Annotated in this window: 49 protein-coding genes, 2 tRNA genes and 1 pseudogene (1 of these 52 running past the window's edge); 32 read left to right on the forward strand and 20 right to left on the reverse strand. The window is 71.2% G+C overall.

Going from position 1 to position 57671, the window contains the following annotated elements; genetic code table 11:
* The 5 genes from ACH01S_RS32090 to ACH01S_RS46585 all read left to right on the forward strand — a co-directional run.
* On the forward strand, positions 1-640 hold a 640-nt coding region (locus tag ACH01S_RS32090; protein ID WP_067900352.1), incomplete at its 5' end, for a class I SAM-dependent methyltransferase.
* Positions 637-867 (forward strand): hypothetical protein, encoded by a 231-nt coding sequence (locus ACH01S_RS32095; RefSeq protein WP_067900356.1) that lies wholly within the window; start codon positions 637-639, stop codon positions 865-867. The genes ACH01S_RS32090 and ACH01S_RS32095, both read left to right, overlap by 4 nt.
* Positions 868-962: 95 nt before the next feature.
* Positions 963-1883 carry an RNA polymerase sigma-70 factor gene (locus ACH01S_RS32100; RefSeq protein WP_067900359.1) on the forward strand — a complete coding sequence of 307 codons (921 nt, stop codon included), beginning with the start codon at positions 963-965 and terminating at the stop codon, positions 1881-1883.
* Positions 1880-2584 (forward strand): nuclear transport factor 2 family protein, encoded by a 705-nt coding sequence (locus ACH01S_RS43965; protein ID WP_218010473.1) that lies wholly within the window; start codon positions 1880-1882, stop codon positions 2582-2584. Before ACH01S_RS32100 ends, ACH01S_RS43965 begins: the two co-directional genes overlap by 4 nt.
* Before the next feature lie 411 nt (positions 2585-2995).
* Complete coding sequence (locus ACH01S_RS46585; RefSeq protein ID WP_148344218.1) at positions 2996-6613, forward strand: CHAT domain-containing protein; 3618 nt, start codon at positions 2996-2998, stop codon at positions 6611-6613.
* A gap of 10 nt (positions 6614-6623) precedes the next feature.
* Here ACH01S_RS46585 and ACH01S_RS32115 read toward each other — a convergent pair whose 3' ends face one another.
* Both ACH01S_RS32115 and ACH01S_RS32120 read right to left on the reverse strand, forming a co-directional pair.
* On the reverse strand, positions 6624-6953 hold the full coding sequence (locus tag ACH01S_RS32115; RefSeq protein ID WP_067900361.1) for a DUF3140 domain-containing protein: 330 nt from the start codon (positions 6951-6953) through the stop codon (positions 6624-6626).
* A 42-nt stretch (positions 6954-6995) separates the two neighbouring features.
* Positions 6996-7397 (reverse strand): STAS domain-containing protein, encoded by a 402-nt coding sequence (locus ACH01S_RS32120; protein ID WP_169809395.1) that lies wholly within the window; start codon positions 7395-7397, stop codon positions 6996-6998.
* Between the two features lie 306 nt (positions 7398-7703).
* On the opposite strand from ACH01S_RS32120, the gene ACH01S_RS32125 reads away from it, so the two are divergent.
* Entirely contained in the window at positions 7704-7952 is a 249-nt protein-coding gene (locus ACH01S_RS32125; RefSeq protein ID WP_148344216.1) for a hypothetical protein, read from the forward strand.
* A gap of 42 nt (positions 7953-7994) precedes the next feature.
* Here ACH01S_RS32125 and ACH01S_RS32130 read toward each other — a convergent pair whose 3' ends face one another.
* From ACH01S_RS32130 to ACH01S_RS32145, 4 genes are all read right to left on the reverse strand, one after another.
* A complete protein-coding gene (locus tag ACH01S_RS32130; RefSeq protein ID WP_067900367.1) occupies positions 7995-9137 on the reverse strand; it encodes a sulfotransferase family protein in 1143 nt (380 codons plus the stop codon).
* A gap of 12 nt (positions 9138-9149) precedes the next feature.
* The gene (locus ACH01S_RS32135) at positions 9150-9935 is read right to left on the reverse strand and encodes an SDR family oxidoreductase (protein ID WP_067900369.1); all 786 of its coding nucleotides are present in this window, start codon (positions 9933-9935) and stop codon (positions 9150-9152) included.
* The gene (locus ACH01S_RS32140) at positions 9935-11152 is read right to left on the reverse strand and encodes a hypothetical protein (RefSeq protein WP_067900372.1); all 1218 of its coding nucleotides are present in this window, start codon (positions 11150-11152) and stop codon (positions 9935-9937) included. Before ACH01S_RS32140 ends, ACH01S_RS32135 begins: the two co-directional genes overlap by 1 nt.
* Before the next feature lie 109 nt (positions 11153-11261).
* A complete protein-coding gene (locus tag ACH01S_RS32145) occupies positions 11262-11750 on the reverse strand; it encodes a nuclear transport factor 2 family protein (protein ID WP_067900375.1) in 489 nt (162 codons plus the stop codon).
* Positions 11751-11973: 223 nt separating this feature from the next.
* Here ACH01S_RS32145 and ACH01S_RS32150 point away from each other — a divergent pair, with 223 nt between their 5' ends.
* Genes ACH01S_RS32150 through ACH01S_RS32180 form a run of 7 tightly spaced genes read left to right on the forward strand, consistent with a single transcriptional unit; the run spans position 11974 to position 18762 of the window.
* A complete protein-coding gene (locus ACH01S_RS32150; RefSeq protein WP_169809396.1) occupies positions 11974-12435 on the forward strand; it encodes a YbaB/EbfC family nucleoid-associated protein in 462 nt (153 codons plus the stop codon).
* Positions 12432-12758 (forward strand): WXG100 family type VII secretion target, encoded by a 327-nt coding sequence (locus ACH01S_RS32155; RefSeq protein ID WP_067900379.1) that lies wholly within the window; start codon positions 12432-12434, stop codon positions 12756-12758. Before ACH01S_RS32150 ends, ACH01S_RS32155 begins: the two co-directional genes overlap by 4 nt.
* A gap of 3 nt (positions 12759-12761) precedes the next feature.
* Positions 12762-13256: a WXG100-like domain-containing protein gene (locus ACH01S_RS32160; protein ID WP_067900383.1), complete on the forward strand. Its 495-nt coding sequence runs from the start codon at positions 12762-12764 to the stop codon at positions 13254-13256.
* The gene (locus ACH01S_RS32165; protein ID WP_067900386.1) at positions 13249-13893 is read left to right on the forward strand and encodes a nucleic acid/nucleotide deaminase domain-containing protein; all 645 of its coding nucleotides are present in this window, start codon (positions 13249-13251) and stop codon (positions 13891-13893) included. Before ACH01S_RS32160 ends, ACH01S_RS32165 begins: the two co-directional genes overlap by 8 nt.
* 36 nt (positions 13894-13929) lie before the next feature.
* Entirely contained in the window at positions 13930-15840 is a 1911-nt protein-coding gene (locus ACH01S_RS32170; RefSeq protein WP_067900389.1) for a hypothetical protein, read from the forward strand.
* Positions 15830-16672: a nucleic acid/nucleotide deaminase domain-containing protein gene (locus ACH01S_RS32175; RefSeq protein ID WP_083981386.1), complete on the forward strand. Its 843-nt coding sequence runs from the start codon at positions 15830-15832 to the stop codon at positions 16670-16672. The genes ACH01S_RS32170 and ACH01S_RS32175 overlap by 11 nt, the downstream gene beginning before the upstream one ends.
* On the forward strand, positions 16669-18762 hold the full coding sequence (locus ACH01S_RS32180) for a hypothetical protein (protein ID WP_148344215.1): 2094 nt from the start codon (positions 16669-16671) through the stop codon (positions 18760-18762). Before ACH01S_RS32175 ends, ACH01S_RS32180 begins: the two co-directional genes overlap by 4 nt.
* Here ACH01S_RS32180 and ACH01S_RS32185 read toward each other — a convergent pair.
* On the reverse strand, positions 18728-19132 hold the full coding sequence (locus ACH01S_RS32185; protein WP_246236536.1) for a YbaB/EbfC family nucleoid-associated protein: 405 nt from the start codon (positions 19130-19132) through the stop codon (positions 18728-18730). The genes ACH01S_RS32180 and ACH01S_RS32185 overlap by 35 nt on opposite strands.
* Positions 19133-19198: 66 nt before the next feature.
* Between ACH01S_RS32185 and ACH01S_RS32190 the strand changes: the two genes are divergently transcribed.
* The 10 genes from ACH01S_RS32190 to ACH01S_RS32235 all read left to right on the forward strand — a co-directional run bounded on the left by ACH01S_RS32190 (position 19199) and on the right by ACH01S_RS32235 (position 32637).
* Entirely contained in the window at positions 19199-20029 is an 831-nt protein-coding gene (locus tag ACH01S_RS32190; protein WP_067900396.1) for a nucleic acid/nucleotide deaminase domain-containing protein, read from the forward strand.
* A gap of 62 nt (positions 20030-20091) precedes the next feature.
* Positions 20092-23184, forward strand: a complete 3093-nt coding sequence (locus ACH01S_RS32195; protein WP_067900399.1) for a DEAD/DEAH box helicase — start codon at positions 20092-20094, stop codon at positions 23182-23184.
* Between the two features lie 229 nt (positions 23185-23413).
* Positions 23414-23599 carry a hypothetical protein gene (locus tag ACH01S_RS43970; protein WP_148344214.1) on the forward strand — a complete coding sequence of 62 codons (186 nt, stop codon included), beginning with the start codon at positions 23414-23416 and terminating at the stop codon, positions 23597-23599.
* A 160-nt stretch (positions 23600-23759) separates the two neighbouring features.
* Positions 23760-24527: a glutamate ABC transporter substrate-binding protein gene (locus ACH01S_RS32205; protein WP_067900563.1), complete on the forward strand. Its 768-nt coding sequence runs from the start codon at positions 23760-23762 to the stop codon at positions 24525-24527.
* Between the two features lie 53 nt (positions 24528-24580).
* The gene (locus ACH01S_RS32210; protein WP_067900403.1) at positions 24581-25240 is read left to right on the forward strand and encodes a hypothetical protein; all 660 of its coding nucleotides are present in this window, start codon (positions 24581-24583) and stop codon (positions 25238-25240) included.
* A gap of 120 nt (positions 25241-25360) precedes the next feature.
* Complete coding sequence (locus tag ACH01S_RS32215; RefSeq protein ID WP_246236535.1) at positions 25361-26419, forward strand: helix-turn-helix domain-containing protein; 1059 nt, start codon at positions 25361-25363, stop codon at positions 26417-26419.
* Between the two features lie 866 nt (positions 26420-27285).
* A complete protein-coding gene (locus ACH01S_RS32220) occupies positions 27286-28152 on the forward strand; it encodes a Sco1979 family transcriptional regulator (RefSeq protein WP_246236534.1) in 867 nt (288 codons plus the stop codon).
* Positions 28153-28205: 53 nt separating this feature from the next.
* Positions 28206-28823 (forward strand): alpha-ketoglutarate-dependent dioxygenase AlkB, encoded by a 618-nt coding sequence (locus ACH01S_RS32225; protein ID WP_067900413.1) that lies wholly within the window; start codon positions 28206-28208, stop codon positions 28821-28823.
* Between the two features lie 164 nt (positions 28824-28987).
* A complete protein-coding gene (locus tag ACH01S_RS32230; protein WP_246236533.1) occupies positions 28988-31942 on the forward strand; it encodes an AAA family ATPase in 2955 nt (984 codons plus the stop codon).
* Positions 31939-32637: a maleylpyruvate isomerase family mycothiol-dependent enzyme gene (locus ACH01S_RS32235; protein WP_067900417.1), complete on the forward strand. Its 699-nt coding sequence runs from the start codon at positions 31939-31941 to the stop codon at positions 32635-32637. The genes ACH01S_RS32230 and ACH01S_RS32235 overlap by 4 nt, the downstream gene beginning before the upstream one ends.
* A 154-nt stretch (positions 32638-32791) precedes the next feature.
* Here the strand turns inward: ACH01S_RS32235 and ACH01S_RS32240 are convergent, their stop codons facing one another.
* Together ACH01S_RS32240 and ACH01S_RS32245 are read right to left on the reverse strand one after the other, a co-directional pair.
* Positions 32792-33001, reverse strand: a complete 210-nt coding sequence (locus tag ACH01S_RS32240; protein ID WP_218010474.1) for a DUF397 domain-containing protein — start codon at positions 32999-33001, stop codon at positions 32792-32794.
* A gap of 533 nt (positions 33002-33534) precedes the next feature.
* On the reverse strand, positions 33535-34407 hold the full coding sequence (locus ACH01S_RS32245) for a helix-turn-helix domain-containing protein (RefSeq protein ID WP_067900424.1): 873 nt from the start codon (positions 34405-34407) through the stop codon (positions 33535-33537).
* A gap of 800 nt (positions 34408-35207) precedes the next feature.
* On the opposite strand from ACH01S_RS32245, the gene ACH01S_RS42785 reads away from it, so the two are divergent.
* Positions 35208-37196, forward strand: coding sequence for a cyclic nucleotide-binding domain-containing protein (locus ACH01S_RS42785; RefSeq protein ID WP_083981387.1), 1989 nt, complete (start codon positions 35208-35210; stop codon positions 37194-37196).
* Positions 37197-37332: 136 nt separating this feature from the next.
* Here the strand turns inward: ACH01S_RS42785 and ACH01S_RS32260 are convergent, their stop codons facing one another.
* A complete protein-coding gene (locus ACH01S_RS32260; protein ID WP_067900566.1) occupies positions 37333-38661 on the reverse strand; it encodes a sensor histidine kinase in 1329 nt (442 codons plus the stop codon).
* A gap of 192 nt (positions 38662-38853) precedes the next feature.
* On the opposite strand from ACH01S_RS32260, the gene ACH01S_RS32265 reads away from it, so the two are divergent.
* On the forward strand, positions 38854-39747 hold the full coding sequence (locus ACH01S_RS32265; RefSeq protein WP_067900434.1) for a LysR family transcriptional regulator: 894 nt from the start codon (positions 38854-38856) through the stop codon (positions 39745-39747).
* Between the two features lie 22 nt (positions 39748-39769).
* Here ACH01S_RS32265 and ACH01S_RS32270 read toward each other — a convergent pair whose 3' ends face one another.
* The 3 genes from ACH01S_RS32270 to ACH01S_RS32280 form a co-directional block, all read right to left on the reverse strand.
* A complete protein-coding gene (locus tag ACH01S_RS32270) occupies positions 39770-40789 on the reverse strand; it encodes a glycerophosphodiester phosphodiesterase (protein ID WP_083981393.1) in 1020 nt (339 codons plus the stop codon).
* 200 nt (positions 40790-40989) lie between these two features.
* Positions 40990-42687 (reverse strand): adenylate/guanylate cyclase domain-containing protein, encoded by a 1698-nt coding sequence (locus ACH01S_RS32275; protein ID WP_246236532.1) that lies wholly within the window; start codon positions 42685-42687, stop codon positions 40990-40992.
* Between the two features lie 125 nt (positions 42688-42812).
* The gene (locus ACH01S_RS32280; protein WP_067900442.1) at positions 42813-44237 is read right to left on the reverse strand and encodes an amino acid permease; all 1425 of its coding nucleotides are present in this window, start codon (positions 44235-44237) and stop codon (positions 42813-42815) included.
* Positions 44238-44489: 252 nt separating this feature from the next.
* Here ACH01S_RS32280 and ACH01S_RS32285 point away from each other — a divergent pair.
* Together ACH01S_RS32285 and ACH01S_RS32290 are read left to right on the forward strand one after the other, a co-directional pair.
* Positions 44490-44567 (forward strand) — tRNA-Asp (locus tag ACH01S_RS32285).
* A 20-nt stretch (positions 44568-44587) separates the two neighbouring features.
* Positions 44588-44661 (forward strand) — tRNA-Phe (locus ACH01S_RS32290).
* A 360-nt stretch (positions 44662-45021) separates the two neighbouring features.
* On the opposite strand, the gene ACH01S_RS32295 is transcribed toward ACH01S_RS32290, so the two are convergent.
* The 4 genes from ACH01S_RS32295 to ACH01S_RS32310 form a co-directional block, all read right to left on the reverse strand.
* Positions 45022-46299, reverse strand: a complete 1278-nt coding sequence (locus ACH01S_RS32295) for a DNA sulfur modification protein DndB (RefSeq protein WP_148344213.1) — start codon at positions 46297-46299, stop codon at positions 45022-45024.
* A 312-nt stretch (positions 46300-46611) separates the two neighbouring features.
* Complete coding sequence (locus ACH01S_RS32300) at positions 46612-46863, reverse strand: hypothetical protein (protein ID WP_067900448.1); 252 nt, start codon at positions 46861-46863, stop codon at positions 46612-46614.
* An 845-nt stretch (positions 46864-47708) separates the two neighbouring features.
* Positions 47709-49217, reverse strand: coding sequence for a carboxylesterase/lipase family protein (locus ACH01S_RS32305; protein ID WP_218010475.1), 1509 nt, complete (start codon positions 49215-49217; stop codon positions 47709-47711).
* 357 nt (positions 49218-49574) lie between these two features.
* Complete coding sequence (locus ACH01S_RS32310) at positions 49575-50096, reverse strand: CGNR zinc finger domain-containing protein (protein ID WP_067900451.1); 522 nt, start codon at positions 50094-50096, stop codon at positions 49575-49577.
* 109 nt (positions 50097-50205) lie between these two features.
* Between ACH01S_RS32310 and ACH01S_RS32315 the strand changes: the two genes are divergently transcribed.
* Complete coding sequence (locus tag ACH01S_RS32315) at positions 50206-51069, forward strand: alpha/beta fold hydrolase (protein ID WP_067900453.1); 864 nt, start codon at positions 50206-50208, stop codon at positions 51067-51069.
* On the opposite strand, the gene ACH01S_RS32320 is transcribed toward ACH01S_RS32315, so the two are convergent.
* Positions 51035-51691 carry a TetR family C-terminal domain-containing protein gene (locus ACH01S_RS32320; protein WP_067900456.1) on the reverse strand — a complete coding sequence of 219 codons (657 nt, stop codon included), beginning with the start codon at positions 51689-51691 and terminating at the stop codon, positions 51035-51037. The two genes, ACH01S_RS32315 and ACH01S_RS32320, sit on opposite strands and share 35 nt — an antisense overlap.
* Positions 51692-51867: 176 nt before the next feature.
* Here ACH01S_RS32320 and ACH01S_RS46270 point away from each other — a divergent pair.
* Positions 51868-52146: pseudogene (locus ACH01S_RS46270) on the forward strand (alpha/beta fold hydrolase); the annotation flags it as partial.
* Between the two features lie 453 nt (positions 52147-52599).
* Positions 52600-53136, forward strand: coding sequence for a GNAT family N-acetyltransferase (locus tag ACH01S_RS46275; RefSeq protein ID WP_067900578.1), 537 nt, complete (start codon positions 52600-52602; stop codon positions 53134-53136).
* Between the two features lie 16 nt (positions 53137-53152).
* On the opposite strand, the gene ACH01S_RS32330 is transcribed toward ACH01S_RS46275, so the two are convergent.
* Together ACH01S_RS32330 and ACH01S_RS32335 are read right to left on the reverse strand one after the other, a co-directional pair.
* Entirely contained in the window at positions 53153-53932 is a 780-nt protein-coding gene (locus tag ACH01S_RS32330; protein ID WP_067900459.1) for an SDR family NAD(P)-dependent oxidoreductase, read from the reverse strand.
* Positions 53933-53939: 7 nt separating this feature from the next.
* A complete protein-coding gene (locus tag ACH01S_RS32335) occupies positions 53940-54830 on the reverse strand; it encodes a helix-turn-helix domain-containing protein (RefSeq protein WP_067900462.1) in 891 nt (296 codons plus the stop codon).
* A gap of 132 nt (positions 54831-54962) precedes the next feature.
* Here ACH01S_RS32335 and ACH01S_RS32340 point away from each other — a divergent pair, with 132 nt between their 5' ends.
* Both ACH01S_RS32340 and ACH01S_RS32345 read left to right on the forward strand, forming a co-directional pair.
* On the forward strand, positions 54963-56435 hold the full coding sequence (locus tag ACH01S_RS32340; protein WP_067900465.1) for an MFS transporter: 1473 nt from the start codon (positions 54963-54965) through the stop codon (positions 56433-56435).
* A 32-nt stretch (positions 56436-56467) separates the two neighbouring features.
* A protein-coding gene (locus ACH01S_RS32345; RefSeq protein WP_067900471.1) for a metal-dependent hydrolase family protein crosses the window boundary here: on the forward strand, positions 56468-57671 show its 5' portion. It continues 122 nt past the right edge of the window; only the first 1204 of its 1326 coding nucleotides appear in the window; it begins with the start codon at positions 56468-56470; its stop codon lies beyond the right edge, outside the window.

The following is a 57671-nucleotide window of genomic DNA, read 5'->3' on the forward strand; positions in this document are numbered from 1 at the left end:
GTGCGAGCTGGCGCCCGGCACGCGGCTGCTGGACGTCGGCGCGGGCGCGGGCGGCCCGGCCGCCTGGGCGGCGCGGCGGTTCGGCGTCCGGCCGGTCCTGCTGGACCCGAGGCTGGCCGCGTGCCGAGCCGCCGCCTTGATGTTCGGGCTGCCGGTCGTCCTCGCGTCCGGCGACCGGCTCCCGCTCCGCGCCGGGTCGATGGACGCGGCGTGGTGCCTCGGGGTGCTGTGCACGGTCGCGGACAAGGCCGGGCTGCTCCGCGAGGTCCACCGCGTCCTGCGGCCGGGCGCCTCGCTCGGGCTGCTGGTGGTCGTCGCGCGCACCCCGCGGGCGTCGGCCGTCCCGGACGGCAACCTGTTCCCCACCCAGGACGAGCTGGCCGTCCTGCTGGACGACGCCGGGTTCGACCTGGTCGAGCAGATCGACCGGCCCGGCGACGCGCCGCTGTCGTGGTCGCGGCGCGCCGCCCGGGTGGCGGAGGTCGTCGCCACCCGGCACCGTGCCGACCGCGCCTACGCGCTCGCCGCGCGGCAGAGCGAGAGCTTCAACCGCCTTTTCGAGTCAGGGCGGATCTCGATGCAGCTGATCCATGCCGTCCGGCGACGACCCGGCGGCGCGCACACGCGTGGAGGAAAATGAACCCCCCGACCGGCGATAACGGGTTCGAGGCCGAACTCGAAACGGAGATCCAGGCGGAACTGGCGCTGGCCGAGTCCAGCCGTCCGGAGGAGGCGGCGGCACTGCCCGCGTCGGAATGGCTGTTCGACCCGGCCGACGTGGAGGCGGAGGAGATCGAGCTGCGCAACCTCCTCGGCGCGGTCGAGGAACTCGGCGAGTCGCGGCGCGGCGAAACGGAACGCCCCTGACCCGCCCGGCGAAACCGCCCGCGCGCCGCGTTTGCGGCCGGGCGCCGATCTAGCGTGGGTCACCGTCAGACTCGACGCGTTTCTGGAGGCGGAACTTGGACGATGTAAGCCCGGCCGACCTCGACCGGGCGGCGGCCGTCTTCGCCGAGGTGCGGCCGCGCCTGTTCGGCATCGCCTACCGGATGCTCGGCAGCGCCACCGAGGCCGAGGACCTGGTGCAGGACGTGTGGCTGCGCTGGCAGACCGCCGACCGCGCCGCCGTGACCGAGCCGGGCGCGTTCCTCGCGACGGCGACGACGCGGCTCGCGATCAACGTCCTGCAGTCGGCGCGGGTGCGCCGCGAGACCTATGTCGGCCCGTGGCTGCCCGAGCCCGTCGACACCGGCGCGGACCCGCACCTCGGGGCCGAGCGCGGCGAGGCGCTCGAACTCGCCGTGCTGTTCCTGCTGGAGCGGCTCACCCCGAACGAGCGCGCGGCCTACGTGCTGCGGGAGGCGTTCGACTACCCGTATCCGCAGGTCGCGGAGATCGTCCAGGTGAGCGAGGCGGCGGCGCGGCAGCTCGTCAGCCGGGCGCGCAAGCACCTGCGCTCCGAGCGCCGCGCGCCCGTGACGGCCGCCGCGCAGCGCCGGTTGCTGACCGCGTTCGTCGCCGCCGCCCGCGCCGGGGACCTCGCCGCGCTGGAGGAGATCCTCGCCGCCGACGTCGTCAGCTACTCCGACGGCGGCGGGGGCGTGCGCGCGTCCCGTTTCCCCGTGGTCGGCGCGGAACGCGTCGCCAAGTACCACCGGGCGTTCGCGGCGCGCTTCTGGCTCGGGGTGGACGTGGCCTGGGCCGACGTCAACGGCCGGACCGCCGCCCTGTTGCACCGCGACGGGGAGGTGTTCGCCGTCCTCACCGTCGACGCGTCGGAGGAGGGCATCGAGCGGGTGCTGTGGATGATGAACCCCGGCAAACTCACCGCGGCGGGCGGCGGCGCGGGGGCCCGGGGCGGGGGCGGGGGCGGGCGGCCGTGAGCGGCCCGCCGGTCCCGGGCTCGCTGGCCGAGTTGCTGGACGAGCGGCGCCACCTCCTCGACCTCGCCGCCTGGATGCTCGGCCCGGACGCCGCGGACCGGATCGTCCAGGAGACCTACCGGCGCTGGTACGCCCTGGACGACGCCGAACGCGCGCGGATCACCGTCCCCCGCGCCTGGCTGGCGCGCGTCGCGGGCGGCATCTGCCTGGACCTGCTCGCCTCCGGCGCGGGCGAGCCGTCCGTCCCCGCGAACCCGGTTCCCCGGCCCGGGCCCGAGGGCGGCGCGCGCGACCGGGTGAGGCGGTTCCCCCGGGAGGACCCGTCCGATCCGGCGCTGCTCGCGCGGCACGACCATGTCGCGCGACGTTTCGCGGCGGCCTGCGGCAGCGGGGACGCGGCGGCGCTGCGGGCGGTCCTCGCCGCCGACGCGATGGTGGTCAGCGACGGCGGCGGCAAGGTGCGCGCCCCCGTCCACCCGACGCACGGCGCGGACGCGGTCGCCCGTTTCGTCACGACGCTGCTGGCCGGTCAGCCCGGCACCGCAATCACGGTCGAGCCGGTGAACGGGCGCGCCGGGCTCGTGCTGCGCCGGGCCGGGCAGGCGGTCGCGGTGGTCGGCGTCAGCGTCGCCGAGGCCCGCGTCACCGCCGTGTGGATCGTGCTGAACCCGGACAAGCTGCGGCGCTGGCACCGTCCATGACCAGGAAGGACGTCCCGCCGCCGGGGGCGCCGCACTCGCACCGATCCGCACAGCGCCTCCGCGCGACCGGCCGGACGCCCGAGGGTTCGCCACCTGCCTGCACGGCGCGCTCGGCCCCGCGCCGACCTCGTGGTGGGCTGGCCGGAGGCGGGGTGCGAAACGGCCGCCACACTGGTCGCGAAAGCGGCCGAGCCGTGCCCGTATTCGACGACGACGGCCCGGCGGGAATCCCCGCCCCGATCACCCTCGCCGAAAAGTGAGCCTTTTTCAGTGAAGCCGATTCCATGCGGCGTTCCGGGCGGCCCGCGGCGAAATCGATGACGGCCCGAATACAGTTCCTCCGGTGGTCGCGGCGGTGCGGCCGATATCGTGCGTGACTGCTGCCATGTCGGTGACGGGGTTGGAGTTCGGGTGGGGCGGACGGATCGGTTGGCGCGGGTCCGGGACCGGGTGGACCGGTACGACTCCGCCGGGGACGCGGCCGCCGTCCTCGCCCCGGAGGCCGTGGCGGACGCGGTGGACCTGGTCTGCGCGGTCCCGGACGCGACGGCCGACATCGAGGTCGCGCACGCGACCGGCTGGCTGTTCTGGCTGCGCTTCGCCGCACGCGGGCCGGTCGCCGGGGAAGCGGACCTCGACCTCGCGTTGGCCCTGCTCACGCCCGTCCACCGGCTGAGCCCCGAGGGGATCCCGACGCCGCTGCGCGACCTGTTCGGCGACGAGCCGCGGCACGTGCCGGACGGCCCCGGGCTGCTCGCCCGCCTCGGCCGCTCGCTCCGGCGGGAGGCTTCCTCCCCGGACGGCGCGGGCGCCCTCGATCAGGCGATCGTCCTTTTCCGCCGGGGCGTCGTGATCACCGAAACCGGCCATCCCGAATACCGTCGGTGCCGGGCCGATCTGAGCAGTTCCCTGCTGGCCCGTTTCGAGCGGACGGAATCCCCGGCGGATCTGCGGGAGGCGGTCGAATTCGGCCGGGCGGCGGTGGACGCGACCGCGTCCGACGACCCCGACCGGGCGGCTTACCTGTCCAATCTCGGGAATGCGCTGCTGACCCGTTTCGAGCGTTTCGGCGGCGGTCCAGCGGATCTCGACGCCGCGGTGGAGGCCGGGCGCGCGGCGGTCACCGGCCGGCCCGACCATCCGGACCGCGCTGAGATGGCGTCCGTCCTCGACCGCGCGCTCCGGGCGAAGGCCGCCCAGGCCGAGCGCGCCTCGGACCTGGACGAACGGATCGCCTCGCTCCGCGACTCAGTCTCAGCGCCAGTTGGAGACGACGCCCGCCTTTCCGAATTCGGCGGGTTGCTGATGGAACGGTTCCGGCATTCCGGGGCCCCGGCCGACCTGGACGATGCCGTCCAAGCGCACCGGGACGCGGTCGCCGCCGCCGCTCCCGCCCGCGCCGCCGATCACCTGTCGTCGCTGAGCGGCGCCCTGCGGCTCCGGTTCGACCGGACGGGACGGGAGCGGGATCTGCTGGAGGCGGTCGAGACCGGCCGGGCCGGGCTGGCGGCGACTCCCGCCGACCACCCTGACCTGCGCGGACGGCGGTCGCATCTGGCCAGGGCGCTGGCCGCGCCACCCGACGGCGCCCAGGTGGCCGAAGCGGTCGCGCTGGCCCGTGAGGCCGTCGCCGACTGCCCGCCCGACGACCCCGGCCGCGCCTCCTACCTGGCGAACCTGTGCGACGTCCTGCGCCGTTCGTTCGAGTGCGGCGGAGACGCGGCCGACCTCGAAGCGGCGATCGGCGCCGGACACGCGGCGGTGGCCGCCGCCCGGCCCCCGGACCTGCCCGCCCACCTCGGCGATCTCGGCGCCGCGCTGTTGTGCCGGTTCCGCGCCACGGGCGGGCGCCCGGACCTGGACGCCGCGGTCGACGCCTTCCAGCGGGCGGTCCACGCGACGCCGGAGCCGGGCCCCGACCGAGCCGCGAACCTCGCGAAACTCGGCGGCGCCCGCCAGCTCCGCTACGACGCGGCGCGCCGCCGCGAGGACATCGACGCCGCCGTCGCCGCCTGCCGGGAGGCCGTGCGCACCACCCCGTCCGGCCACGCGCACCGCGCGGCCCGCCTGTCCGACCTCGGCGCGGCCCTCCGGACGCGGTTCGCGGCCGCCGACGACCCGGCCGACGCCGACGAGGCGGTCGAGGTCGCGCGGGCCGCGAGCGCGGCCGTCCCGCCCGGCCATCCGCACCGGGCGCGGGTGCTGACCGAGCGCGCGCTCGCGCTCCAGACCCGGTACGACCACACCGGCCACCTCGCGGACCTGGACGAGGCGGTCGATTCCGCCCGGACGGCGGCGGAGGCCCTCGCGCCCGGCCATCCCGACCACGCCGGGTACTCGGTGAACCTGGCGCGGGGCCTCGGCGCCCGGTACGCCCGGCTCGGTGAGAAGACCGACCTGGACGAGGCGCTCGCGGCCTGCCGGGCGGGGGCCGCGGCGGAGCTCGCGCCGCCCCGGATCCGCGCGGCGGCGGCCGCGCTGTGGGGACGGCTCGCCGCGAAGGGCGGCCGGTGGGAGGACGCCGTGTCCGGCTTCACCGCGACGGCCGACCTGCTCGGACGGACCGTCCCGCGGGGCCCCGAGGACCAGGAGATCCCGTCCGACGAGACGACCGGCGGAATCGGGTCGGACGCCGCCGCGTGCTGCGTCCGCGCGGGCCGGGCCGAAGACGCCGTCGAGCTGTTCGAGCGGATTCGCGGCCTGCTGCTCGACCGGACGCTCGGCACCCGCACCGACGACCCCACCGGCAACCCCACCGGCGACCTCGCCGCGCTGACCGAACAGCACCCGGAGATGGCGGGCCGGTTCAGCGCCCTGTGCGCGCGACTCGATCCGGGACCCACCGGTTCGCCTGTTTCGGCGGCGGCGCGGGAGAAGCGCCGGGCCGCCGTCGCCGAACTCGACGGGCTCGTCCGCGCGATCCGGGCGCTGCCGGGGTTCGCGCGTTTCCCGCGCCCGCTCGGAGTGCGCGACCTCGCGCCCGCCGAGGGCCATGCCGTGATCGTCAACGTGTCCGAGTTCCGGTCGCACGCGCTGATCCTCTCCGCGGACGGGCGGGCGTCGGCGGTGCCGCTCCCCGAGCTCACCCCCGGCGTGGTCCGGGCGGAGGCGGGCGCGTTCCTCGACGCGGTGGGCGCGCTGTCCGCGAAGCGGACCTGGGCGGACGGCCAGCGCCGCATGACGCGGACGCTCGAATGGCTGTGGGACGCGGTGGCCGGGCCGGTGCTCCACCACCTCGGGATCATCGGCCCGCCCGGGGAGGACGACCCCTGGCCCAGGCTGTGGTGGTGCCCGTCCGGGTTCATGGCGATCCTTCCGCTGCACGCGGCCGGGTACCACGGCGGGACGTCCGGCGCGACGGTGATCGACCGGGTCGTGTGCTCCACCACGCCGACCCTGCGGGCGCTCGCCGGGCGACCGGATGGGGGCGGAGGCGCCGACCGGGCGGTGGCGGTCGCGATGCCGCGAACGCCGGGAAACCGTCCGGAGCCGCCGGGCGGCGCGGAGGCGGAGGCGTCGCTGCTTCGGCGCCATTTCCCCGGAGAGGTCAGCGTCCTTACCGGAACCGCCGCCACCCGTGCGGCGGTGGTCGCCGCGCTGCCCGGAGCGCGGTGGGCGCATTTCGCCTGCCACGGCCACAGCGGTCTGGCGGACCCGTCCTCAAGCCGTCTGGAGTTGTCCGACCACCACATCCACCCGCTGACCGTGGCGGATCTGATCGGGCTGCGCTTGGACGGCGCGGAACTGGCGTTCCTGTCGGCCTGTTCGACGGCGCGTCCGGGGGCGCGGCTTCCGGACGAGGCCGTTCACCTCGCGTCCGCGGTCCAGCTCGCCGGATACCGGCACGTGATCGGCACTCTCTGGCCGGTCGGCGACCGGCATTCCACCGAAATGGCCGACTTGATCTATACGGCCATTGCCGCGGGCGCCTCCGTCGCCGGGGCCGTGCATGACGCGACCCGCGAAATGCGCGACCGGTGGCCGGACCATCCGTCGATCTGGGCGTCCCACATCCACGTGGGCGCGTGAGGCGGGCCGGTCATCGCAGCGGGTCGTGTCCCCAGTTCATCAGCGAATAGCGCCAGCGGGTGTCGGTGACATCGCCGGACGGGCGCTGCGCCAGATGGCGGTGGACGTAGCCGACGACCTTCCGCATATGCGCGTAGTCCTCTTCGGTCAGGTCCTTCTCTTTGGTCCGCAGCAATTCGACGATCCGGCGGCCCGAGGCGTGGCCGGTCGACTCCCCGCCGCCGTCCTTCTGCCCGACCGACCGCGACTCCGCGGTGTCCAGCCACCGCTCCAGCTCCCCGGCGGTCAGGTTGACGGCCTCGCGGAACTCGGCCGCCGTCGCGTCGTCGCGTTCGCCCATGTCAGACGCGGTACCCGGCGTCCGGCCGGATACTCGGCGAGGTCAGGCGCGGCGGCCCGGGCGGCGCCGGGACGGCCGTACGGCCGGGCACCCCGGGATGATGTGCAGGCGCCGGTGCAGGCCGGAGATGTTCAGGATCCGCAGCACTCGCGACTGCGGACGCCACAGCCGCAATTGGCGTCCGCGGCCCGACATGAGCTGGTGCGCCCACACCATCACCGACAGTCCGGTGGAGTCGGCGAAACTGAGCTCGGAAAGGTCCAGCAGGATCCGGTCCGGGTCGTGCGCGGTGATCACTTCGGAGATGTGCCAACGCAACTCCTCGGCGGTGGCGATGTCGAGTTCGCCGTGCAGGTGCAATTCCGTCGTGGAACCGTCCCGGCGGACGGTAATGGCCAGCATGAGCGGGCCGGACGCGTGGTCCGGCTGGTCCGGAGAGGTCACAAAGCGCCTCCACGGGGGTGGGTCGGGATCTCCCGGACAGGGCCGCGCACTGCCGCGAGCCTGTCCGCGGAGTCGGTTGACCGCCGAAACGGCGTCCAACACGCGGGTGGCCATCTGGTGGCCGATGATCAACCGTCCTCACCACCTTCACCCGGCCGTCCACCCGGTTCGACCGCGTATCGGTCCGCCGTACGCAAAATTCCCGCCAGGACGGCTTGTGCGCCCGGACGGCGGGTAGGCAGCCGACCGATCAAAGGGGGAAACGTGATCAAGACATTGCATCGGCGGGGGGTGCGCTCCGGCCTCATGTACAAGGCCGGGATCGCCTCGATCGGGCTCTCTTTCGCCTCTTGGGCGGCGTCCAGCCTGTTCGAGACCGCCGGACTGGACCGCGCCGACCGCTGGGGCATCTTCGTCGGCGAATGGGCCCCGACGTTCTTCGCGATGGGCATCGCGCTGCAACTGGAGGAGATGCGCGACACGAGCACGCACGGCCGCCACCGCGAAACGGCCGAAACCGAACACCACTACGCCGCCGGTTCAGCCGTCATGTGACCGGAGGCGCCCACGCGGGCGTCCTTCCGCCGCGCGGCGGCGTCAGTATCCGGGAAAGCGCTCGTCGATCTGCTCGGGCGTCAGGCCGAAGTCCGAGAGCGAGTACCGGTGCGCCGGTCTCGCGGCGCCCGCCGAGCTTTCACCGTGCAGTTCCGTCATCACCTTTCTCGCCGCGTCCGTGAACGGCAGCCCGAAACGGCGGTAGACGCCCTCCACCGTCCCGATCGGGTCGCGGACGAAGTCGTCGTAGTGGACGTCCGCGAACCGCGCCGGGTCGTGCCTCTCCCGCTCCGCGCGGAACAGGTCGAGCCCGCGCGCCCACAGGTCGAGCTGGTCGCGTCCGATCGTCGCGCCGGTGAACACGTCCGACCATCCGGCGGTCGCGTGCGCGGCGAGGCTGCACATCGACGCCATCGCCGTGCGCGGCGCCCGGTGCGTCTGGACGACCAGCGCGTCCGGATACACCTCAAGCAGCGCGTCCAGGGCGAACAAATGGCTGGGATTCTTCAGCACCCAGCGCCGCCCCCGGTCGTTCAGCCCGATGAGTTGCAGATTGCGGCGGTGCCTGCGGTAGGCGGGCGCCCAGTCCTGCCCGGCGAGCCAGGACGAATAGCCCGGCAGATGCGCGAGGCATTCGAACGAGACCGACAGCATGCTCTGCCGCAGCAGTTGCCAGCATTCCTCGACCGTGTCCGCCGAGATGTAGTGGACGCCCATGAACTCCGGGTTCTCGACGTGGTGCCGCCGATATCCGGCGTCGATCGCCTGGAAGACCGGGTCCTCCGCCCAGGTTTCGCGCGGCGGCCGCGGCCGCGGGACCTCCGCCAGCCACAGGTCGAGGCCCTGGTGGGCGGGGTCGGCGGTGAGCAGCCGGTGCAGCGCGGTCGTCCCGGTGCGCGGCAGCCCGGTCACGAAGATCGGTCGCTCGACCGGGACGTCGGAATGCTCGGGAAAGCGCCGCCACGCCGCCTCCGAGAACTGCCGGGCCGTCAGCGCGCCGCGCAGCATCGCCCGCTGCGCCCTGTTCCCGAGCGGGGTGAGCCCGGCGTCCCTCTCATAGGATTCCAGCAGGATTCTCAACCCGTCGAGATAGGCGTCGTCGCCGAAGTCGTCCAGCCCGGTGATCCTGCGGGCCGAGGCGTGCAGGTCCTCGACCGTCCCGACGTTCTCGCGTCCCGCGCTCATCGGTGCGCCCTTCTAGTGGTGCCATTCGCCGGAATTGACGTCCAGGCATTGCCCGGTGATCGCGCGGGCCAGCGGGGACAGCATGAACACCACGGCGTCGGCGACCTCGTCCGGTTCGGGCAGCCTGCGCAGGTCGGTGGTCGCGGCGTTCTCGTCGTACACCTGCTGGGCCGTGACGCCGCGCTTCTTCGCGAGATGGTCGAAGTACCACTTGAGGTTGTCGGCCCAGATGTAGCCCGGCGCGATCGTGTTCACGCGGACGCCGCGCGGGCCCAGTTCCGTCGACAGGTTCTGCGCCATCGCGAGCAGCGCCGCCTTGGCCATCTTGTACGCGCCGAACGTCCGCCGGGAATGGCGCAGCACCGCCGAGTTCACCATCACGACCGAACCGCCGCACGCTTCCAGGGCGGGGACGAAAAGCCTTGTCAGCCGCAATGCCGCCAGCACGTTCGTCTCGAAACCCGCCCGCACCGCGTCAATGTCGACCGTTGTGAGGTCCTTGAGCGGAGGCGTCGCGAAGGCGTTGTTGACGAGGCCGTCCACGCGCCCGCACGATTCCAGCGCGGTGGCCGCCAGCCGTTCGCAGGCCGCCGCATCCGTGATGTCGGTCGGGACCGTCACCGCGCGTTGCCCCAGTTTCTCGACCTCTCCTGCCACCTCATCGAGCCGTTTCTCATTGCGCGCGGCGAGCACGACGTCCGCCCCGGCCTTCGCGCACCGCACGGCCAGCCCGCGCCCGAGTCCCGGCCCGACGCCGGAGACGACCACGACCTTTCCGGCCAGCAGCCCGGCGCCCATCAGCCGAGCATCCTGCGCGCGACCGCGACCTGCCGGGCCGCGATCCGGTCCGCCCATTCCGCCCGGGTGACCCGTTGCCGATCATGGAACGGGAGGCGGCTCGGCAGCGCGTCGAACGGCATCACCTCGGCGGTCGGGCCGTCCGCCGGGGTGAGGTCGCGGGTCAGGCGCTGCCAGCGGAACTGCAGGTAGCCGCGCCGGTGCCCGGTGCGCTCCACCCAGTTGGCGAGGCCGGGGTCGCGCTCGCTGACGATGTAGCGGATCATGCCGTCCTCGTCCACCCGGGCCTGGTCGGCGGTGAGGCTCGTCTGGTGGTTGATGTAGTCGAGCGAGACGTACCACATGCTGCCGAGCTGGAAGCCCTGGTACGGCGCGACCGCGCGGTCGGCGGCCGGGGCCGTGATCACCATGACCTCGTCGTCGTCCAGGTCGTAGTGGCCGACCGAGGAGAACTGCGTCGAAAGGCCGCCGGGCGTCGGCCGCGGCTCGGTCAGCGTGTTCACCGGCAATCGCAGATAATGCCATTCGGGAAAGGCGAGGAAAGTGCGGATCCTGGCGAGCAGCATCTTCCCGGCCACCGCGTACCGCCGCGCCATCCGGTCGGCCGGGACGGGCGGCGGCGACGTCCCGAGCGTGTCGGCGCGGTGGATGCGGATCTCACCGGGACGCTCCCTCGCCCAGTCGCTGAACACCTCCCGCACGATCAGCATCGCCGACCCGGGCGCGAGTGCGACGTACCCCGGGCCCGCGCCGGGTTTCGGCGGGCCGAAACGGAGCTGGAACGTCCCGTCGGCGGCGATGTCCAGTTCGCGGTCGTCGAACGCGGTGAGGCTGTCCGGCGACCGGGCGGGCGAGTAGTCGCCGTTCATCACCTGGAAGCTCAGGTCGGCGGTGGTGCCGCGGCGCCCGGTGACGACGTATTCGGCGTCGTCCCGGATGTAGGCGTGGAAATAGAGCGTGTCCGGATTATCGAGCCCGAGTTTCGTGTACGGGCCGGTCGAGGACGCGAAATACGGATGGTCGCGCTGGTAGGCGCCCACCATGTGCAGCGAGGCCTTGATGCTTCCGGCCAGGTAATCCAGCCCTTCGGCGAGATCCTGGTCGGTCTTGACGTGCGGCGCGCCGCGGATGATCCGCTCGGCCTCGACGATCGCGTCGGCGAACGTCCGGGTGACATCGCCGTCACCCGCAGGGCTTGGTGCTGGGTCGTTGGCCACCGGGCTCCCCTGGAATCGCGGCGCCGGACCGCGCGGTGCGCCGGTCGCGGCCGAGTCACTGCGCGGGACGCTAGAACTCGTTCTAGGACGGGTCAAGCCGCCGTCCCGGTCACCGGGAGCCCCCTCCGGACGCGCGGTCGCCGGTCGTCGTGAAGGCCAGGCTCGGCACGTCGTCCAGCGACACCGTGTACTCGTACGTGCGGCGGTGCCCGGTCCGCGCGACGCGCCAGCGGCCGTCCGCGCCGCGCCGGTACTCGTCGCGGTAGAACGCGGCGCCCCGGATGAGCAGGCGACTCTCCGGGATGATGATCGTGTCGTCCAGGGACCAGACGCCGGTGGCACGGTCGCCGTCCACGTCGATCTCCGGGCAGCCGGCGGTGTGCGCGGAGATCATCCCGGGGCCGAGGTTGGCGCGCATGTAGCCGATGATGGCGTCGCGCCCCTCCAGCGTGAGGGTCCGGCCGAGCACCGGGGTGTCGTACTCGGCGACGGCGTCGCCCGTGAAGACCTCGGCGAACTCGTCCCACAGCTTCAGGTCGACGCAGCGCAGGTAGCGGTGCTTCAGGCGGCGGATCTCTTCCAGCGCGATCAGGTCCATGCGCCCCAGCCTGACGCGTCCCGGCCGCCGAGACAAGAACAGGTTCTAGCTTGGCGCGGGGCGGATCCCGCCGTTCCGGCACGAGTGATCATTATCACCGGCCCGATACGGCAAACTTCGCCATTCCCGCAGTTCAGACGCCTTTCCCGACGCTCGCCACATTCGGTCCGATTGATTATGATCCCCCAGATGACCTAAAAGCGGGAGGCTCTCGATGGCGGGGATGGCTGGGAGTGAGCTGGAACATCTGCTCAACCTCACGCGGGCCGTACTGGGAACCGAGGCGCCGGGAACCAACGCGCCGGGAACCAGCGCAACGGGAACCGAACCGCAAAGCGCCGGAAAGCAGGACCGGCCGGGCGGTCCGAAGGCCGAGGGGCGCGGCGAGGCGGCCGAGGGCCTGATCCGCGCGACGGTCTCGGCGGACGGGGAGATCACGTCCATCGACCTCGCCCCGCGCGCGATGCGGATGTCGTCGGAGGAGATCGGCGAGCACGTCGCCGCCGCCGTCAACGCCGCCTTCCGCGACCTGCGGGCGGGCCCCGCCGCGCCGCCGGACGTCGCCGCGACCGAGCGGCTCGCCGCCCAGGCCCGCGAACTGCAGGACATGAGCATGCGTCAGATGCGGCAGACGGCGCAGTCGATCTCGGATCTGATGGCTCAGTTGCACGGAGGGCGGCGATGACCGAGAGTTTCCAGGTTTCACCCGACCAGATCACCGCGTCCGCCGAACGGCTCAAGCAGGTGGCGGACGAGTTCTCCCAGCAGGTGTCGCAGTTCCAGTCGGAGATCACCGGATTCGGCGAGCCATGGGGCGGCGACGACATGGGAATGCTCATCGGAATCGCGCACGCCGCGTGCTTCGAGGCCGCGATGAAATGCTTCCAGGAGAATTCCGAGGAACTCGGCGAGCGCGCGGAGGCGCTGAAGGCGGTCGCGAAGAACTACACCAAGATGGAAGAGTCCAACGTCCAGAGCGTCAATTCCGTCGCCAAGGCACTGGGGTGATCGATGGGCCTGCAACTGCCCGGTGAGCTCATCAGCCTCCTCGGGATGCTCGGCTTCTCCTGGCCGGAGGCCGACGAGACGAAGCTGATGGAGATGGGCGGCAAGTGGATCTCCTTCGGCGGGACGCTCCAATCCACGTCCGCCAATGCCGACCAGGTCGCGCAGGGCGTCTGGACGTCCAACAAAGGCGAGGACTTCGAGGCCTTCCAGAAGGACTGGACGGACGAGGAGGCCGCGTCCGCGAACATCCGCGGCGCCGGAACCGACTGCATGCTCGTCGGCGCCGGACTCCTCATCGCGGGCGTCGTGGTGCTGGCCTTGAAGATCAATGTGATCGTCCAGCTCATCATCCTCGCCATCCAGATAGCGCAGGCCATCGCGACCGCCGTCGCCACCTTCGGCGCGTCCCTGGCCGAGATCCCGATCTTCAAGATGATCAGCCAGGCGATCATCGACCAGCTCCTCAACATGGCGGTGGAGGCGCTGCTCAATGGCTAAGCACAAGGGCGGCGGCCACAAGGCGGGCGGCAAGCCCGGCGGCAAACCGGGAGGCAAGCCGGGCGCGGCCGGGGCGAAGGTCATCTCCAAGGTCCTCTCGGAGACCCGCACCTTCCACAGCCGCAGCGGAAAGACCCGCGAATACGAGCTCATCCACCCGAACAAGGCGCGCGAGGGCGAGCTTTCCAAGAAATACCACATGAAAGACCGGAAGCCCGGCGAGCAGGGCAAGACCGGTCCCAATGTGCGGACCCGCAAGGTCGACCGCGACAGCAACGACCTCGCCCGCGCGGTGGACGACGCCCGCAAGGCCACCGGCGACAAGTCGGGACGCAACTTCGCCGCCTTCCGCTACATCGACAAGAACGGCGAAGAGCGCATCATGGTCGCGCGCAGCGACGGCCGGCACTCGGAGAAGCGCGCCGGGATGGAGATCCTCGAACGCGGCGGAAAGCTCAAAGAGGTCTATACCGAGCGGCAGCCGTGCGACATCCCGGGGGCGTGGTGCGAGGAATGGATACCCAGATACTTCAAGAACAAGGTCGACGTGACCTACAGCTATCCTTATGACAATGACATACCTGGTTCCAAGTCCGCCGCGAACTCGGCCGTCAAGAGACATGCCGGAAAACTCTGACCGCCGCGGGGCCATGGCCGGAAGGGCGGAGCGGCCATGAACGGGCGGTTCGGCGACGTCGCCGACTGGGCCGGGCTCGTCCACGCCTACGGCCCCGCCGCCGACCTGCCCGGCACGCTGGAGCGCGTCGCGTCCGACGACGCGGCGGTCGTCGAGCGCGCCCTCTACGACCTGTCCGGGAGCATCTACCACCAGGGGTGGGTGTATCCGGCGACCGTTCCGGCGGTCGGCGTCCTGTACGAGCTGGTGTCCGACCCGGGCACGCACCACCGCCCGGAGATCCTCCGGCTGCTCTCCGACATCGCGGGCGCCGGCTGGGAGCTCGAAGAGCACGACGCGGACGAATACGACGAACCCGACCTCGCGACGGTGCTGGCCTGGGCGCGGGACGCGCGGGCCGCCGTCGAGGAGGGCGTCCCGACGCTGACGAGCCTGCTGGACGACGGCGACCCCGCCGTCCGCGCCGCCGCGCCCGTCGTCCTCGCCGACTTCCCGGACCATGATCCCGATCTCGTCCCGCGCCTGCAGTCGGCCGCCGTCGCGGAGGACGACGCGGGCGCCGCCGCCAGCATGGTCCTCGCCGTCGGCGACATGTGCTGCGAACGCGCCGAACGCCCGCTCGGCTGGCTGCGCGAGCGCGGCGCCGACCGGCGGCGCGAGGTGCGCGCCGCCGCCGCCGTCGCCCTGCTCTGGTGCGAGGTGGACGACCTCGGCGACGACCTGCTCCACGCCGTCTCGGAGGAGATCCAGGCGCCGGAGTCGGCGCTCGACGACCAGCTCTGGGTGCTCGACGGCGGCCGCGTCGGCTTCTTCACCTCGGCGCTCGACCTGCATCCCGGGGCGCAGATCGGCCTCGCGCGCGACGCGCTCGCCGTCCCCGGGACGGCGTCCGTCCACCGCGCGGGCCAGGTCATGCGCGCGTGGCGGGCCGGTCCGGCGGAGCTGCTCCCCGCCCTCGCCGGGCTCCTCGGCAACGACGACGAGGAGGTCGTCAAGGACGCCGTCTGGGAAATCAAGCAGGGCGGACCGGACATCGCGCTCGTCGCCGACGCGCTCGTCCCGCTGCTCGGCCACCCGCACGACCTGATCGCGGGCAGCGCCCTGGAGGCGCTCGGCCGCGTCGGCGACCCGCGCTGCGTCGCCGCCCTCGCCGCCGACCTCGCCGAACCGCGCCTGTCGTTCCACCCGTCCGCCGCGCTCGGCGGGATGAGCGCGCACGCCGACGTGCTGCTCGATTCCGTCCGGGAATTCCTAGGCGACCCCAAGAAGGGCACCGGGTTCGCGGGCAATTATCTGAACAGCGTCCTGGCGGGGCTCGCCGCGTGGGGCGACCGCGCGCTGCCGCTGCTGCCCGACTTGATCTCCCTGCTGGAGCGGCGCAAGGGCGTCCCGTTCGCCGCGCGCGCGCTGGCCGCGCTCGGGCCGTCCGCCGCGGACGCGGTGCCCGTCCTGCGCCGCTATCTCGGACGCAAGCACGGCCCGCAGAACAGCGAGAACGCCGCCTGGGCGATCTGGCGCATCACGGGCGACGGCGAGGAGCCGCTGCGCTTCCTGTCCGGAACGCTCCGCGACGGCCCCGACGACGAGGACGCCGAGCGCCTCTTCGACCTCGGCCCCGCCGCCGCGCCCGCCCTGCCCCTGCTGGACGAGACCACGCCCGCGGGCGCCGCCATCGTCCAGCACGCAACGGGCGAAACAGGCCGGACGCTCCCCCACCTGGTCGACGCGGTGGCCGCGACCCCGACCGGGATGCTCGCCGTCCGCTGCCTCGGCGCCATCGGCGCGGACGCGGCGGCGGCCGTCCCCGACATCCGCGAGATCGCCGAGAGCCCGCACGTGCTGGCGGACGGCCCGAGCACCGAGGTCGTCGCCACCGACCGCGCCTACCAGGCCATCGCCGCCGACGCCCTGGCCCGCATCACCGGAAAGGCCGCCTATGAGCGGTGAATTGCTCGCGCATTTCGGCCCGCGGGGACTGCGGCGCTTTCCCGGCGAGGAACTGCCGGGCCCGCTGCCGTCCGGCGCGGCCGGGGCGCTCGCCGATCCGGGCCTGCCGCTCCAGGTCGGCCCGTATTTCACCGCGTCGACGGGCGAGCCGCTCGCACTCGGCGAATACGCCGCCTCCGTCGGCCATCCCGACCCGCCGCCCGACATCGCGGAACTGTGCCGCCTCGGCACCGACCAGGGCGCGGAGATCTGCGTGACGGACGCAGGCGACGTCCAAGCCGTGTTCGTGGCCGCCGACGCGCCGCCGATGACCGTCAACGGCGACGTGCCCCGGTTCGCCGCGTGCCTGCTGGCCCTCGACCGCTACCTCCCGCTGCTCGGATCGCCCGGTGACAGGGACCCCGTCGAGTTCTTCCGCGAACTCCGCGCCGCGCTGCTGCGCATAGACGAACCCGCGCTGGAGGACGACGAGGCATGGTGGCCGCGCGTCCTCGAACAGATCCGGCACGCGCTGAGCTACCCTTTCGCCGCCGCCGTCGAATACCAGGACGCGTCCGGCGGAAAGCACGTCGAGACGGAAGAGGCGCGCGTGGGACTGCCGCATCCCGAGCGGCTGCTCTGGGAAAGGCTCGACGCCAAGGGCATCACCCCAAAGCAGGTCACCCGCGTTTACACGGAGCTGGAACCGTGCTTTCTTCCCGGTAATTACTGCCGAATGCGGCTCGCCCGGTACGCGAACGCCGAATTCACCTACAGCTTCGACTACGGCGCGACGGCGGACGAGCGCGAGCGCGGTTTCCTCGAACTCATGCGGCAGGCGGCCCAGGGATGAACACACCGGTCGAGATGAGCCAGGCGCCGTCCATCGGCGCGGGCCGGGCCCCGGCGGCACGGGCCGTCCGCGGCTGGCTCACGGACGTCCTGCGCCCGCGGCTCTGCGTCATCACCGGCGCGCCCGGCAGCGGAAAGAGCCACCTCACGGCGTGGGCCGCGCTCGCCGACACGGGTCCGGTGCGGGCCGTCCACGCCATGCTGAGCGCGCGCGGCATGACCCCGCACGGGCTGGCGTGGGCGCTGGCTGAGCAGTTGTCGGTGCCCGGACGGTCACCGGAGACGGTCGTCGCGAACATCGCGGCGGACCGCCGTCCCGCCACGATCGTGATCAGCGAGCTGGACGAGTCGGGCCCCGCCTGCGACGGCGCCGCCGCCACCGCGATCGTCACCGAACTCCTCGACCCGCTGCTGGACGCCCAGCACGTCAGGCTCCTGACCGAGGGGCGCGCCGAGTCGCTCGCCGCGTTCACGGTGCCCGCCGAGGTCGTCCACCTCGACGACCCCGCGATGACCGACAGGGCGGCGTTCACGGCGTGGCTGCGCGCGAACGGCCGCGAAACAGCGGCCGCCGAGGCGCTGTTCCCCAACGTGGGCCTCGCCGAACTGGCGCTCGTGGCCGGCGTGTCGGAGAACGTCCCGGAACAGTGGCTGGCGCGGGTGCCGCCCGACGCCGTCCCGGCGATCCAGGTGCTGGCGTCCGCGTACGGGCTGGTAGAGGGCGCCCGGTGGACGGCGCTCACCGCCGCGCTGACCGGCGACCTCCGGCGCGCCCAGGCGTCCGTCGAGCTGGCCGCGCCGCTGGTCACCCGCGTCGACGACGGCTTCCAGATCGCGTTGCGGCCGTTGCGCGAGGCGGTCCTGCGCACCCGGACGCCGCAGCTCGGCCCGCAGATCGAGCACGCGCTCGGCAGCGCCCTCTACGAGCAGGTGCCGAAGGACGCCGGCGGCGTCCCGCAGTGGGCGCGCAGCGACCCGTACACGACCACGCACCTGCTCCGGCACGCCGCCGCGACCGGCGTCGCGGAACTCCTGGTCGAGGACGCGGGGCAGCTCGTCCACGCCGATCCGCGGGCGGCGACGGCCGTTCTCGAAACACTGGAAACACCGCTCTGGCCGACGTGGCGCGCGGTCGGGCGCGGGCTCATGGCGTCGTCCGACCCGTCCGAACGCGCGTCGCTGCTGACCCTCTCCGCCCGCCTCAGCGGTGACGATTCCCTGGCCGCACGGTTCGCCCCCTATGCCTCCTGGCACCCCGGCTGGTGCAACGTCGGCGGCGACACCTGGACCGGGCCCGTCTCCGCCCTCGCCCACCGCGACGGCGCCCTGCTCGTCGCCACCGCCGACGGCGCCCTCCACGTCCTCGACGCCTCCACCGGCGCCCCCGTCGGCCGGATCACCGGCGGCACACCGGACATCTGGGGCCTCATCTGGCTCTCGGACGGCAGCGTCCTGCACCTGGACGCGCACCGCACCGTCCGCGCGTCCGCCGTCACGAAGTCGGAGAGCCGCGCCGACCGCCTCAGCGGCCTGCTCAACGACGCGGGCCCGGTGACGGCGGGCACCGTCCGCGACACCCTCAAGTCCTGGACGGGCCTGACCGCTTTGGGCGCGTCCGCCGACCTGAGCCATTTCATCGCCGGAGACACCTCGGGCCAGGTGCACGTGTGGCCCGCGAACGCTCCGCAACAAGTCCGGTCTCACCAACTCCACCAGGGCCCGGTGACCGCCGTCGCGGGCGTGCACGGCCGCAGCGGACGGCTCAGCGTGCTCAGCGGCGGCGCCGACGGAACCGTCCGCCTCTGGCCGGTCGCCGAGGCCCCGATCGACGAGCCGATGCTCCGCCGCAACACCGGCGTCACCGCCGCGGCCTTCGCGGTGCTGCCGTCCGGCCCGGTCGCCGCCGTCGCCTGGACGGACGGCCACCTCCGCGTCTGGGACCTCCTCGACGGCGAAGAGCAGGTCATCGACCCGGGCCTGACCGTCAACGCGCTGGCCCTCACGCCGGCGGGCCTGCTCGCCGTCGCGGGCCCGCACGGCACCGCGACCCTGCGGATCAGCCGCCCCGGATCTTCCCCAGCACCTCGTTGATCGCCGTGTTGAACTCGTTGAGCTGACGCAGCCCCTCGGTCTGGATCTCGTCGACCCGCCGGGCGAGCGCCCCGGCGTCCACCGTGTCGCCCGCCGCGTCCGCCAGCTTGCCGCGCAGGTCCTTCAGCGCCGCGTTCGCCGCCGCCGTCAGATGCCCGCCGAGCTCCTCCGGCGACAGCCGCATGGCACGCGGATTGATCTCGACGTTCGTGAGCCGTCCGCCCGACACCGCGGTCACCTTGACCCGCCCCTCGGCCGCCTCGCCGACCCCTTCGACGGGCTCGCCCTCGTCCGCCGGTCCGCCGCGCCGCATCGACTCCAGCGTCCTGCGCGCCTGCGCCAGCACGCGCTCGAACTCGTCCGGCTCCACCACGCCCGCCTTTCACGATCGACCCACAGGAGCCTAACGCCCACGTCCGACTGCCAGACTGGACCGATGAGGGAAGACCTGACGACCCGCCTCACCGAGCACTTCGGCGCCCTGCGCGCCGTCGACCCGGCGCCCGTCCCCGAGACGGCCCGCCCCGCCCTCGCCGCCGGACTGCCCGTCCAAGTCCCGCCGTATTTCTACGCCACCGACGACGAACCCCTCACGCTCGGCGAATACGCGGCCTCGATAGACGCCCCGCACCTCCCGCCCGAAAAGGCCGCCTGGTGCCGCCTGGGCACCGACCAGGGCGCCGAAATCTGCATAACCCCCACCGGCGCGATCGAAGCCGTCTTCGTAGTCGCCGACGTCGCCCCAATGCACGTGAACGCCGACGCGGCATCCTTCCTGGAATCACTCCTGGCCCTGGACGAGGCGCTCCCGACCCTCCGCTCCCCCGGCTCGCAGGACCCGGTCGAAGTCTTCCGCGCCCTCCGCACCCGCCTCCTCCAAATAGACGCCCCCGCCCTCGACGACGACGAATCCTGGTGGTCCCGCGTCCTGGAACTCATCCGCCACGCCCTGAGCTTCCCCGCCTCCGTCGCCTTCGAAATAGAAGAACCCGACGGCACCAAACACATCGAGACCGAAGAAACCCGCGTCGGCGTCGAACACCCCGAACACACCCTCTGGGAACGCCTCTCCGCCCAGGGCGTCCACCCCGACCAGGTGACCCGCGTCTACACCGAACTAGAACCCTGCTTCATGCCCGGCAACTACTGCGCCATGTGGCTGAACCTCTTCCCCAACGCCGACTTCACCTACAGCCACGACTACGGCCCCACCGCCCAAAACCGAGAAGCCGGCCTCCTAGACCTAATCCAATCCACCACCACCTAACCCGCCTGGCCGAGTCTCCAGTTATCGGCGTTTCTGTCGGGGACGTCCCCTACCGTTGGCCCATGGCTGAGCTTGCCCCGGGTATCTACGAGCAGGTGGTCACCGCCGAGCTTCAACGGCGGCTGGAGGCAGTTGACGGCGCCCTCGTCCATCGCGACGACCTGAACAAGGTCGACGCCGAAGAGCTACTCGTCCGACACCTGGCAACCCAACTCCGCCGCGCCCTCAGAATCGCCGGAGGACAGCAGGCCGACATCGCCGACCAGGTAGCTGCCGCCAACCGCATCAGCCATGCGATTGCTTCTGTGGTGCCGGAGGCGGCGAGCGGCGACGACCTTCTCGCTACGAGTCACGACGTGTTGCTCGCCATTGCCGAAGGTCGGTTGCCGGACGGTGCCGTCGCCTTCCCGGAACGACCAGACGTCCCCTTGACCTCCAGCGCCCTGCTGGTCAACGGGCGCGAGCAGCCGCAGATCGGGCGTGAGGTCGTCAAGGAGCTGGCCTCCGCCGATCGGGTCGATCTCCTGATCGCCTTCGTCAAGTGGCACGGCCTTCGGCTCATCGAGGACGCCCTGCAAAGCTTCCTCTCCCGCGGCGGAAAATTGCGGGTCATCACTACGACCTACATGGGCGCGACGGAACTTCGCGCGGTCGAAAGACTCGTCTCCATGGGCGCCGAGGTGGCCGTCTCATATGAGACGCATCGCACCCGACTACACGCCAAAGCTTGGCTTTTCCATCGGAACTCGGGTCTGGATACCGCCTATGTCGGCTCGTCCAATCTGTCGCGGACGGCGATGCTGGACGGGGTGGAGTGGAACGTGCGGCTGGCTCGGGCCGAGCAACCACATCTGGTCGATACGTTCGCGGCGACCTTCGAGGACTACTGGAACGACCCCGCCTTCGAGCTGTACGACCCTGAACGCGACCACCAGCGTCTTGCGGCCGCACTCGCCAGCGAGCAAGGCGACCAGCGGAACCTTCCGCTTCAGGTGGCCAACATTGATGTCGTCCCACGGCCCTACCAGCAGGAAGTTCTCGACGTGCTGCAGGCTGCACGGGAGAACCACGGCCACTGGCGCAACCTCGTCGTCATGGCAACGGGCACTGGCAAAACCATAGTGGCCGCTCTTGACTACAAGCGTCTTCGCGAAACCGGGAAAGTGGACTCGCTTCTCTTTGTCGCCCATCGTAAAGAGATCTTGGCGCAGAGCCTCGCCATGTTCCGCACCGTACTGAAGGACGCGACCTTCGGAGAACTGCTGGTGGATGGGGATCGTCCAACGCAGTGGCAACACGTGTTCGCGTCCATCCAATCACTCAGATCCCTTCCCCATCTCGCCTCTGATCGTTTCGACATGGTGATCGTGGACGAGTTCCACCATGCGGCAGCACGCTCCTACGCTGAACTTCTCGACAGCATCACCCCAGTTGCCCTGCTCGGGCTCACCGCGACTCCCGAGCGTGCCGATGGCGAAGACATCCTGCATTGGTTTGACGGGCAGCGTCCCACTGCCGAGCTTCGCCTGTGGGAAGCGCTGGAGCGCGGCATGCTCGTGCCATTCCATTACTTCGGCATCCACGACGATGTAGATCTCTCGGACGTGTCTTGGCGAAGTGGCCATTATGATGCCCAGGAACTCACCGGGCGCTACATCCGCCATGATGCGCGCGTCTCCGTGGTCGTCGAAGCCTTGGAAAGAAAGCTCGATGATCTGGCGGCAATGAAGGCCGTCGGTTTCTGCGTGAGCATCGCGCATGCGGAATTCATGGCCGCCCGATTCACGCAGCGAGGGATTCCTGCCCTTGCTGTCACGTCAAAGATGACGGCTCAGGAGCGCGCCACCGCTCTCCAGAAACTCCGCAGTGGCGAGAGCAAGATAGTGTTCACCGTTGATCTGTTCAACGAGGGTGTGGACGTCCCTGACATCAACACCGTTCTGTTCCTCAGACCGACCGAGAGCGCCACCGTCTTCCTGCAGCAATTGGGGCGCGGCCTCAGACTTACCAGCAACAAGCCCGTCCTCACTGTGCTGGATTTTGTTGGCCTGCAGCGCAAGGAATTCCGGTTCGATAGACGGTTTACCGCGCTGACCGGAAAGCGCCGTGGGCAACTAGAGCATGAGATAGAGGCCGGTTTCCCCACCCTGCCCGCTGGCTGCTCCATCGATCTCGACCGCGAGGTCAGCAAGATCGTCCTCGCTAATATCAAGCAGACTTTGAGCCTTCGCTGGAAGGACCTTGCCTCCGAACTGAGAGAACAAGGCGATGTGTCGCTGAGCGACTTTCTCGACCGCAGCGGGCGGGAGGTCGAGGATCTCTACCGCGGCACCAGAGGCGGGTGGGCGGCGTTGCGTCGGGATGCAAATCTCGATTATCGGCCGGTCCCGTCTGCAGAGGACGACACCAGCCAGCGCAAAATGATCAGTCGGTTGCTTCACATCAACGACCCAGAACGCCTCACCTTCCTTCGCGATCTTCTCAGCCGACCGACCCCGCCCAGCCTTGCCGAGGCGACCCTTCAGGAACGGCTGTTGCTCTCGATGCTGAACACGGCCTTCGATGCGCGCAAGGATCTCAGCGCAGTGGAACGGCATCTGGCCCGATTGTGGATCAACTCCGCGCGCCGCGAAGAACTCCTCGAAGTGATCGACATTCTCTATGCGAGAATCGATCGCCTCACACCGGCCATCCCGGAGGTCTCCGACCTGCCGCTACGGCTCCATGCCCGCTACACCCGGGGGGAGGCGCTTGCTGCGTTTGGGCTGGAGGTCTCGGGTTACATGGTCGCCGGTGTCCAGTGGTTCCCCGATCTGCAAGCGGACGTCTTCCTCGTCACGATCAATAAGAGCGAGGCGCAGTTCACCCCGTCCACGATGTACAACGACAGGGCGATCAGCCAGACGCTCTTCCAGTGGGAATCCCAGGGCCGGACGCGGGAACGCTCGGAGACCGGGCAGCGGTACATCAACCATGCTGCGCGTGGCTCGACCGTCCACCTGTTTCTGCGTGAAGAGAAGGAAGACGCCTACGACTACGCCGGGCCCATGACGTACCTTTCGCACGAAAGTGAGCGGCCGATGCGCATCGTCTGGAAGCTGACCTATCCGCTTCCGGCAGATGTCTTTCACTACGCCAAGGTGAACACCGGCTGACACTTGCGCCAGGCATGGGGTTCGGTCTGTAGTTGGTCCATCACGCTTAGCGTGCCGATGCAGGCACGTCGTCCTGAAAGGGAGCAGGTGGTGGGTAGTGGCGGATGAAGTGGCCCCAGGGGACCAGGGCCCGGATGGGGAAGGGTCTTGGTTGGGGCGGGGGGTTGCTCTGTTTACGCCTGTGTTCGCTGTGGCCGCCGGGTGGTTGGCCGGGGTTGTGGCGCAGGCTGTGCCTGGGGCTCATCTGGACGAGGGGCAGGTGACCGCGTTCATGGTGGCGGGGACCACGGCCGCGCTCGGGGCCGGGTGGAAATGGTTGCAGGGGTGGCAGCAGCACGAGAGGTTCGTGGCGGAGGGGAAGGCCGCGCCGGTACGGAGCAGCCGGGAGCGGAAGCGGAAGCGGGGTAAGGGCTGAGCTTGGGCTTGGCGCCGCTGTTTGAGAATGGCGGTTTGGCCGCTTGAAGTGTGGCGTTTTGGTGGGCGACATATTGCGGTCGCGGGCAGAACATGTGGCGTTCATCTGTTGATCGCGTCGTGGTTGTAGCCATGGGCGGGTGCGGTCCGTATTCGGGGTCATGGTTTTGAGCGTCGCGCTCGTCGGGTGCACGGTGGCGCAGGCTTCGGTTTCGGGGGACGGGGTCATCGTCGTCGGCGTCAAGGCGGACCAACCGGGTCTCGGGTACCGGCAGCAAGGGGTGTTCCGCGGGTTCGAGGTCGATGTGGGCACCTATATCGCGCGGCGACTCGGGGCGTCGCGGGTGCGGTTCCGGGAAGTGCGGTCGGACAACCGGGAACAGAAGCTGAACGACCATTCCGTCGACCTTGTGCTGGCGTCGTACTCGATCACGCCCGACCGGGCGAAGCTGGTGACGTTCGGCGGGGCCTATTACGTCGCGCATCAGGATGTGATGGTGCGTAGCGGCGAGACCACGATCCGCAGTGTGCGCGACCTGGCGGGGCGGCGGATGTGCCAGGCGAGCGGTTCGGTTTCGACGGAGCGGGTCGTGAAGGGGTTGAGCATTCCGGCGAGGCTCGTGCCGGGGTCGTCCTATAGCGACTGCGTGGCGAAATTGCGCGCCGGGGCGGTCGACGCCGTTTCCACCGGGGATCTGGTGCTGGCGGGATTCGCGGCGAGCGACCTGCACATCCTCAACCAGCCGTTCACCGACGAGAGTTATGGCGTCGGGATGCGCAAGGGCGAGATCGACAGGTGCGAGAAGGTCAACCGGGCCATCACCACCATGTACCAGGACGGGACGGCCGCCAAGCTCCTGCGCAAGTGGTTCGGGAAGAGCCGCATCCCGCTGGTCGACGAGGTCCCGCAGTTCGAGGGCTGCTCGTAGGGGGTCGGCGGACGGCGGCTCGGAATGTCGGAGGCGCCGCCTAGGGTGGCGGCGTGGCTGAGGACAGGGTCGTTTGGGACGAACTCCGCACGGCGGGCTTCCTGCATGCCCTGCGGGACGCGCACCGGGAGGCCACGCTGGTCCTGTTCGGGGGGCTGAGCCGGGCCGCGGGGTTCAAGGAGCGGACGTACGGGGTCGGCGCGTTCGAGTTGCTGGAGAGCCATCTCGACCGCGTCTTCAAGCGCGACCTGGCGGAGACGGTCGTGCGGGACGACCTCAACGGGTCCCCCGGGTGGCGGTACGGGCCGTACCGGGTGCTGCTCAAGCGGCACGAGTTCGGGAACGTCCGGGCGATCCGGTGGGACCGGGACAGTCCCACCAAGCAGGCGGTGGCGCGGCAGGGGTACGTCGACGATCCGCAGTTGGAGCTGCCGCTCGGGATCCAGCGCGACACGCCCGGGGTGATCACGCTGGTCCTCGCGCACAGCGCCAGCGAGGAACCGCTGGAAATGGAGCTTTTCCTGGGGCGTCCCAGGTGGAACGCGGACGGAGGTACGGCCTGGCACTGGATACGTGAGATCGACGACGCCATCGGGCCTGATCCACGTCGTAAGCTCGTCGAGCGGACCATGCCGCTCTGGGACGACGCCGACGACGAGGATGGCGCCGACGACGTCCCCATGCGGCTCCGCAGGGAGACGAGATCGGCCTGACAACGACATCGGCCCGGCAGACCGGATCGGACGCACCGGCGAGGTCGGCCTGGTATTGAGGTCGGCTTGACGGCAGGATCGGGTCGGCGACGAGGATCGGGTTAGCAAAGGGTGGCGCGGGTGCTGTTCGACTGCGAGCGGCTGACGCTCGCCAGGCGGCTCAGGGGCCTGCGCAAGAACCAGCTCGCGGAGGCCGTCGGGACGACGCCGAAGGCGATCGGGCGGTACGAGGCCGGGGTGCAGCGGCCCGATGAGCCGACCGTGAAACGCCTGGCGGTAGCGCTCGGCGTGCCCGTGGCGTTTTTCGGCGGCGGGCGGAGCCCGGTGTCGCTGGACGGCGCCCATTTCCGCTCGCTGCGCTCGACCAGCCAGATCGAGCGCGACCAGGCGCTCGCGTACGGGCGCATCGCCACGGACGTCGTCGCCGCGCTTGAGCGACTTGTCGACCTGCCCGAGGTGGAGCTGCCGGAGTACGTCGTCCCGCCGGACGAGATCGCCGGGAGCGGGCCCGTGGAGGCGGCCAGGCTGGCGCGCAAGGCGCTGGTCGCCGAGCCCGGACCGGTGCCCCACGTGGTGCGGCTGCTGGAGGCGCACGGCGTGGTCGTGCTCGTGCTGCCGGACGCGGCCGAACGGGTGGACGCGTTCAGCGTCGGCGTCCATCCGCGCCCGATGGTCTTCTTCAATCCGGCCAAAGGCGATTACTGGCGTAACCGTTTCGACGGCGCGCACGAGCTCGGCCATTTGGTGATGCACGCCGACGCCGAGCCCGGCGAGAAGATCGTCGAAGATCAGGCGCACCGGTTCGCCGCGGAATTCCTCATGCCCGCGGACGAGATCGGCGACGAACTGCCGAACCGGGCCGACTGGGAACGGCTCGCCGAGTTGAAGGCGGTCTGGGGCGTCAGCATGGCGGCGCTCCTCTATCGGGCGCGCACGCTCGGCGTGATGAAGGAGCCCGCGTACCGGACGGCGATGTCCGCGCTGAGCTCGCGGGGATGGCGGCGGCAGGAACCGGGCCCGACGCGCCCGCTCGAACAACCGACGATGCTGACCCGCGCGCTGGAGATCGTCGCGACAGCGGGCACGGACCGCGACGGAATAGCCGCCTTGGCCCACGTGACCAGAGCCGATCTGGACCTTCTCGTCCCCCACCGCCGCCCCCTCCCCAACAACGCCTGACACCCACAAACGACCGCACCGCAACCCGCCCCGAGCCGCCAAACACGGGAAGCACAGGGTGGCCGACTGACGGTCAGCTCTGAGGGCCCCACGTCCAACCCGGCAACGGAACTGGGAAGGGCGCCAGCAGCCAGCACCGCCCGGCCAGCCGGGTGCGCGCAAAGGAACCGCCACGGCACCCGTCCGGAGAAACCACCGCAGCGACGTGCCCGCAGCAAACCCGGCGATCAACCCGGAGTGGGCCACGCATGCAGGCGCAGAAAGGCGTGGGCGACCTGACGGTCAGCCCGGAGCAAGCCATGACCAACGCGGTAGTGGGCACGAACGGGCCCTGTACCAACCCAGAGCCGGGTTGCCAGGCGGGTGCAGAGAAGCAAGGAAGAACGCCCCAAGAGCCGACCCAACTGCCTGCCCGCAGCGGGCCAGCGGTCAACTCAGGGAGCGGACGCTGAACGGGCAACGGGCGCGGGAGCAACCCCGGTGACCTACGGGGCGGTGTGGGAACCGACCCTGCGGGCTACGGGGCGGGTGCGGGAGTGGGCTCGGTGGGCGGCGTGAGGCGGGTGCGGGAACTGATCGTGTGGCTGGCGGGGAGGTGGGTGTGGGATCCACTCGGGGGGCGTCGGGGGGTGAGTGGTTCGGGGTGGGCGTGGGGAGCGGGGCGGGGATGTTCGGTGCGGGGTTGGAAAGGCGGTGGAGGGCCTCGGGGAGGGTGGGTAATGGGTGTTCTCGCCAATCATGCCGATGATGTGATTTGTAAAGCGGGGGCGGGAGTGACATATCTCTGACGCGAGGTCTCCTGCGCGTCCGGCAATGCCTGTGAGACCCTCCGAGGGTCGTCGTGGCGTACGAGCGCTGGAGAAAAAGTGCTGGACAATCGGGAGGCAGGTCCGACCGCGCTGCGCATGCAGATCGGCGCGCGGCTGCGTCGGATGCGGGAGGACAGGGGCATCGGGCGGGCCGAGGCCGGTGCGGCGATCCGCGGCTCGGAGTCCAAGATGTGCCGACTCGAACTGGGACGGCACGGCTTCAAGCTCCGCGACGTCCTGGACCTGCTGGATCTCTACGGCATCGATGACGAGGACGAGCGGGAGAGCTTCGTCGAGCTCGTCCAGGAGGCGAAGAAGCCGGGCTGGTGGCAGAGCTACGGCGATGTCGTGCCGAGCTGGTTCGAGCAGTATGTCGGCCTTGAGCAGTCGGCGACGACGATCCGCTCCTACGAGGTGCAGTACATCCCGGGCCTGCTCCAGACGCAGGAGTACGCGCGGGCCGTCATCGGGCTGGAGCATTTCGACGCGGGCTACGACGGGCTCGACCGGCGGCTCACGGTGCGGATGACGCGGCAGAAGATCCTGTTTCGCCCGGTCGCGCCGGTGCGGTTGTGGACGGTCATCGACGAGGCGGCGCTGCGCAGGCCGATCGGCGGGACGGCGACGATGCGCGCCCAGATCGAGCACCTGATCGCCGTCGCGGAGGCGCTGCCGAACGTGAACGTCCAGCTGCTGCCGTTCACGGCGGGCGGGCACCTCGCGCTCGGCGGGCCGGTCACGATCGTCCGGTTCGGGGCGGACGAGCTGGACGACGTCGTCTACCTCGAACAGCTCACCAGCGCCCGCTACCCGGAGGGCCGGGAGGCCGAGCGCTACAAGCACATCATGGACCTGCTCGCGATCCGGGCCGCGCCGCCCGCGCGCAGCATCGCGCTGCTCAAGGACCTGGCGATGGAATTCTGAGTTCGACGCCGCCAACTCGAACACTTGTTTGATTCAGCGGGTACAGTGGAGGCATGTTCCAGGCTTCACTGCTGGACGACACGGACGAGCGCGGTCCGCGTCCGCTGAGCGACGCGCGGCGGACGCGGCTGTCCGGCGGCGCCTGGGTGGACGTCCTGCCCGGCTGGATCCCCGGGGCGGACGCGCTGTTCGAGCGGTTGCTGGAGACCGTCCCGTGGCGGGCGGAGCGGCGGCACATGTACGACCGGGTCGTGGACGTCCCGCGCCTGCTCGCCTTCTACGACGAGGGCGAGCCGCTGCCCGACCCCGTCCTGGACGAAGCGAAGTCCGCGCTGGACGACCACTACGCAAGCGAACTGAAAGAACCGTTCCGTACGGCGGGCCTCTGCCTGTACCGGGACGGACGCGACAGCGTCGCCTGGCACGGCGACCGGATAGGAAGGGGCGCCTCTGAAGACACCATGGTCGCGATCCTGTCGGTGGGAACGCCCCGGAGCCTGCTCCTCCGGCCACGCGGCGGCGGCGCGACCGTCCGCCACGAGCTGGGGCACGGCGACCTGATCGTGATGGGCGGAAGCTGCCAGCGCACCTGGGAACACGCCATCCCGAAGAGCGCCCGCGTGACCGGCCCGCGGATCAGCGTGCAGTTCAGGCCCCGCGGAGTCCGCTGACCACGACCACCAAGCCACGACCACCAAGCCACCGGCCAGGGCTCGGGCGGGCGCGTGGAAGGGGTGCGGAAGGGAGGTAAGCGAGCGGCATCGGGCCGCAGGGACAGGTCACCTCATGGCACCATAACGGTGATTCGGGAGGAGGCCCGTTGCTTCGTCTGGTCGTGTCTCAGACCTCTCCGGGGGCGTATCGCACGGTACTGGACGCGCTGCAGGCGCCGATCCCGCCGTTCTCACCCCCCGGACGGCACATCCTGATCGAGCCCGGCCAGTATCCGAACACCGGGTTCCGCAGTTCGGGCGACTTCGTGCTGACGGCCGTCGGCGGGCCGGGGTCGGTCACGCTGGACGGCGCCACCGACGCCACGATCGAGCTGACCGGCAACGTGACGCTGCAGGGCCTCGTCATCCGGAACTGGAGCGCGGAGGGCGCCGCGCTGGACGTCTCCGAGGGCAGCGTCCTCGCCGAGCAGTGCCAGTTCGTGAGCCGGTCCGAGGCCGTGGCGGTGCGGGCGTGGAACGGCGGGCGGCTCGCGCTGAAGAACTGCCGGGTGCAGGACGGCGCGGTCGTGTACTCGGCCGCGTCCGGGGTGATGGAGTCCACCGACGTCGCCGGGCCGGACGGCAACGCGGTCGCGATCCGGATGGGCAGCGCGGTCACGATCCGGTCCTGCCGGATCGAGGGCGCGGGCGGCAGCGGCATCTGGGTGACCGAGGGGTCCAGGCCGCTGATCGAGCAGTGCACGGTGACGGGCGCCGGGGCGGCGTCCGTCCTGGTGGACGACCGGGCGGACGCGGCGGTCCGCAACTCGGCGCTGCACGGGTCGGGGCAGTGCTCGCTCGTCGTCCGCGACAACGCGAACGCGCTCGCCGAGGACTGCCTGATCGCGGACGCGACGCTGGAGGCCGTGTGGGTGACCGCCGGCGGGACGCTGACCGCGCGGCGCGTCCGGTCCGAGTCGCCGCGCCGCACCGGCATCGCCGTCGAGGAGGCCACCGCCACCTTCGAGGACTGCGAGGTCGTCGAGGCGGCGCTGAACGGCGTGTACGTCGGCGCGCGGGGCCGCGCCACGTTCCTGCGCGGCCGGGTGGAGCGCTCGACGGTCGGCGTCCTCGTGGGCACCGGCGGCGACGGGACGTTCGACCGCACCATCGTCGCGGACAGCACGACGTTCGGGGTGAACGCCGACCCCGGCTCGGACCTGCTCCTGCGCGACTGCTCGATCCTGAACAGCGGCGGGTCGGGCGTCCTCGCGGCGCGTTCGGCGCGCGTCCACACGGAGCGGCTGACGAGCGAGGGGAACGCCGTTCCGGACTCGTTCGACTTCGAGCCGGAGGAGCCGCCGACCGCGCAGGTGCGCGAACCGGAGGCGACCGGGGGCGCGGGCCCCGTCCCGCCGAAGGGCGCGGGGCGCGGGCCGGGCGCGGGCCCGGCCGGCGGCGGCGGCGAAGGCACGGCCGACGCGCTGCTCGCCGAACTGGACGCGATGGTCGGCCTCGCCGGGGTGAAACGCGAGATCAGGAAGCTGACGAACCTGCAGAAGGTGGCCGAGCAGCGGCGCCTCGCCGGGCTGCCGCCGGGCCCGGCGATCGGCCGCCACATGGTGTTCGCCGGTCCGCCCGGCACGGGCAAGACGACCGTCGCGCGCCTGTACGGGCGCATCCTCGCGGCGCTCGGCGTCGTCGCGAACGGCCAGGTCGTCGAGGTGAGCCGGGCCGATCTCGTCTCGGAGAACGTGGGCGGGACGGCGTTGAAGACGACCGCCGCGTTCGACCGGGCGCGCGGCGGGGTGCTGTTCCTGGACGAGGCGTACGCGCTGTCCCGCAAGACGTCCGGCACCGACTTCGGGCAGGAGGCCATCGACACCCTCGTCAAGCTCATGGAGGACCACCGCGACGAGGTCGTCGTCATCGCCGCCGGATATTCGGCGGAGATGCGCGAGTTCCTCGCCGCGAACCCGGGCCTGAAGTCGCGCATCTCCCGGACGGTGGAGTTCGAGAACTACAGCCCCGCCGAACTGCTCCAGATCACCGCCGCGCAGGCGGAGAAGGACGGCTACCGGCTGTCCGACGACGCGCGCGACGCGATCCTCGACCATTTCAAGTCCGTCCGGCGGGACGCGACGTTCGGCAACGGCCGGGCCGCGCGCCGGGTGTTCGAGGCGGCGGTGGAGCGGCAGGCGCAGCGCCTCGCCGACCTCGCCGAGCTGCCGTCCGGCGCGGAGCTGAGCCTGCTCCTCGCCGAGGACCTGGACGTCGAGACGGGCCTCGCCGCGCGGTTCGGTGAGGCCCGCGACTCCGACCAGGTCGCGCACGTCCTCGGCAGGCTGATCGGGATGACCGGGCTCGCGGAGGTCAAGCAGGAGATCAGCGACCTGCTGGACCTGCTCGCCTCGTCCCGGCGCCGCCGCGAGGCCGGGCTGGAGGCCGAGCCGTTCACCGGGCACCTGGTCTTCGCCGGTCCGCCGGGCACGGGCAAGACGACGGTCGCGCGGCTGTACGGAGAGCTGCTGGCGGCGCTCGGCGTCCTCGCGCAGGGGCAGGTCGTCGAGGCGGCGCGGGTCGACCTCGTCGGGCAGTACGTGGGGCACACCGCGCAGAAGACGGCGGAGGTGTTCGAGCGGGCGCGCGGCGGCGTCCTGTTCATCGACGAGGCGTACACACTGTCGCGGCCCGTCGACAGCGGGCACGACTTCGGGCTGGAGGCGATCGACACGCTCGTCAAGCTGATGGAGGACCACCGCGACGAGGTGATCGTGATCGCCGCCGGGTACTCGTCCGAGATGGACGGCTTCCTCGCCGCGAACCCGGGTCTGGCCTCCCGGTTCGCGCGGACGCTGACGTTTCGTCCCTACGACGTCGACGGGCTCGTGTCGATCTTCCTCGGCAAGGCGGAGGCGGCGGACTACCTCGTCCCGGAGCCGACGCGGGAGGCCCTCGTCGCGCACCTCGAAGCGCACCGCGACCGGTACCGGGAGGGCAACGGCCGCGAGGTCGACAAGCTGTTCCGGTCGGCGGTCACCGCGCACGCCCGCCGCACCGAGCAACTCGCGGGCGGCGGCACGGAACTGACGACCGAGCAGCTCTCCACCCTCCTTCCGGCGGACATCGCGCCGTGACCAGGGTCGAGCCGCTCGCCACGATCACGGCCGCGACGCGGGCGCTGCTCGTTACGGCGGCGCGGCTCGACGACGCGGCGTGCCGGGCGCCGTCGCTGCTGCCGGGGTGGACGCGCGGGCACGTCCTCACCCATGTCGCGCGCAACGCCGACGGCGGGACGCGGCTGCTGACCTGGGCGAGGACGGGCGTCGAGTCCTACGAGTACCCGAGCGCGGAGGCCCGGGCGGCCGAGATCGAGGAGGGCGCGGGACGCCCCGCGGCCGCGCTCGTCGCGGACGTGCGGGAAAGCGCCCGCCGGTTCGCCGACGCCTACACGCTGATGCCGGATGAGGCGTGGGAGCGAGTCGTCCAGTGGACGTCGGGCGTCCGGCATCCCGCCGCGCGGGCGTCGGACGCGCGGCTGACCGAGGTGCTCGTCCACCACGTCGACCTGGACGCCGGGTTCACGCCCCGCGACTGGCCCGCCGACTTCACGGCCCGGATGCTCGGCAGCGTGGTCGCCTCGTTCGCCCGCCGGGACGACGCGCCCGACCTGCGGCTGCACGCCACCGACACCGGGCGCGACCTCGGCAGCGGCGGCGGCGAGCACGTCGTCGCGGGGACGGAGGCGTCCCTGCTCGCCTGGCTGATGGGACGTTCGTCCGGCGCCGACCTGACCGGCGCCGAGGGGATCGCGCTCCCGTTCCTCTACTGAGACGGCGGCCCCGCCTCCGCCGCCTCCGCCGCGCCCGCGTCCCCGCACTTTCGGGCGATTTCCGGCGCGATTGTCAGGAGTGCACAGTCAAGCCGTCGCGCGACGGTTTATGTGCACAGTTTTCCAGGACGGTCCGGTAAAAGCGTCGCGGGACTCAACGGCAGTCCAGTTCGCCGCTCTGGATCGCCGACACCAGCGCATTCCACTGTGCAGAATCGAGCGCCAGGACGCCCGCCGCGGTATCGCGCGAATCCCGGACCAGCACCGACGGGCCGAGGGCCGCCACCTCGACGCATTCGTCGTTGGTCTGGCTCTGGCTGCCCTTGCGCCAGGACAGCGCCGCCACTTGTTTCGACAGGTTCACGATCCAGCAACCCTCCATCCGATGCCGGCGGGTGCCGTCTCGCCATCCGATCGGGCAAGAACACCCGCCGGGCGAGCACCAAGCAGGGCACAAGAAACCACGACCTTGTGGATAATTTCCCGATCACGAGTGTAAACGGTTCCTGTTATTCCGCCTACACGGGACCACAAGATCACGCTGCGTGCTATGCGGGCCACTCGCCTTGTAGGTGCCTTGCGCGGCTGTCACCTCCGGTGGCGTCGGGGAGGAGTGATACGACGATTTCGCGGTGAAACGGAGTTACGGCGGTCGAGTCAGGCAGCGGCCCCTCGGGCCGGGCCCGGCGGGCCGTCGAGTCGGGCTGGCGGATCGTCGGGTCGGATCGGACGGCGTGGGGTCAGAGTCGGGGCGTCGAGCGGGGCATCGGGTCAGTGCGTCAATCGGGGCGTCGAGTCGGACGGCGGGGAGTCAGAGCATCGGGTCGGAGCGTTGAGTCGGACGGCGTTGAGTCGGACGGCGTCGGGTCAGAGCGTCGAATCGGGTGGGTCGTCGGGTCAGCTCATCAGGTCTTCGGCGGCCTGGCGGAGCAGCGCGATCGACTCGTCGGCCGACAGCGCCGTCTCGCGGAGCTCCTCGAAGGTGTCGCGGTATTCGGGGATCTTCTCGTGGTCGCCGGTGAGCATCACGCTGGTGCCGGGCCGTCCCTCGAGGTAGAGGACGTCGTCGAGATCGCCGTCGAACTCAAGGATGCTGAAGGGGCCGTCGAGCCCGGGGTGCGCGCCCGCGCTGAACGGGATGACCCGGACGGTCACGAGGTCGTCGCGCTCGGCGTCGTCGGCGATGCGGTGGAGCTGGTTGGGCATGATCGCGGGATCGGTGGTGATGCCGATGTGCCGGCGGATGACCGCCTCGTCGATGATGTAGTGCTGCCGCGGCGGGTTCCGCCGCCGGGCGAGCTCCTTCTGCCGCTGGATGCGGAGCTTCACCGCGAGGACCCGGGACCGCTCGGGCGCCCTGCCGGTGGCCAGCACCTCCGCGTATTCGGGAGTCTGCAGCAGCCCGGGGACGACCGTCCCGTGGAACTGCCGGATGTAGGCCGCGCCCGCCGAATAGCCCACGTAGTTGAGGAAGCTCGGATTGAGCTCGCCCTTGTATTCGTTCCACCAGGCGGGCTCCCGCGCGCCGCGGGCCAGGGCCTGCAGCCGTTCCTGCCGTTCCTCCGAGGTGACGCCGTACACCGCCAGCAATGCCTGCAGATCGGTGCGGGTGATGGAGTTCTTACCGCCCTCGACCCGGATGAGCTTCGACGGGGACCATTCGAGTTCGCCGGCGACGTGCTCCTGCGTCAGGCCCTTCTCTTTCCGCAGTCGGACGAGTTCGGCCCGCAGAAGCGCGCTCTGGACGATCGGCCCCTGGTCACTGGTCATCTCAATCGCTCACTCTATGTAGTCGACGCCACTAGGCCGTATGCAATCCGGCAGCTCGCCACCTAGCACGGTACGTCACGCCATCGCGCCACCTGACGTCGCCCCCGCGAGCCCTACTCAAGAAACAGACCCCGTCATATCGCCCATAACTCTGGTCTGAAGCTTCCAGACTGCTGCATGCCCGTAGGCCATGTTGTAATGTGCTAGATAGCAAACTACCAGACTCCGGTATGACAGCGGGCGCGCTGCTACCAGAGGACACGGGCGGCCTGACTCAGGGTGACGCCCGGACGGGGAGGGACGCGACGCGACACCGACTTTTCGGCATCACCAGGAACAGAGAATAGAGTCGCCCGCCGCCTCCCGACGATCACCGGTAGCGAGCCAGGCCGATCGGAGGGAAAGCGGAGAGCGACTCCTCGGGACCGCGTAGACCGTGGCGGCGGGCCTTTACCGGCACCCTGTGAAAACGCAGAAGGACCTGGGCTTGACCTGCCAAAACGTTCTCTGCGGACTCACCCAGTCTAGCCGCGATCACGCGCCGCGGGCTAGTAGGTGAAGGCGACTTCGGCACTCCGGACGATCCCCGGCCGACAATTCGGCCGACCGTTCCGAAGGCGTCCGAGGCGCAATTCGAAGCATGGGGTTCTCGATATGTCAGGACAACTGTTTCATCCCCCTACCTTTGACATCCGCCCCACGAGGAACATCGACCCGTCGAGCCGCATCCACCCTGCGGGCGGCCGCCGCCCCGCGAGCCCAGCGTCCGCCGCCCGGCCGGACGCCAGTCGGGTGCGGTGATGGACGAGCACACCCGACACCACGACCCGGACCAGATCGTCCCCTCCGAACTCGACGCCGCCGCCGACCGGCACCCCGTCCGACCGGCGAGCGCCACCGAGCACCGGGCCGACGCCACCGAGCACCAGGCGGACGCCACCGACCACCGAACCGCCACCGCCCCCGGCGGCACCCGCCCCGGAGCCGCACACCAAGGAACCGCACACCCCAGAACCGCACGTCCCACTACCGGCCACCCCGGCACCGGTCATCCCAGCACCGGCCAGCCAGGCACCAGTCATCACAGGACCGGCCAACCCGAGACCGGCCAGCCAGGATTCGGTCATCCCGGCGGCGGCCAGCCAGGAGCTGGCCATCCCGGCACCGGACAGCCCGGCGGCGGCCAGCCAGGAGCTGGCCATCCCGGCACCGGACAGCCCGGCGGCGGTCATCCCAGGACCGGCCAACCCGGCACCAACCAACCCGGCAGCGGGCAGCCCGGCACCAGCCAGCTCGGGACTGAGACCGGGCAGTACGGGGGCGGGCAGGGGCATGGGTGGACGGGGGTCGGGGGGCAGGCCGTCGCGCGGCGGGGCGGGGCGACCGTTCCGGCGGGCGGTCCGGCGGGCGGTCACCCCGTTCTGACGCCTCCGCTCCAGGGCTTCTGGGGCGCCCTCACCGAGACCGAGCAGGACGCGCTGCTCGCCATCGCGCAGGAGGTCGTCTACCCCGTCGGCACGATCCTGTGGGCCGAGGGCCAGGCCGCCGACCAGGCGGTCGTGATCCAGGCCGGGTCGGTCAGGGTCTCGGTGAACCGGGACGGCCACGAGCGCATCATCGCGTTCCGCCGTCCAGGCGACATCATCGGCGAGCGCGCCGCCCTGCTGATGCGGCGCCGGTCGGCCACGATCGTCGCGATGGGGACCGTCCGCGGCCTGCGGATGACGACCCAGCCCTTCGCCGCCTACCTGAGCGACCATCCGCGGGTGGTCGACGTCCTCGAACGGGAGCTGTACGACCGGCTGACCGAGCAGTCCGGCCGGAGGCAGGCGGCGCCGTACGGGCCCGCCGCCCAGTACGGCTACGGCCCGCGCAACGGGTCCGGGATGCAGTACGCGCCCGGCACGACGCACGGCTACGAGACGGCGGCCGGATACACCGTCCAACCCGGTTACGCCGGACAGAACGGCTACGCGGCGCAGAGCGGGGTCGGGCACACCGGTGCCGCGGGCCTGTACGGGCAGCAGCGTTCCTACGCGACCGCGCCCATGCCGCTTCCCCCGGGCGAGCCGGACGGTCACGGCACGCACCTCGTCCCGGCTTCGAGCATCCCGTACGAGGACGACGACGAGGACAAGGCGACCCAGCCGATGGTGATCAGCCCGTCCCCCTACCCGTCCGCCCAGGCGGGACCGTCCTGGATGGGACGGAACTGCACCATCGCCTACACCGACATCGCGGGCTTCAGCGCGTCCCACCGCAACGACCGCGACCGTCTCGACATGCGGCGCGCCATGTACAGGCTGCTGCGCGAGGCGTTCGAGGAGTCCGGGGTGCCCTGGAGCGTCTGCTACCTGGAGGACCGCGGCGACGGGGCGCTGATCGTCGTCCCGCCCGAGGTCCCGACCGCCGCCGTCGTCGACGCCGTGATCGCGTCGCTGGCGCGGCGGCTGCGCCGGCACAACGAGAAGGCGAGCGTGCCGGTCCGCTTCCAGTTGCGGGTCGCGGTGCACGTCGGCCCGGTCATGCCCGACCCGCCCGGCATTTCGGGCTGGGCGCTGATCCGCACCGCCCGGCTGCTCGACGCGCGTCCGCTCAAGGACCGCCTCGCCGCGTCCGGAGCCGACCTCGGCTTCATCGCGTCCACCTTCGTCTACGAGTCCGTCATCGCCCACGGCCCCGGCTACGTGAACCGCGCCGAGTACGAGCCCATCAGCTGCAGGGTGAAGAAGCTCAAGACCGAAGGCTGGATCCACCTGTGCGGAGTGGGCGTGCAGTCCGCCGTGTGATCCGTCGATCCCGTCCTCCGCCTGACGCCGGCCCGTCCCCCGCACGGGCCGCCCTCGGCCCGACCAGATGCCCCGCGTGCCCCCGCGACGCGGGGTTTTCCGCTTCTCAGGGACCCCCGCCGCCCGCGCCGCCGTCCTAGCCGCCGCCCGCGCCGCCGTCGTCCTGGTCGCGCGGGATGCGCAGGACGAACCGGGCCCCCGAGTCGCTGTCCTCGATGGTGAGCGTCCCGCCGTGCATCTTCGCGATCTCGCGGGCGATGGGCAGGCCGAGCCCGGTGCCCGCCGGGTCGCGCGCCTTGCTGTCGGCGAGCCGCGCGAACCGCTGGAAGACCAGGTCGCGGTTCTCCTTCTGGATGCCCGTCCCGTCGTCGAGGACCTCCAGGACGGCCATCGAGTCCTCCCGCCGCACCGTGATGTCGATCCGGGACTGGGCGTGCCGCTCGGCGTTGTCCAGCAGGTTCGTCAGCAGCCGGACGAGCCGGAGCCGGTCGCCGTGCACCGTCACGCCGTCCTGCAGATGCGGGACGATCCGCTTCGTCCGGTCGGAGCGCGCCACCTCGATCGTGACGAGCGCGGCGAGGTCGATCGTCTCCGTCCCGTGCCAGGCGGCGGCGTCGAGGCGGGCGAGCTGCAGCAGGTCCGTCACGATCGCCTGGAGCCGCTCCAGGCTCTGCAGGACGGACCGCGCCACCCTCGGCCATTCGACGTCGTCCGGGTCGAGCAGCGCCTCCTCAAGCTGCGCGCGCGCGGCGGCGATCGGGCTGCGCAGGTCGTGGGACGCGTCCGAGGTGAAGCTCCGCTGCCGTTCCAGGGCGCTGTCGAGCCGGTCCAGGGTCGCGTTCGCGGCCTCGGCGAGGCGCCTGATCTCGTCCCGGTTCTCCGGCACCGTCACGCGGCGGCCCGACTCGCTCGCGGTGATCTCCGCCAGCTCGGCGCGGATCGCGTCCACCGGCGCGAGGGTCTGGTCGACCGTCCCCCAGGCGCGCAGGCTCACCAGCAGGGTGATCAGCAGCGAGAGGGAGATCAGGACCAGCAGGAGCGCCCCGCTGACGTACCAGGGGGTGTTGGGGGTGGCCGCGTAGACGAGCCAGTCCCCGCCCGGCTGGTAGACGCGGTACGCGAACACCCACATGCAGCCCTTCAGCCCGCGCGGCGGGCAGAGGACGCGGGTGCCGTAGATGTTCGTCGCCGCCGGGCGGAACCCGGCGATGGGCGAGCCGCCCAGCTCGTGGCGCGTCCCGGCGATCACCCGGCGGTCGCCGTCGAGGAGCTGCACGACGACCCCGTCCGGCGCGTCGAGCGGCCCCTCCATCGGCTTGCGGCGCACCTCGTAGGCGATCCGGACCGCCGCGGTGATCGCCTGGTTGCGCTTGTAGTCGCCCGCCCGGCCGTGCAGCCCGACGACGACCAGGGTGCTGAGGATGGCGCAGATCACGGCGGCGACCGTTCCGGCCATCACGGTCATCCGCACCCGTATGGACCATGTGCGCCGTCCGTTCACCCGACCTCCCGCTGGTGAGGTAATCACCGCCCAGATCGAAAACAGTCCTCTGAACAGCAGCGCAGCGCCCAAGAGAGACCAAAGAAATGGTGCGCGGGGGTACGGTCGTCCTAGAAGCTCCAGCGCTGGACCACACCGCTGTTAGCATCGCTCGTTATGGAGCTGCGCCAGCTTGAGTACTTCGTGGCGGTGACGGAAGAGGCGGGCTTCACCCGGGCCGCGGCCCGGCTGCACGTCGCACAGCCCGGGGTGAGCGCGCAGATCCGGCAACTTGAGCGGGAGCTCGGGCAGCCCTTGTTCGACCGGTCCGGACGGACCGTCCGGCTGACCGAGGCCGGGGAGGCCGTCCTCCCCTACGCGCGGGCGGCGCTCGCGGCGGTCGCGGGCGCGCGGCTCGCCGTGGACGAGCTGACGGGCCTCCTGCGCGGGCACGTCACGATCGGCACCATCGACTGGATCAGGTCCCTTGACCTGCCCGGACTCCTCGCCGGGTTCCATCGCGACCATCCGGACGTGGAGATCACCGTCGTCCAGGAGCAGGCGGCCGCGCTGACCGCCGGGCTGCGGGACGGCCGGATCGACCTCGCGTTCCTCAGCCTCGGCGCCGCCGCGCCGGACGGCATCGCGATCCGGGCCGTCATCGAGCAGGACCTCTACGCCGCCGTCCGGTCCGACCATCCGCTGGCGCGGCGGTCCACGGTCGCGTTGCGGACGCTCGCCGAGCACGACCTCATCTGCCTGCCGCAGGGCACCGGGGTGCGGTCCGTCCTGGACGAGGCGTGCGCCGACGCCGGGCTCCGTCCGCGCGTCGCGTTCGAGGCGGGCGAGCCGCCCGTGCTGGCGCAGCTCGCCGCGCACGGCCTCGGCGTCGCCGTGCTGCCCGAGTCGGCCGCCGTGGGCGGGCCGGGCGGGCTGCACGCGCTGCCGATCGTCCGGCCGCGGCTGACCGGGCGGATCGCGCTCGCCTGGCGCGCCGAGGGCCCGCGCGGACCGGCCGCGCGGGCCCTCCTCGCACGCGCCCGCGACCTGCTCCCCCACCCGGCGTCCTGACGCCGGGCCGCGCGGGGACCAGTCAGGCCGCGTTGCGGGCGGCGGACTCCTGGAGGACGCGGCGGAGCACGTCCGGCTTGTTGGAGATGACGCCGTCGACGCCGAGCCCGATCGCCTTGCGCATCGCGGCGGGGTCGTCGATCGTCCAGGTCTGGAGGTCCATCTTGGCCGCGTGGACCTTCTTCACGTAGGACGCGGTCAGGTCGCCGTACGGCGGGTTGATCTGGTCGGCGTAGGCGGCGAGCTTCGGCAGGTCGGCGGTCTTGGGCGTGCCGATCAGCCCGGTCGGGACCTTCGGCAGCTCGGCGTGGAACCGGCGCACCGACTCCCAGTCGAACGACTGGACGACGAGCCGCCGCTCGGCCGGGTCCGCCCGCAGCCAGGTCGGCGCCCCGCGCAGCGACGCGGCGATCCGCTTCTCGATGCCCGGGTACAGCTCCGGGCTCTTGATCTCCAGCAGCAGGCCGAGGCCGCGGCCGTCCATCTCGCTCAGCACCTGGTCGAGGGTGGGGACGCGCTCGCCCTTGAACTTCTTCCCGAACCAGGAGCCCGCGTCCAGCTTCTTGATCTCGGCGAGGGTGAACGCCGAGACCTTCCAGGACTTCCGGCCGGGGAACACCTGCTCCACGTTGGTCGTCCGGGTCAGGGTCGTGTCGTGCATGATGACGAGCTTGTGGTCCTTGGACTCCTGGACGTCGAACTCGAACACGTCCGCCTTCTTGTCCTTGGCGAGGCGGAACGCGGCGAGCGTGTTCTCCGGCGCGTAGGCGGACGCGCCGCGGTGCGCGACGTCCGTGACGTCCGTGGCGCCGGCCGCGGTCGGGGCGGCGACCGTGCGCGGACGCGGTTCGGGAGCGCCGGGCAGGGCCGCCCAGGGCGCGGGCGGCTCGGGCGCCCCTCGGAGCCCGGACTCGGGCGCCTTCCGAGGCGAGGACTGGAGCGGGGCGGCGGAAACGGGACCGGCGGTTGCGGGCGTCGCCGGGACGACGACCGCCGCCGAGGCGGTCACGGCGAACAGCGCGAGACGATTCCGACGGTGCATCTTCACCTCTCGGGAGCCGGGGCTTGACGCCCCCACCATCCGGGCGTCCCGTGACGCCGGAGTTACGGGCCGGTAGCGGACCGTGTACTACCGGCGACGATACGCAACGTGTCCGCGCGACTCCGGTCGGACACGGCCTCTTGGCCAGATCAGGAACCCGCCATGGCCATGTACGGCCCCGCCGCCGCGCCGGGTTCGCGCTACGCCCCGCCGTCGTCCGCGGGATCGTCGCCGGGACGGCCCTCCTTGGCGGACCTCGCCAGGACCAGGGCTCCGAAGAGCACCTTCCGGCTCCGCCGCAGCGCACGCGGCACGCTGACCCGACGCTCCGCACGCTTCGCCCGCTGCGGACGTTTCGCGCGTTTCGCTTCGGGCGCCGGTTCCGGGGACGGAGCCTGGGACGGGACGGCGCGCCGCGTCCGGGGCGTCCCCAGCCGGGTCGGACGGCTCCGTCCGCGCAGGGTCTCCGACCGGCCGAGCTCCCACCTGCCCGACTCGCACAGGTGCGCCAGCTCCAGGACGGCCGCCGACGCCAGCACCCGCGTCTTCTCGCGTTTCGCGAGGTCGCAGAGCCGGGCCGCCTCGTTCACCGGGTCGCCGATCACCGTGTACTCGAACCGCTCCTCCGCGCCGATGTACCCGGCGACGACCGGTCCTGCGGACACGCCGATGCCCGCGTCCAGCGTCGGCACCTCGGCGCGCAGCCGCAGCGCCAGCTCGCGGGCCGCGCCGAGCGCCGCGCCCGCCGAGTCCTCCAGCCGGGTGGGCGCGCCGAAGATGGCGAGCGCCGCGTCCCCCTCGAACTTGTTGATCCAGCCGCCGTGCCGCGCCACCACGCCCACCACGACGCCGAAGAACCGGTTGAGCAGGCCGACGACCTCGTCCGGGCTCCGCGTGTCGGCGAGCCGCGTCGAGCCGGTCAGGTCGACGAACAGGACGGCGACCTCGCGGGTCTCGCCGCCGAGCGTGATGTCGCCGCGCTCCAGCGCCAGGTCGGCGACCTCCTCCCCGACGTGGCGTCCGAACAGGTCGCGGAGCCGCTCGTGGTCGCGGAGCCCGGCGACCATGTGGTTGAACCCGGCCTGCAACTGCCCGACCTCGCTCGCGTCGTACACGTCGACCTCGGTGTCGAGGTCGCCGCGCTCGACCCGCGCCATGCCCGTCCGGACGGCCCTGATCGGGTCGGCGATCGCCCGCGTCGCCATGTAGGTGACGCAGCCGCCCGCGGCCAGCGCCGCGCCGCCCACGCCGAGGATCGTGATCGCGAGCTGGGTGACGTTGATGTCCGGCGCGGCCAGCGCGGCGACCGCGACGCAGATCAGCCCGGACACCGGGATCGCCGTCCCGAGCGTCCAGGCCAGCATCACCCGCGTCGTCACCCCCGGCAGCCCGACCGCCCGCGGCCGCTCCGCCGCGAGCACCAGCGCCGCGGCCGGACGCAGCAGCCGCTCCGACAGCAGGTAGACGATCGTGCCCGTGGTCGCCGCGCCGAGCAGGCAGGTCAGGCCGGTCTTCACCGCCAGCCGTCCGGTGAACAGGACGAGGTCGAGCGCCGCCCAGCCGAGCGCGCCGACCGCCCACAGCGCGCCGACGAGCAGGGTCAGCCGCAGCGGCCCCAGCAGGACGGCGCGCCGCTGCCGCCGGTCGGGCGTCCCGCCGTCCCGGACGAGCCGCACCACCGGCCGCCACAGCCGCAACCCGAGCAACAGCGCCACCGGCACCGCCACCACCGGATATCCGAAGAACGCCGCCGCGTTCACGAGGTGCGCGTGGTCGCGGTCGTCCAGCGGCGGGTCCGGGACGACGAACGTCGCGAACAGCAGCACGACCAGCGACCCGACCGCGTTGGCCACGCCCACGACCACGAGCAGCACCCACCGCACGCGGATCTCGAGCATGCTTCGGCTGGTCACCTGCGCGCCTCCGGAGGGATGGAACCGCTCAGCACGGATCATCCCACGGCGCGAAACGCCCCGACGGTGATCACCGCCGGGGCGTTCTCGACCGCCGCGCTCAGGCGCGCTCAGGCACGGGAGCCCTCCTCGGCCACGGCGACCTGAACCTCCGGAGCCCCCTGCGAGGACCGCCGGACGAACAGCCACCCGAGCAGGACGAGGGCCACCCACGCGGCCATCACGTACAGCGCGACCCGCGTGTCGTGCTCCCACGCGATCGTCACGGTGACGAACACGAAGAACGCCAGCACGGCCCAGTTGGTGTAGGGCGCCCACGGCATCCGGTACGGCGACTTAGGCAGCGCCCCGGACGCCGCCCGCCGCCGGTAGACCATGTGCGCGACCAGAATGACCGTCCACACCGCGAGCGCGCCGCCGGTCGACACCGAGGTGATGTACTCGAACGCCTTCTCCGGCACCACCGCGTTGACCACGACGCCGATGCCCATGACCAGCGCCGAGATCACCACCGTCAGCACCGGGACGCCCCGCCCGTTCAGGCGTCCGAGCACCTTCGGACCGTCGCCGTTCACGCCCGCCGTCCGCAGCATCCGGGACGTCGAGTACAGCCCGCCCGCGTTGCAGGACGACAGCGCCGCCGTCAGCACCACGAAGTTGACGATGTCCCCGCCGCCCGGAATGCCGATCTTGTCGAACGCCAGGACGAACGGGCTCGCGCCGCCCTTGAACGCCGTCCAGGGCACCACGGCCAGGATGACCAGCAGCGACCCGAGGTAGAACAGCGCGAACCTGAGCGGCAGCGCGTTGATCGCCCGCGGGATGTTCTTCTCCGGGTCCTTCGCCTCGCTCGCCGTCACCCCGACCAGCTCGACGCCCAGGTAGGCGAACATCACCATCTGCAACGTCATGATCGTGGCGCTGGCGCCCTCGGGGAACACGCCGCCGTGCGACCACAGGTTGCTCACCGCGGCCGTGTCCCCGGCGTCGCTGAACCCGAAGACCAGCACGCCGAGCCCGACCAGGATCATCATCACGATCGCGGCGACCTTGATCATGGCGAACCAGAACTCCAGCTCGCCGAACAGCTTCACCGAAATCAGGTTCACCACGAACAGGACCAGCAGCGCCACCAACGCCGTCTGCCACTGCTCGACGCCCGGCCACCACTTCTGGATGTAGGTGCCGGCCGCCGTCAGCTCAGCCATCCCGGTCGTCACCCAGATGATCCAGTACGTCCAGGTCGTGGCGTACCCCCAGAACGGACCGAGGAACTCCCGGGCGTACCCCGCGAACCCCCCTTCCGCCCGCCGGTACGTCAGCAACTCGCCGAGCGCCCGCATGACGAAGAACAGCGCGAGCCCGGCCACCGCGTACGTCAGGATCAGGCTGGGCCCGGCCTTGGCGATGTTCTCACCCGCCCCGAGGAACAGCCCGGTGCCGATCGTCCCGCCGATCGCCAGCATCTGGATCTGCCGGGTCCCGAGCCCTCGCTGATAGCCTTCCGCGCTCTGGTCTGGGAGCTTTGCGACCACGCGGCCTCCCTCACATCTCCGGCCGCCCCAGGGGAGCGGCGCTACCCTCCGGTCACGCACCGCTGCGCGTAACCCGGACAGACTAGGAGTCCACGCCACAACACGAAACACACCCCGCCAACCGGTATCTGCCCGGTATCTCACCGTTACGCCCCTCGGCCGATAACGAGTTGGCGCACCGTTGGGCCATCGCGTATGCTCTCGGACGTCGTCAAGACACCCCTCCGAGGCCAGCCAGGCTCGGAGCCGCAAGGTCCTGTGGAGCAGCTAGGAGTGCTCGCCACCCTGTCAAGGTGGAGGCCGCGGGTTCAAATCCCGTCAGGACCGCCAGACGTGCGGCCGCACGTCCTGGGCAGGTAGCTCAGTCGGTACGAGCGTCCGCCTGAAAAGCGGAAGGTCGGCGGTTCGACCCCGCCCCTGCCCACTCCACCAGACCAACCAGAAGGCCCGGAACCACACACGGTTCCGGGCCTTTTGACAACACCCTCGCAACTGGTTGGCCTAGGCACGCGGCGCGTCCAACGAGATGTTGGACCGCGGAACATCCTCGCCGCGTCGGCTAACCGCCCAAGCTCGGACAGCAGCCGCCGAAAACGAGCGAGAGCGCTCATCTGACGGCAGGCGATCCGACCCAGTTGATCGATCTCGAACCAGGGAGCTACGCCGCCTTGGTCCCCGAGCCGAAGCGCTCATTCGCGCGATTCTGGTTGTCGCGCCGTCTCGCCGTTCGCGCGAACGAGCACTTCGGATCCTCGCTGGTCGAGTGTCCGGCTGCCTAGCTCAATCAAGAGGTGAGCGGCGCCGGGAGCTCGAAGGTCGTAATGTCCTCTCCGCGAGCGGTGGCGATGCGCTCGGTCAGCTGGTCGACGTCGCTGGTAGGCACCTGGTTTCCGACGACCAGGTAGGTGAGGAAATCAGCGGCCAGGTTGTAGTTCTCCCTCTTGGTGAGGATGTTGTGGGCCGAGTTGATCAGGACGTCCCGCCAGAGCGGGCTCGTGATCTTCCAGTCGACCTTGTAGGCGCGGGCCACCGCTTCCTTAAGCGTGAGGTTAGGGGCGTGCTCGAGGATCTGGGAGAGCGCCTGGAAGAGCACGATGTGGGTGGCGGGCTTGAAGAGCAGGCCGTGGTTGGCGTCCTTGGCGCGCAGTTCCGGGAGGTTCTTGGTGTTGTCACGGCCGTGCTTGAGCACGGGCATCTCGTCCAGGACGGTCGACCACCATCCCTGAACGTGTTCGTAGCCCTGGTCGAGGAACTCGGTTTCCGGGCGGACATGGGTCTTCTTTTCGTTCAGCTCATCAGCGAGGTCGTAGTGCCTGGCGACGATCTGAACAGTTTCGTAGACCGCGCTGAGGGTGGTGAGCTGAACGCTGCGGTCGGTGATGGTGTTGTTCTTGTAGTTGACCAGGGCTTCGCCCTTGTGGTTCTTGCCTGCGAGGGGGCCATCGTCGTCGGCCAGACGACGGGTGATGATCGCGAAGCCGTCGTCCTCGCTGGTGAGGATGTTGTCGCCCCGGCTGGTGGTCTTGGCGTAGCGGTTGACCTTGTTGAAGATCTTCCGGGTGTGCTGGGGGCCGATATTCGGGACGATGATGACGGTCACTTCGTCGTTGGCGACGTCCTTGACGTACTCGCCGTCGACCGACTTGTTGATGACGACTTCGCGCATCGCGGCGAACCGGTGCTGTCCGTCGAGGAGGACGCGTTCGCCGCTGTTGATCGTGAGGAACCCCAGCCCCTTAGCCATTGAGGACTTGTAGGCTTGCGGGAGGTTCTTGGCGAGGTCGGTAAGGGACTCGAACACCGGCTCTTCATCCGCGTCCAGCAGCAGGATGAGGGCTCCGAAGAATCGGTCCGGGGACTTGGCGAGGTAGGGCGCGATCTCGGTCCGCACGCGGGTGTCGTTCAGCTCCCGCTGCAGCCGCTCCGTCAGGCCACTGGTGGCCCATTCGTCCTTCTCGCTAGCCGGGCGGGCGATCTGGACCAGCTCGAACACCTTCATGGTGGTCACGTAGTAGGGAGTGGACCCCATCTGAGAGCGGATCGCCGTGAGTACAGTGGCCACATTGCCTCCATGTTGACGCACACAGTCTCTCTGTTTGCGTAAACATCATGGAACCACAGGGCGTGTGTTTACGCAAACACGGCGGCTGTATACGTTCAGACCGTGTCGTGGGTCGCCGACGGGGCGGTGGGGCCAGGGGACGACGCCGTGAGCTTGCCTAACGCAGGAGCTGACAACGGCTTTGGGCAGCGCTGGACAGGCTAGGAGCCACGAGGCATCTGTGAGGGTGTCAGGTCGGCGGACAAGTCTGGACGGGTCTGGATCTTGTTCCTGAGACTCGTAATGAACCGGTGTGTCCGATCCTCGGCGAGATCATTCCCCAGGTGACTGATCGCGAAGGGCGGCGTCGATCGCGTCCATGGCACGTAGCGTCGTGATCTCGTCCTCTAGCGGTGTCGGGTCCGTCCACCAGGCGGCGAATGCCCCGCCCACGCTACGAAAAGACATCCTGCGTGGCTTCACGGTCTCTCTGGCGATGCGGCCAGCTCTTTGGAGCACCCTCCGCTCTTCTTCATCGCGGTACTTGGCGGTGTAGTTCCCCGTTGCCCTCAAGTTCTCGACCATCGACGCCGCAACCTCAACGGCCTGCAGTTCATGTTCACCCGAAGCTCCAGGACCCATACGCCTACGATACGAAGACGAGCCGACATCGTCTCCACGACGCATCACCTGGCGCGGCCCCCATCGATAGGCGAAACTGGCCGGTCGACTATGCCCAGCCCCAAAAGGCCAGGCCAGGAGACCGCAGGCTGACGACAACAGTCCCAACCCCTGGTAGCCATCAACATGCGTCCAGCACCGTCCGACCTCGGTAGACATTGTGGCGGCAGGCGGTTGTACTTCTGAAAAGCGAAGGTCGGCGGTTCGAGCCCGCGCCTGCCCACCTCACTGATCGGCGAAAGGCCCGGAACCAGTTATGGTTTCGGGGCCTTGGCAGGAACGGCCTCAGCTAGGACAGGTTTCTGGGTGCCGTTCGCTTCTCGTCCAGGGTGCGTGAGCGTGGAGCGTTATCGTCAGCTTGATGTTGCTCCCGATGATGTGCGGTGGGCGGCGAGGTTAGAAGGGGTGCGACGCGGGTGTGTCGCGGGTCGTGGGAACGTATCCCTGGCTTCCTCAGCCATGGTGAACGCTGTTTGGGGGTGCTGGGGCGGGACGCCGCCAGTTCGGTCGCGCGTTGGGCCGTTTCGTGTTCTGGGGGCGGCTTCGGAGTTGGGGGCGACCGTGATGCGTCCGCTTGGCGAGTTCTTTGAAGCCGCGTGGCAGGCGGGTAATGCGCAGGATGGCAGGCGGTACAGGTTTTTTGCTGTGGCCGGGAAGAGGGGTTCGGTTTTTTCTGGGCGGGTTGGTTCGTGCGGCCGACGGCGGTTGGTTCGCCGTCGGCCGTGGGTGGGCTTACGCGTCTTTTCTGGTTAGAGGGTCTTCCAGAAGGTGTAGTTGTGTTCCTTCGCGAAGTCGATGCGGTGGATGCCTCCCGCGCCGGGGGCGAGGACCTGGGTGGTGCTTGCTCCCTGTCGCCAGGTCGGTGTGCCCTTGCCGTTTGGGTCGCCTGTGCGGGCGAACCTTGTCCAGTAGTCCGTCATTTGAGCGGCCAGGCGCTGCTGGGTGGGGGTCAGGCGACTCTTGTCGAAGTAGTCGGTCTCGAATTGGTATTGCAGTTCGGCGGCGTGGAAGGCGCCGGTTGGGAAGCCCGGGGTCTCTACGTTCGCGACCCACGGCGCCTTGACGTCGGCGAATTCGTAGGCGTAGGTGGGGACCCGAGGCGCGATGGATTGGCCGAAGTCCGTTACCGAACGGGCGAAGGTGGCGTCCGTTACGAGGGCGGACCATGCCTCGCTCGGCGAACCGTAGTTCCGGAGCGGATACCTGGCCAGCACCTTCGGCGCCTTCTCCGCGCCGACGTAGGCGCGCACGCGGGCGGCGTAATCCGTTTCGTTCGCCAGCGGGGGAACGCCCATGAGCTGCTGCGCGGCCTCGAACGTGCGGTATTCGTCGCGCGTCATGCCGTACATGACCGGGACCTTGGCGAACTTCCCTTCGCGCAGCGCCTGCTTCGGTGAGTACGGGAGGACGCCTCCGCCGCCGTAGACCGGGGCGAAGCCGTACTCGGATTCCTTCAGGAGCTTCGACGTCGGTAGCGCGCGCAGGCACGCGGCGGCCGTGGCGGGGGTGGGGCAGCCGAGCCTCTCGGCCACCGCCTGGCCCTGGCGCTCGGCCTTGCTCCGCGAGCGCGGCAGCCAACTGCCGGAGGGGTCGACCGTCCCGTCCCAGTCGGGCCAGTTCTCGACCGTGCACGGACCGCTCTGGACGATCGCCCGCTGGAAGAGGCCCGCGGCATCCGGGGCGGTGAGCTGCGAACACGTGCTCACCCCGCCCGCCGACTCACCGAACACAGTGACGTTGCGGGCGTCGCCGCCGAAAGCCGCCGCGTTGCTGCGCACCCAGCGGAGGGCGGCCTGCTGGTCTTCGAGGCCGAAGTTTCCCGAACGGTTCCTGGCCGGGCCGCCGTCCAGCGAAGGGTGGTCGAGGAAGCCGAAGATGCCAAGCCTGTAGTTCACGGTCACGACGATCACGTCGCCCCGCACGGCCATTTCCCTCGGACGGTAGAGGGCGCCGGAACCATTCCGGAATCCGCTGCCGTGGATCCAGACCATCACCGGCAGCCGTTTGCCGTTCGCGGGCCGCCGTGGCGTGGTCACGTTGAGGTAGAGGCAGTCCTCGCTGTCGCTCGCCTTCTCACCGAAGAATCCCGCGTTCTGGGCGCACGCGTTGCCGGGCTTCGTCGCGTCCCGCGGTGACTTCCAGGGCTTCGCCGGTTGCGGCGAGCCCCATCGGACGGGCGGCGCCGCGTACGGGACGCCGAGGAACTCCCGGTGGTCCGCGCCGACGGTGCCCCGCACCGGGCCCTTGTCGGTGACCACCAGCGAACCGTCACCGGCCGCCGCCGCGATCCCGCCGAACCCGGTCTCGCCGAACCTGGTTCCGCCGAGCCCGGTCGTCCCGAGCCCTATCACGGCGAGACCGCCGATCACGGCCAGCGACGTTCCCCACCCGCGCCGCTTCCGACCTGTATCCATGACGGCTCCCATCTCGTTGCATCGACTCCCTCTACGGTGGCGGGGGCCGGTACACGGGCACAGGAGCCTTTCCTCTAGATCTGCGGTGGGCCTAGCTCTACCCTTCGGCCCCGTCGCCGCGGTGAAGTCGCCCTGGGAACGCGGGCGGCCACTACCTTGAGAAGCGTCCGAACGCCGTGGGGTGTGGGCGGCGGCGAAAGGTTAGGGGCGGGTTGTGGTTCGGGTGTAGTGGGCTTTGGCCTTGGCGCGGTTGCCGCAGGCGGTCATGGAGCACCAGCGGCGGCGGCCGTTGCGGGACGTGTCGAGGAACCACAGGATGCAGTCGGGCGCGGCGCAGGGGCGGAGGCGGTCCGGGGGCGCCGTGGCGAGCAGGTCGAGGTAGGCCCGGGTCGCCAGCCATGCCGGACGCCATGACTCGTCGTCGACGTCCAGGTGTTCGGCCGGGGCGCCGTCGCGCAGGGAGAGGCGCAGCGTGCCGTGCTTCAGGACGGCGTTGACCTCGTCGTCGACGTTCTCGTTCAGGGAGCGGCGGATGGCGGTGCGGGCCGTTCGCAGGGGGGCCAGGTAGCGGTCGGGGTCGTCGGACGGCAGGCCGTGCGCGCGCAGCCAGGCTTCGAGTTCGGCGGGGTCGTCGAACTCGTCCAGCATCGCGTCGCCGTCGGGCCAGCGGGTGTTGACCAGGTCCAGCGGCAGGGGTTCGCCCGTCAGTGGTCTGCGCGCCATGACCCCATGCTAACCGACAACATGGAGTTGACAAGTTAGGTGGCGGTCTGGCTAACCTAACCGTTGTAAGCGAGTTTAACGGTTAGAAGTCAGGAAGAGGAACGCGCAGATGAACGTCCGTCACCACACCGTTCGGATCAACGGGCTCGACGTCTTCTACCGGGAGGCGGGCGATCCGGCAAAGCCGACCCTGGTCCTGCTGCACGGGTTCCCCACCAGCTCGGCGATGTTCCGTGGGCTGCTGCGCGACCTGTCGGACGACTTCCACCTCGTCGCCCCGGACCACATCGGGTTCGGCCAGTCGGCGATGCCGTCCGTCCAGGAGTTCGACTACAGCTTCGAGAAGCTCACCGAGGTCACCCTCGCCCTGCTCGACTCGCTCGGGCTCGACCGGTTCGCGCTCTACATCCAGGACTACGGCGCGCCGATCGGGCTGCGCATCGCCAGCCGCGCCCCCGAGCGGGTCACCGCCATCGTCAGCCAGAGCGGCAACGCCTACATGGAGGGGTTCACCCCCTTCTGGGACGTGCTGTTCGCCCACGCCAAGGACCGGCAGGCGAACGAGGACGCGGTCCGCGAGCTGCTGGAGCCCGGCGCGACCAAGTGGCAGTACACCCACGGCGTGCCCGCCGACCGCCTGGACCTGCTGTCCCCCGACACCTGGACGCTGGACCAGGCCTACCTCGACCGTCCCGGCAACAAGGAAATCCAGCTCCAGCTGTTCTGGGACTACCAGTTCAACCTCGACGGCTACCCGGCCTTCCAGGAGTACTTCCGCGCCCACCGGCCGCCCGTGCTGATCGCCTGGGGACGCAACGACGAGATCTTCGGGGCCGGGGGCGCCAGGGCGTACGCCCGCGACCTGCCCGACGCCGAGATCCACCTCCTCGACGCCGGACACTTCGCCCTGGAGACCCACGGACCCGAGATCGCCGATCTCATCCGCGACTTCCTCCCTCGCGCGGTCGCCTGACGTCCCGGCCGCGACCCGCCGCCGGAGCGGGGCCCTCAGGGAGGAGGCGGGCGAGGAGTTCGGTCACCGCGGACTCGGCGGTCTTGGTGGCGGCCGGACGGTCGGCGGAGCGGGCCACGGTCAGGGCCGTCTCGTTCAGGGCGGCCAGGAGCATGTGGGCGAACGGGTCGACCAGGTCGGCGGGCAGGGTGCCCTGGTCGGCCACGGCGCGCAGCGCGGTCTTGACCATGCCGAACCCGTAGCGCTCCTCGATCTCGCGCCAGCGCTGCCAGCCGAGGACGGACGGGGCGTCGATCAGGACGATCCGCCGCACCACCGGGTCTCCGGCCAGCCGCACCCAGGCGAGGCAACCCGCGTGCAGGGCGGCCCGGGGGTCGGGGGCGTCCGCCGCCGCGCGTGCGAGCTTGCGCGAGATGTCGGCCTCCACCGATTCCAGGACGGCGGCGAAGAGCGCGTCCTTGCCGTCGAAGTGGTGGTAGAGGGCGCCCTTGCTCAGGCCGGACTCGTCCAGGACGGCCCCGATCGAGGCGCCCTCGTAGCCGCGTTCGGCGAACAGGCGGGTGGCGATCGCGACGAGCTGGTCGCGGGTCGCCCGCCCGCGGGGTGACCGGTGTGCGTCCATGGTCAGCCTTCCGGATTGCCGAACCGACCGTCGGTCGGTTAGCGTATCGAAACCGACCGTTGGTCGGTTTCGCGTGTGGATCCGAGGAGGCGTCCGTGACCGAGCACCAGACCGTCACCACCCGTTCCGGGACGATCGCCTACACCGATGCGGGGTCCGGGCCGGTGGCCCTGTTCGTGCATGGTGTCGGCACGAGCAGCCGGCTGTGGCGCAAGGTTGTTTCGCAAGTTGCTGATCTACGGCGTTGTGTTGCGTTGGACCTTCCATTGCATGGGGGCAGCCCAGCGCGGCCGGGGCAGGACTTCTCGCTCGGCGCGCTGGCCCAGGTCGTCGAGGACTTCTGCGCCGCCCTCGGCCTGGACGCGGTCGACCTCGTCGCCAACGACACCGGCGGCGCCGTCGCGCAGATCTTCGCGGCCCGCAACCCCGAGCTGGTCAGGACGCTGACGCTCACCAACTGCGACGTCCACGACAACGTCCCGCCCGAGGCGTTCAAGCCGACCGTGGAGCTCGCCGCAACCGGGGCGCTGTCGCGGTCGGCGGCGGCCGTGCTCGCCGACCCCGCGCTGTCGCGCGGGGCGCTCGGCACCGGGTTCGAGCGGCCCGCGGACGTCGCCGACGCCGATCTCCGCGCCTACCTGGAACCCGTCCTCGGCACCCCGGAGAACGCCCGCGAGTTCGAGCGGTTCCTCCTCGCCCTGGGGCCGGACGACCTGCTCGCCGCCGAACCGGCGCTGCGGACCCTCCAGGCGCCCACCCTCATCGTCTGGGGCACCGGGGACCCGTTCTTCGACGTCCGCTGGGCCCACTGGCTCAAGGACGCGATCCCCGGCGCGACCGGCGTCGTCGAGGTCCCGGGCGCGCGGCTGTTCTTCCCGGACGAGCGTCCGGACGACCTCGTCCCCCACCTGCGCCGCCACTGGCTCGACCACGCGCCCGCCTGGCGCGCCCGCGCCGAGCGGCCGGACGACGCCGCCGCGATCCGGGAGATCAACCTCGCCGCGTTCCCGTCCGCCGAGGAGGCCGACCTGGTCGAGGCGCTGCGCGCCGACCCGGACGCCTGGATCGACGGCCTCTCGCTGATCGCCGAGAGCGCCGCCGACGGCACGCCCGCGGGCTACGCCCTGCTGACCCGCTGCCGCGTCGGGGACGCCCCGGCGCTCGCCCTCGGGCCCTGCGCGGTCACCCCGTCCCACCAGCGGACGGGCGCCGGTTCGGCCGCGATCCGCGCCGCGCTGGGGGCCGCCCGCCGGATGGGCGAGAACCTGGTGGTCGTGCTCGGCCACGCCGAGTACTACCCGAGGTTCGGCTTCCGCCGCGCGTCGGAGTTCGGCATCCGCGCGTCCTTCGAGGTGCCGGACGAGAACCTGATGGCCCTCGCCTTGGACGCGTCCAAGCCCGTCCCGTCGGGGACGATCCGCTACCCCGCCGCCTTCGGCGTCTGACCTCTCGGCGGCCCGGTCAGAGCTGGCGGAGGGCGCCCCCGTCGACCGCCCATTCGGCGCCCGTCACCTGGACAGCGAGCGGCGACAGCAGGTAGGCGATGACGCGGGCGACGTCGTCGGCGGTGCCGAGGCGGCCGGTCGGCAGGTCGCGCACGGTGCCGACGAAATGGTCGATGGCCTGCTCGACCGGTGTGCCGTAGCGCTCGGCGAGCTGGTCGGCGAAGCCGCCCGGCTCGTCCCAGAGCCGCGTCCGGGTCGGGCCGGGCGTGACGATCATGGAGCGGACGCCGTGCGCGCCGTACTCCCCGGCGAGCGACTTCGACATCGAGAGCAGCGCCGTCTTGGCCGCCGCGTAGTCGACGAGCGACGCGTCCGGGAAGCGGGCCGCCTCGCTGGCGACGTGCACCAGGCCGCCGCCACCACGGGCGAGCAGTTCGGGGATCGCGGCGCGGCTCATCCGGACGGCGGAGTACAGGTTGAGCTCGAACGTGTCCCGCCAGTCGGCGTCGGTCACGTCCAGGAACCCGGACCGCGTCGTCACTCCCCCGGCGTTGTTGACCAGGCCGTCGAGCCGTCCGTAGCGCTCGATCGCGGTACGGACGGCCGTCCGCGCCGCGTCCGGGTCGGTCACGTCGGCGGCGAGGCCGGAGACCCGGTCGCCGGAGTCCGGCGGGGCCGTGCGCGCGACGCCGAGGACGCTCGCGCCCTCCTCGGCCAGCACCCGCGCGGTGGCCGCGCCGATCCCGGCGGAGGCGCCGGTGACGATGAAGACCCTTCCGGTCAGCCGCAGGTCCATCCTCGCCTCACCCGGCGTGCGCGCGCCGCGCGGGCTGAGAGGGTTCGGCGACCTTGGCGCGGAGGAGGCGGAGGGCGGCCTCGGACGGCGACCCCGGCGCCGCGCTGTACATGAGGATCCGGTGGCCCGAGTCGTCCGGCAGGTGCAGCGCCTCGAACTGGAGTGTCAGCTCGCCGACCTCGGGGTGGCGGAAGTGCTTGGTGCCCGACGCGCAGGTCGCCACCGGGTGCTTCGACCACAGCGACGCGAACTCGGGGCTGCGCATCGACAGCTCCCCGACCAGCTCGGCGAGGTCGCGGTCGTCGGGGAAGCGTCCGGCCACCAGGCGCAGCGACGCGATCGCGCGCGTGGCCTCCTCCTGCCAGTGGACGTGCAGGTCGCGGTAGTGGGCGTCCAGGAACAGCATGCGGGTGAGGTTCGGCCGCTCGGCCGGACGGTCCGGCGCGCCGGCCGCGTAGTGCCCGGCCAGCAGGAGGTGCCCGAGCGTGTTCCAGGCGAGCACCTCGGTGCGCCGTCCGAGGACGACCGCCGGGACGTCGCCCAGGGCGCCGATGAGCTGCCGCGTCCCCGGCCGGGCCGCCGCGGGACGGGACGGGCGCCGCCGCCTCCCCGGCGCTGGCCGCGCCAGGTCGTGCAGGTGGGCGCGCTCGTCGGCGTCCAGGCCCAGCGCCCGCGCCAGGGCGTCGATCACGGTCGGGGACGCGTTGGCGCTGTGCCCCTGTTCAAGGCGCGCGTAGTAGGTGGCGCTGACCCCGGCGAGCTGGGCGAGCTCCTCCCGGCGCAGGCCGGGGACGCGGCGGGCGCCGTAGGAGACGACGCCGACGTCGCCGGGTTTGAGGGCGGCCCGGCGGCTGCGCAGGAATTCGCCGAGCGGGGTCCGCTGTTCGCTGTCGGCCATGAATTCACAGTAGGCGGGGCCGGGACGTCCAGCCTCACCCTGCCAGTGCTTGGTTCGCTGGTTTCTGGATGGCGGCCGCGGCCGTCCTTAACGTCTCCGGTCAACCGCTCTCGGATACGGAGGAACAGCCGCATGACCAGCACCGACCAGCACCGGATGACGCGCGCGCAACGGGCCGTCCTGCTCGTTCTGCTCAGCGCGGGTTTCACCCTCGCGGTGGACTTCTCCATTCTCAACGTCGCCCTCCCCGATATCGGCGCGGGCGTCGGACTCGGCCTCGCGAACCTGCAATGGGTCGCGACCGTGTTCGCCCTTTGCGCCGCCGGATTCACCCTTCTGTTCGGACGGATCGGCGACCTGTTCGGCCGCCGCCGCGTGTTCCTCGCGGGAATGGCGGTGCTCGGCGTCGCGTCCCTGGTCGGCGGGCTCGCCGAGTCCCCGGAACTGCTGCTGCCCGCGCGGGCCGCGCAGGGCCTCGCCACCGCCGCCGTGACGCCGACCGCCGTCTCGCTGCTGACGACGTCGTTCCCGGCCGGTCCGCTGCGCGACCGGGCGCTCGGGCTGAACGGCGCGCTGATGGCGGCCGGGTTCACGACGGGCGCGATCCTCGGCGGCGTGCTGACCGACCGGCTGAGCTGGCGGTGGGCGTTCTTCGTCAACGTGCCGGTCGCCGTCGCGGTGCTCGTCGTGGCGCCGCTGGTGCTGGCGGAGAGCAGGCCGTCCCGGCGGCCGAGGCTGGACCTCCTCGGCGCCCTCACCGTCACGCTCGGGCTCCTCGCGGTCGTGTACGGGCTGACCAGGGCGGGTGAGACGTCCTGGAGCGACCCCTTGGTGCCGTCCGCGCTGCTCCTCGGGCTGGTGCTGCTGGCGGTGTTCTGGCTGGTGGAGAAGCGCGTCGCCGCGCCCCTCGTGCCGGTGCCGATCCTGCGGCGGCGCGGCGTCGCGTGGGGGAACGCCGCCGGGCTGCTCGCCTTCGCGACCGAGACGTCGCTCGTGTTCCTGCTCACCCTCTACATGCAGAAGGTGCTCGGGTTCTCGCCGCTGTCGGCCGGGCTGTCGTTCGCCGTCCTCGGGCTCGGGACGGTCCTCGGCGGGACGCTCGCGCCCAGGGTCATCGCGCGGGCCGGCACCCGGCGGACGCTCGTGCTCGGCTTCGCCGCCCAGGCCGCCGCGACCCTGCCGCTCGTGCTGCTCGGCCCCGGCGCCGGGTGGATGGCGCTGCTGCTCGTGGCGACCTTCGCGGGCGGCACGGCCAATCTGGTGGCGATCGTCGGGTTCATGGTCACCGCGACGTCCGGGCTGCCGGACGGGGAGCAGGGCCTCGCGGGCGGGCTCGCGACGATGAGCCAGCAGATCGGCATCACGCTCGGCATCCCGGTCATGAGCTCGGTCGTCGCGGCGCGCGTGCACGCCCTCGGCGGGACGGAGACCGGGTCCGCCGTGCTGAGCGGCGTCCGGCTGGCGATCCTCGCCAACGCGCTGGTCTGCGTCGCCGCGGGCGTCCTCGTCGCCGCGTTCCTGCGGCGGCCGCGCCCGGACGCGCCGGTACGCGGATCCGGGGGCAAAGGTTTCGCTGCGAGCGGGCAAGCGTTCGGCGATCACTGATCCAGTGGACGCCGCGCGGGCACCGTCCGGTGATGAGCGAGCGGCGTCCGGACGGCCGGATCGTGCTCCGCGACGTGCGGATCTTCGACGGGGTGCGCGACCGCGCCGAGCCCGGCCACGTGGTCGTCGAGGGAACCAAGATCAAGCGGGTGGCCGACCGGCCGGAGGCGGACGTCCCCGCCGGAGCGACGGAGATCGACGGCGGCGGGCGGACGCTCATCCCGGGGCTCAGCGACGCGCACGCCCACGTCCTGCTGGCCGGTGCCACGCAGGCCGAGCTGATGCTCGGCGGCGCGGGCGTCGGGTACCTGAAGGGCGCCGCCGAGGCCGAGGCGATGCTGATGCGCGGGTTCACCACCGTCCGGGACATGGCGGGCGACACCGGCGACCTCAAGCGGATGATCGACGCGGGCCTGCTGCCCGGCCCGCGGATCTACCCGAGCCAGGCGGGGCTGTCGCAGACCGGCGGGCACGGCGACTTCGGCATGGTCTACGACGTCCCGACCGTCCTCGGCGGGACTCCGGCGCGGGCGGAGCGGCTCGGGCTGATGCGGATCGCCGACGGGACGGCGCAGGTGCTCGCGGGCGTGCGCGAGCAGCTCAGGAAGGGCGCGTCGCAGATCAAGATGATGGCGGGCGGCGGGGTCGCGTCCGCCTACGACCACCTCGACGTCCTCCAGTACACCCCGGACGAGCTGCGCGCCGGGGTGCGGGCCGCGTCCGACTGGGGCACCTACGTCGCGGTGCACGTCTACACCGGCGCGGGGATCCGGCGGGCGGTCGAGGCGGGCGTCCGGGTGATCGAGCACGGCCACCTCGCCGCGGAGGACGACCTCAGGTTCATGGCCGACCGCGGCGTGTGGCTCTGCACCCAGCCGTTCGCCGAGGACGACCACGAGTACGCCGACCCGGCCTCGGCGGCGAAGAACCGGGAGGTGTGCCGGGGCGTGGAGCGCGTCTTCGGCTGGGCCCTGAAGCACGGCGTGCGGCTCGCCTTCGGCACCGACCTCATGCTGGACCCGGCGAAGAGCACCGTGCAGAGCGAGATGGTCGCGCGGCTGGCCGGGCTGGCCGGCGGTCCGGTGGCGGGGCTGCGGATGGCGACGTCCGGGAACGCCGAGCTGTTCCGCGAGTCCGGCGCCCGGGACCCGTACCAGATCCCGACCGCCGCCGACGTCGCCGCCTACGGCGACGCACCGCACCTCGCCCGGCTGGGCGTCGTCGCGGAGGGCGCCT

The organism is Actinomadura chibensis NBRC 106107, from assembly GCF_001552135.1.
GTDB classification, from domain to species: Bacteria; Actinomycetota; Actinomycetes; order Streptosporangiales; family Streptosporangiaceae; genus Spirillospora; species Spirillospora chibensis.

Excerpts from the sequence above, each read along its gene's own strand:
- ACH01S_RS32225 (WP_067900413.1), top strand. The coding sequence starts at position 28,206 with ATGTTCCAGGCTTCACTGCTGGACGACACGGACGAGCGCGGTCCGCGT.
- ACH01S_RS42785 (WP_083981387.1), top strand. The coding sequence starts at position 35,208 with ATGGACGAGCACACCCGACACCACGACCCGGACCAGATCGTCCCCTCC.
- ACH01S_RS32315 (WP_067900453.1), top strand. The coding sequence starts at position 50,206 with ATGAACGTCCGTCACCACACCGTTCGGATCAACGGGCTCGACGTCTTC.
- ACH01S_RS32260 (WP_067900566.1), bottom strand. The coding sequence starts at position 38,661 with ATGACCGTGATGGCCGGAACGGTCGCCGCCGTGATCTGCGCCATCCTC.
- ACH01S_RS32320 (WP_067900456.1), bottom strand. The coding sequence starts at position 51,691 with ATGGACGCACACCGGTCACCCCGCGGGCGGGCGACCCGCGACCAGCTC.
- ACH01S_RS32155 (WP_067900379.1), top strand. The coding sequence starts at position 12,432 with ATGACCGAGAGTTTCCAGGTTTCACCCGACCAGATCACCGCGTCCGCC.
- ACH01S_RS32335 (WP_067900462.1), bottom strand. The coding sequence starts at position 54,830 with ATGGCCGACAGCGAACAGCGGACCCCGCTCGGCGAATTCCTGCGCAGC.
- ACH01S_RS32340 (WP_067900465.1), top strand. The coding sequence starts at position 54,963 with ATGACCAGCACCGACCAGCACCGGATGACGCGCGCGCAACGGGCCGTC.
- ACH01S_RS32175 (WP_083981386.1), top strand. The coding sequence starts at position 15,830 with ATGAGCGGTGAATTGCTCGCGCATTTCGGCCCGCGGGGACTGCGGCGC.
- ACH01S_RS32115 (WP_067900361.1), bottom strand. The coding sequence starts at position 6,953 with ATGGGCGAACGCGACGACGCGACGGCGGCCGAGTTCCGCGAGGCCGTC.
- ACH01S_RS32180 (WP_148344215.1), top strand. The coding sequence starts at position 16,669 with ATGAACACACCGGTCGAGATGAGCCAGGCGCCGTCCATCGGCGCGGGC.
- ACH01S_RS32170 (WP_067900389.1), top strand. The coding sequence starts at position 13,930 with ATGAACGGGCGGTTCGGCGACGTCGCCGACTGGGCCGGGCTCGTCCAC.
- ACH01S_RS32130 (WP_067900367.1), bottom strand. The coding sequence starts at position 9,137 with ATGAGCGCGGGACGCGAGAACGTCGGGACGGTCGAGGACCTGCACGCC.
- ACH01S_RS32145 (WP_067900375.1), bottom strand. The coding sequence starts at position 11,750 with ATGGACCTGATCGCGCTGGAAGAGATCCGCCGCCTGAAGCACCGCTAC.
- ACH01S_RS32095 (WP_067900356.1), top strand. The coding sequence starts at position 637 with ATGAACCCCCCGACCGGCGATAACGGGTTCGAGGCCGAACTCGAAACG.
- ACH01S_RS32270 (WP_083981393.1), bottom strand. The coding sequence starts at position 40,789 with ATGCACCGTCGGAATCGTCTCGCGCTGTTCGCCGTGACCGCCTCGGCG.
- ACH01S_RS32190 (WP_067900396.1), top strand. The coding sequence starts at position 19,199 with ATGAGGGAAGACCTGACGACCCGCCTCACCGAGCACTTCGGCGCCCTG.
- ACH01S_RS32195 (WP_067900399.1), top strand. The coding sequence starts at position 20,092 with ATGGCTGAGCTTGCCCCGGGTATCTACGAGCAGGTGGTCACCGCCGAG.
- ACH01S_RS32125 (WP_148344216.1), top strand. The coding sequence starts at position 7,704 with ATGTACAAGGCCGGGATCGCCTCGATCGGGCTCTCTTTCGCCTCTTGG.
- ACH01S_RS32165 (WP_067900386.1), top strand. The coding sequence starts at position 13,249 with ATGGCTAAGCACAAGGGCGGCGGCCACAAGGCGGGCGGCAAGCCCGGC.
- ACH01S_RS32275 (WP_246236532.1), bottom strand. The coding sequence starts at position 42,687 with ATGCTCGAGATCCGCGTGCGGTGGGTGCTGCTCGTGGTCGTGGGCGTG.
- ACH01S_RS32205 (WP_067900563.1), top strand. The coding sequence starts at position 23,760 with ATGGTTTTGAGCGTCGCGCTCGTCGGGTGCACGGTGGCGCAGGCTTCG.
- ACH01S_RS32150 (WP_169809396.1), top strand. The coding sequence starts at position 11,974 with ATGGCTGGGAGTGAGCTGGAACATCTGCTCAACCTCACGCGGGCCGTA.
- ACH01S_RS32135 (WP_067900369.1), bottom strand. The coding sequence starts at position 9,935 with ATGGGCGCCGGGCTGCTGGCCGGAAAGGTCGTGGTCGTCTCCGGCGTC.
- ACH01S_RS32310 (WP_067900451.1), bottom strand. The coding sequence starts at position 50,096 with ATGGCGCGCAGACCACTGACGGGCGAACCCCTGCCGCTGGACCTGGTC.
- ACH01S_RS32300 (WP_067900448.1), bottom strand. The coding sequence starts at position 46,863 with ATGGTCGAGAACTTGAGGGCAACGGGGAACTACACCGCCAAGTACCGC.
- ACH01S_RS32330 (WP_067900459.1), bottom strand. The coding sequence starts at position 53,932 with ATGGACCTGCGGCTGACCGGAAGGGTCTTCATCGTCACCGGCGCCTCC.
- ACH01S_RS32160 (WP_067900383.1), top strand. The coding sequence starts at position 12,762 with ATGGGCCTGCAACTGCCCGGTGAGCTCATCAGCCTCCTCGGGATGCTC.
- ACH01S_RS32265 (WP_067900434.1), top strand. The coding sequence starts at position 38,854 with ATGGAGCTGCGCCAGCTTGAGTACTTCGTGGCGGTGACGGAAGAGGCG.
- ACH01S_RS32245 (WP_067900424.1), bottom strand. The coding sequence starts at position 34,407 with ATGACCAGTGACCAGGGGCCGATCGTCCAGAGCGCGCTTCTGCGGGCC.